The 48,376-nt window shown below is 49.3% G+C and carries 37 protein-coding genes; 18 read left to right on the forward strand and 19 right to left on the reverse strand.

From position 1 onward, the window contains the following. The 3 genes from AC4PME_RS03580 to AC4PME_RS03590 form a co-directional block, all read right to left on the reverse strand. On the reverse strand, positions 1–1,153 hold a 1,153-nt coding region (locus AC4PME_RS03580), incomplete at its 3' end, for a hypothetical protein (protein WP_491226057.1). After that, positions 1,122–1,919, reverse strand: a complete 798-nt coding sequence (locus tag AC4PME_RS03585; protein WP_303572986.1) for an outer membrane lipoprotein-sorting protein — start codon at positions 1,917–1,919, stop codon at positions 1,122–1,124. The genes AC4PME_RS03585 and AC4PME_RS03580, both read right to left, overlap by 32 nt. Continuing rightward, positions 1,916–4,189 carry an efflux RND transporter permease subunit gene (locus AC4PME_RS03590; RefSeq protein ID WP_232373380.1) on the reverse strand — a complete coding sequence of 758 codons (2,274 nt, stop codon included), beginning with the start codon at positions 4,187–4,189 and terminating at the stop codon, positions 1,916–1,918. Before AC4PME_RS03590 ends, AC4PME_RS03585 begins: the two co-directional genes overlap by 4 nt. A 291-nt stretch (positions 4,190–4,480) precedes the next feature. Here AC4PME_RS03590 and AC4PME_RS03595 point away from each other — a divergent pair, with 291 nt between their 5' ends. The 5 genes from AC4PME_RS03595 to AC4PME_RS03615 all read left to right on the forward strand — a co-directional run bounded on the left by AC4PME_RS03595 (position 4,481) and on the right by AC4PME_RS03615 (position 11,482). Continuing rightward, a complete protein-coding gene (locus tag AC4PME_RS03595; protein ID WP_119502073.1) occupies positions 4,481–6,724 on the forward strand; it encodes an acyl-CoA dehydrogenase in 2,244 nt (747 codons plus the stop codon). Positions 6,725–6,917: 193 nt separating this feature from the next. Next, on the forward strand, positions 6,918–8,930 hold the full coding sequence (locus AC4PME_RS03600; protein ID WP_119502074.1) for a putative bifunctional diguanylate cyclase/phosphodiesterase: 2,013 nt from the start codon (positions 6,918–6,920) through the stop codon (positions 8,928–8,930). Positions 8,931–8,937: 7 nt separating this feature from the next. Continuing rightward, positions 8,938–9,528 carry a thymidine kinase gene (locus AC4PME_RS03605; protein ID WP_119502075.1) on the forward strand — a complete coding sequence of 197 codons (591 nt, stop codon included), beginning with the start codon at positions 8,938–8,940 and terminating at the stop codon, positions 9,526–9,528. 127 nt (positions 9,529–9,655) lie between these two features. Then, positions 9,656–11,233, forward strand: coding sequence for a serine hydrolase (locus AC4PME_RS03610; protein ID WP_491044951.1), 1,578 nt, complete (start codon positions 9,656–9,658; stop codon positions 11,231–11,233). Between the two features lie 111 nt (positions 11,234–11,344). After that, positions 11,345–11,482: a hypothetical protein gene (locus tag AC4PME_RS03615; RefSeq protein WP_161599163.1), complete on the forward strand. Its 138-nt coding sequence runs from the start codon at positions 11,345–11,347 to the stop codon at positions 11,480–11,482. Positions 11,483–11,590: 108 nt separating this feature from the next. Here AC4PME_RS03615 and AC4PME_RS03620 read toward each other — a convergent pair whose 3' ends face one another. The 3 genes from AC4PME_RS03620 to glyA form a co-directional block, all read right to left on the reverse strand. Continuing rightward, entirely contained in the window at positions 11,591–14,095 is a 2,505-nt protein-coding gene (locus AC4PME_RS03620) for a TonB-dependent receptor domain-containing protein (RefSeq protein WP_491044952.1), read from the reverse strand. Positions 14,096–14,569: 474 nt separating this feature from the next. Next, positions 14,570–15,598, reverse strand: coding sequence for a LacI family DNA-binding transcriptional regulator (locus tag AC4PME_RS03625; protein ID WP_474847809.1), 1,029 nt, complete (start codon positions 15,596–15,598; stop codon positions 14,570–14,572). 169 nt (positions 15,599–15,767) lie between these two features. Further along, positions 15,768–17,015, reverse strand: a complete 1,248-nt coding sequence (gene glyA, locus AC4PME_RS03630) for a serine hydroxymethyltransferase (protein ID WP_491045016.1) — start codon at positions 17,013–17,015, stop codon at positions 15,768–15,770. Positions 17,016–17,151: 136 nt separating this feature from the next. On the opposite strand from glyA, the gene AC4PME_RS03635 reads away from it, so the two are divergent. Continuing rightward, positions 17,152–18,009, forward strand: a complete 858-nt coding sequence (locus tag AC4PME_RS03635) for a LysR family transcriptional regulator (protein ID WP_119502079.1) — start codon at positions 17,152–17,154, stop codon at positions 18,007–18,009. Positions 18,010–18,015: 6 nt separating this feature from the next. On the opposite strand, the gene AC4PME_RS03640 is transcribed toward AC4PME_RS03635, so the two are convergent. The 6 genes from AC4PME_RS03640 to AC4PME_RS03665 all read right to left on the reverse strand — a co-directional run bounded on the left by AC4PME_RS03640 (position 18,016) and on the right by AC4PME_RS03665 (position 27,882). Beyond that, positions 18,016–19,113: an RNA polymerase sigma factor gene (locus AC4PME_RS03640; RefSeq protein WP_491044953.1), complete on the reverse strand. Its 1,098-nt coding sequence runs from the start codon at positions 19,111–19,113 to the stop codon at positions 18,016–18,018. A gap of 482 nt (positions 19,114–19,595) precedes the next feature. Continuing rightward, on the reverse strand, positions 19,596–21,194 hold the full coding sequence (locus AC4PME_RS03645) for a peptidase dimerization domain-containing protein (protein ID WP_491044954.1): 1,599 nt from the start codon (positions 21,192–21,194) through the stop codon (positions 19,596–19,598). 56 nt (positions 21,195–21,250) lie between these two features. Beyond that, positions 21,251–22,849, reverse strand: coding sequence for a M20/M25/M40 family metallo-hydrolase (locus tag AC4PME_RS03650; RefSeq protein ID WP_119502083.1), 1,599 nt, complete (start codon positions 22,847–22,849; stop codon positions 21,251–21,253). 30 nt (positions 22,850–22,879) lie between these two features. Beyond that, positions 22,880–25,699: a TonB-dependent receptor plug domain-containing protein gene (locus AC4PME_RS03655; protein ID WP_491044955.1), complete on the reverse strand. Its 2,820-nt coding sequence runs from the start codon at positions 25,697–25,699 to the stop codon at positions 22,880–22,882. A gap of 737 nt (positions 25,700–26,436) precedes the next feature. Beyond that, entirely contained in the window at positions 26,437–27,066 is a 630-nt protein-coding gene (gene upp, locus AC4PME_RS03660; RefSeq protein ID WP_491044956.1) for a uracil phosphoribosyltransferase, read from the reverse strand. A gap of 87 nt (positions 27,067–27,153) precedes the next feature. Next, on the reverse strand, positions 27,154–27,882 hold the full coding sequence (locus tag AC4PME_RS03665) for a class I SAM-dependent methyltransferase (RefSeq protein WP_119502086.1): 729 nt from the start codon (positions 27,880–27,882) through the stop codon (positions 27,154–27,156). 289 nt (positions 27,883–28,171) lie between these two features. Between AC4PME_RS03665 and AC4PME_RS03670 the strand changes: the two genes are divergently transcribed. The 4 genes from AC4PME_RS03670 to AC4PME_RS03685 all read left to right on the forward strand — a co-directional run bounded on the left by AC4PME_RS03670 (position 28,172) and on the right by AC4PME_RS03685 (position 32,849). Next, complete coding sequence (locus AC4PME_RS03670; RefSeq protein ID WP_119503441.1) at positions 28,172–29,125, forward strand: nucleoside hydrolase; 954 nt, start codon at positions 28,172–28,174, stop codon at positions 29,123–29,125. A 141-nt stretch (positions 29,126–29,266) separates the two neighbouring features. Then, entirely contained in the window at positions 29,267–30,571 is a 1,305-nt protein-coding gene (locus AC4PME_RS03675; RefSeq protein ID WP_119502087.1) for a M20/M25/M40 family metallo-hydrolase, read from the forward strand. Between the two features lie 73 nt (positions 30,572–30,644). Beyond that, positions 30,645–32,192 (forward strand): S10 family peptidase, encoded by a 1,548-nt coding sequence (locus AC4PME_RS03680; protein WP_491044957.1) that lies wholly within the window; start codon positions 30,645–30,647, stop codon positions 32,190–32,192. Between the two features lie 54 nt (positions 32,193–32,246). Beyond that, complete coding sequence (locus AC4PME_RS03685) at positions 32,247–32,849, forward strand: acyl carrier protein phosphodiesterase (RefSeq protein WP_491044958.1); 603 nt, start codon at positions 32,247–32,249, stop codon at positions 32,847–32,849. Between the two features lie 3 nt (positions 32,850–32,852). On the opposite strand, the gene minE is transcribed toward AC4PME_RS03685, so the two are convergent. From minE to AC4PME_RS03715, 6 genes are all read right to left on the reverse strand, one after another. Next, on the reverse strand, positions 32,853–33,107 hold the full coding sequence (gene minE / locus AC4PME_RS03690) for a cell division topological specificity factor MinE (protein WP_119502090.1): 255 nt from the start codon (positions 33,105–33,107) through the stop codon (positions 32,853–32,855). Continuing rightward, on the reverse strand, positions 33,107–33,916 hold the full coding sequence (gene minD, locus AC4PME_RS03695; protein WP_119502091.1) for a septum site-determining protein MinD: 810 nt from the start codon (positions 33,914–33,916) through the stop codon (positions 33,107–33,109). Before minD ends, minE begins: the two co-directional genes overlap by 1 nt. A gap of 30 nt (positions 33,917–33,946) precedes the next feature. Beyond that, entirely contained in the window at positions 33,947–34,687 is a 741-nt protein-coding gene (gene minC / locus AC4PME_RS03700; RefSeq protein WP_119502092.1) for a septum site-determining protein MinC, read from the reverse strand. Positions 34,688–34,884: 197 nt separating this feature from the next. Next, the gene (locus AC4PME_RS03705; protein WP_491044959.1) at positions 34,885–36,291 is read right to left on the reverse strand and encodes a zincin-like metallopeptidase domain-containing protein; all 1,407 of its coding nucleotides are present in this window, start codon (positions 36,289–36,291) and stop codon (positions 34,885–34,887) included. A gap of 266 nt (positions 36,292–36,557) precedes the next feature. Next, a complete protein-coding gene (locus AC4PME_RS03710) occupies positions 36,558–38,432 on the reverse strand; it encodes a DUF885 domain-containing protein (RefSeq protein ID WP_491044960.1) in 1,875 nt (624 codons plus the stop codon). A 411-nt stretch (positions 38,433–38,843) separates the two neighbouring features. Next, a complete protein-coding gene (locus AC4PME_RS03715) occupies positions 38,844–39,062 on the reverse strand; it encodes a hypothetical protein (RefSeq protein ID WP_119502095.1) in 219 nt (72 codons plus the stop codon). A 597-nt stretch (positions 39,063–39,659) separates the two neighbouring features. On the opposite strand from AC4PME_RS03715, the gene pqqA reads away from it, so the two are divergent. From pqqA to AC4PME_RS03745, 6 genes are all read left to right on the forward strand, one after another. After that, positions 39,660–39,731 carry a pyrroloquinoline quinone precursor peptide PqqA gene (pqqA, locus tag AC4PME_RS03720; protein WP_083273040.1) on the forward strand — a complete coding sequence of 24 codons (72 nt, stop codon included), beginning with the start codon at positions 39,660–39,662 and terminating at the stop codon, positions 39,729–39,731. Positions 39,732–39,884: 153 nt separating this feature from the next. Further along, positions 39,885–40,808, forward strand: coding sequence for a pyrroloquinoline quinone biosynthesis protein PqqB (gene pqqB, locus AC4PME_RS03725; RefSeq protein WP_491044961.1), 924 nt, complete (start codon positions 39,885–39,887; stop codon positions 40,806–40,808). A gap of 15 nt (positions 40,809–40,823) precedes the next feature. Further along, positions 40,824–41,579 (forward strand): pyrroloquinoline-quinone synthase PqqC, encoded by a 756-nt coding sequence (gene pqqC, locus AC4PME_RS03730; protein WP_491044962.1) that lies wholly within the window; start codon positions 40,824–40,826, stop codon positions 41,577–41,579. After that, positions 41,576–41,842 (forward strand): pyrroloquinoline quinone biosynthesis peptide chaperone PqqD, encoded by a 267-nt coding sequence (gene pqqD, locus AC4PME_RS03735; RefSeq protein WP_119502098.1) that lies wholly within the window; start codon positions 41,576–41,578, stop codon positions 41,840–41,842. Before pqqC ends, pqqD begins: the two co-directional genes overlap by 4 nt. Continuing rightward, positions 41,835–42,962, forward strand: coding sequence for a pyrroloquinoline quinone biosynthesis protein PqqE (pqqE, locus tag AC4PME_RS03740; RefSeq protein WP_491044963.1), 1,128 nt, complete (start codon positions 41,835–41,837; stop codon positions 42,960–42,962). Before pqqD ends, pqqE begins: the two co-directional genes overlap by 8 nt. Positions 42,963–42,974: 12 nt before the next feature. Continuing rightward, entirely contained in the window at positions 42,975–44,201 is a 1,227-nt protein-coding gene (locus AC4PME_RS03745; RefSeq protein ID WP_491044964.1) for an insulinase family protein, read from the forward strand. A gap of 104 nt (positions 44,202–44,305) precedes the next feature. Here AC4PME_RS03745 and AC4PME_RS03750 read toward each other — a convergent pair whose 3' ends face one another. After that, positions 44,306–45,577 carry a sugar MFS transporter gene (locus AC4PME_RS03750; RefSeq protein ID WP_491044965.1) on the reverse strand — a complete coding sequence of 424 codons (1,272 nt, stop codon included), beginning with the start codon at positions 45,575–45,577 and terminating at the stop codon, positions 44,306–44,308. Between the two features lie 445 nt (positions 45,578–46,022). On the opposite strand from AC4PME_RS03750, the gene AC4PME_RS03755 reads away from it, so the two are divergent. Continuing rightward, the gene (locus tag AC4PME_RS03755) at positions 46,023–47,924 is read left to right on the forward strand and encodes a monovalent cation:proton antiporter-2 (CPA2) family protein (protein WP_491045017.1); all 1,902 of its coding nucleotides are present in this window, start codon (positions 46,023–46,025) and stop codon (positions 47,922–47,924) included. 96 nt (positions 47,925–48,020) lie between these two features. After that, positions 48,021–48,376, forward strand: a 356-nt coding sequence (locus AC4PME_RS03760) for a TonB-dependent receptor plug domain-containing protein (RefSeq protein WP_491226058.1), incomplete at its 3' end; no start/stop codon positions are given.

Genomic DNA, 48,376 nt, shown 5'->3' on the forward strand with positions numbered 1-48,376 from the left:
AGAAGTAAGCGTCCATCTTCCAGCGCCAGTTGTCAGTCATTCGGCTTGAAGCTTCAACAAAAGCACTGTAAGTATCGCTTTCGTCCAGATCCTGAATGAAGCCGGATAAGATTTCTGTACCGTCGATATCATTCCACACCCAGCGTAGTCCCAGCATCAGGTCGTTCTGACCGGTGGCGAAGAAATTATCTTCACGCTCGTCGTACTGATATTCCATCAGCACACCAAGATCATAGGAGGTACCGAAAACGCCCACCGAAGTGCGCTCAAAGCCTGCCACGGCTGCGGCAAAATCTTCACTTTGCCCTGCGCGGTAAATACCTTCAAACTTAAGTAACCAGGCGCCCTGCACTTTCAGTAAATCCACGCCATATTGTTCAATTTGCGCATAGTAAGGCTGAATAAACGGTGTGCTGTTTTCATCGGTTGCCTGCAGCAACTCAGGTTCACGGGTTGTACCGTCGAAATAAGACAGACCAATTTCCCAATCCCCCAGAGAACGTTGCCATCTCAGTGCAAAATCCACATGGTTCTGTTCATCATCTGATTCATACAATGCCGAATTTTCACGAATTTCAACAGGCGGACGTAAGCGGCCGTCTTCACCCGGGAAGGTACGTTCACGAAAATATGGCAGCACAAAACCGGACAATGTTCCCCAGTCACCGAACACGTTAAGGTTGATCATCGGCTGACCAAGCTTATCTTCGCCGTCGATGTTTTCTACCATGTCGGTCTGATTGATAATGTCGACCAGGTGAATGGATTCCGTTTGTCCCCAGAATACCTTGCTTACGCCGACACGGGTTTCCCAGTTATCAGCTGCGTGCATCCACATTAATTCACGTAAATCAAAGTGTGTGCGCTGCTCATCTTCCTGGTCCAGACGGGCAAAAGGCTTGAACAGTATACTGTCGATGCCGTCGTTCCATTCCGTGTACATTTCAGGTTCTAAAAACACGGAAGCCTGAGAGCGGGGTTGCCCGGGATACGCTGCATCCTGAAGAAAGTAGCGGGTTTCCACACCGGCTGAGCCACTAATGTCAATATCTGACATGTCAGCCATTGCACCGGCAGAAAATCCCAGTGCGGCGGCAACAAGTGACAAACGTCTGACGGGGTTAGCGCGCCCGGCGTAAACTGTTACTGTCAAAGTCCGATTCCTCTAATTCTGTGCCAAATTCCAGTTTGTGTGTAACCAGTTCGGTAGATTTTTGTGTTTGCAGATTGTACATAAAACTACGCAGAGGTCGCCAGAACTCCCCCTCAAATAGTTTGTAATCTTCAAATTCGAGTACTTTAAGCGCTTCACCCTTGCGGTCGAAAAACTCAACCTTACGGGGCCGGTAATGTTCTTTATCAATCCATAAAATTTGTTTCGAATAGCCCGAATATTCGTCCATAGGGGTCTGTTCGAGTACGTAGACATCGTCCCCCTGATACTTGTCTTCACGGAGTAAGTCGTAAGAGAACTTAGGGATTTCAAAGGACGTCATGTCTTCAAAGGCATATTCGCTGCCCAGAAACGGACCGGATTTGTTGCTGGTAGAAATCCGGCGAACACGCTTTACAGCCGGCAGAAAAATCCACTGTTCGTCCGGTGCATCAACATGACTGAAGCTTAAAAATGCGGTGCCGCTTAAATCCCGCGGTGAATCAAATATTGTCAGCGCTTTATCACCATCAGTAGGCACTTCCAGCGTTTTCACCCGCATTTCCCGCTGGGCTTCCTGCCCCTGAGCATTGCGCAGGGTCATGGTAATACTGGCAACTGTATTTTCCCAGCCACGGTTAACATCTTTTCTCGCTGTCGCAATACGAAGGCCTTCTTTCTCAGAAGCTTCATCTGCAATAACCGGAGTCGTCAGCACCACACTCAGTGCCAGTGACGCTAAAGAGAGCTTGCGTAATTGTCTCATGTAGCTTCCCTCGTTGTTTTGTTTTTATCTTTATCCAGCCACATCAGGAATGAGGGCAGGAAGAGTAAATCAATAAATAATGCTGCAATGAAGATAATGTTTGTCATTAACCCCATGTCTGAGTTCAGGCGGAAATCAGACAACAGCAGTACACCAAAGCCGGCAGCCAGCACCACGGTTGTGGTGATCATGGCCCGGCCTACGGTACGGAATGCATATTCCACGGAATCCCGCACGTTCATATTATCTTTTCTTGCAGCCTGGTATTTCAGCAGGAAATGCACAGAGTCGTCGACGATAATCCCCATGGTCATACTCAGTTCTACTGACAGCGCCATATTGATTTCGCCGGACATCATGCCCCATATTCCAAAGCCCACACCAGCCGGCATTAAGTTAGCCATCAGGCTGACTATTCCCAGCCGCCAGGACCGCAGTGCAAGGGTGATCAACAGTGAAATCACCACCAGCGCAGCCACTGAACCCCACACCATGCTTTCCATGTTCCTGGCACCGATGTGCGCGAACATCAAAGCAGGGCTGGCCGCTTCCAGACGCAATTCTGGTGCCAGTTTACCAAACCACCGTTTGGTCCGCGCCTCAAATTCGGTGAACTCCTCACTTCCGAGGTTTTCCAGCACGGCAATAATGCGAACACCGGACTTGTCAATATCTATCTGGTTATTCAGATCGAGACCATATGGCAAGGACATTTCGTACAGTAACAGGTACTGTGCAGCGAGGTCTTTAGATTCAGGTAAGGTGAAATATGCCGGATCATCATCATGCATATTCATGTTGAGGCGCTTGATGATGTCAGCAAAGCTCAGCACATGTTTGACTTCCGGCTGCGAGCGCAACCATTTGGCCAGTGCATCCACCTCTTTCATCACCGCCGGGTCATTGATGCCATAGGGCTCACCGGTATAAACAGCAAAATCGATATTCGACATGCCGCCCATATATTTCTTTTGGATTTCAACGGACTGACGAAACGGTGATGATAAATCGAAGTATTCCACAGCCACATCGTTCAGGCGGTTATTCAGGCAGAACAGCAGCGACACAGTGAGAATGATGACCGAATAAGGCAGAATACGGCGGTGATTGCTGATAACCCATCCACCCAGTTTTTTAACCTGAGTGTCGTCGCCATTTTGCTCTTTAACGCGGGGGGCTGGCAGTAAAGTGAGCATAGCCGGCAGCACGGTCAAAGACAAAATACAGGCCAGTACAACCCCGACGGCGGTTAAATTTCCAAGGTGAGATAAAATAGGTACTTCCGCAAAGTTCAGCATTAAAAAGCCAATTGCAGTGGTACCGCTGGTAAGTAAAACCGCCTTGAGGTTTAGCACAATACTTTCAGCCAGTGCCTGTTCCTTTGCCAGACCCTGCTGAATTTTTTGCCGGTAAGTCACAATAATGTGTAGGCAATCAGCGACAGCAAGCGTTGTGACCATGGTCGGCACATTGACCGTAGAGGGGCTCAGAAAAATTCCCCACCAGCCGGCAATCCCCATCGTCATCACAATCGTGCCGCCAACAACCACGAGCACTACTGCTGATGCTGCTTTTGAGCGTGTTAATAATGCGATCATCACCGCAATGATGATAAACATAAGCGGGATCAGGGTAGACGCATCATCCTGCGCTGTCAGCGCGAATGCGTCATTCATTGTCACAATCCCGGACAGATAAATTTTGTGCTCCGGGTAGGCGGTTTCATATTTCTCTTTTAACTCTCTGGCGAACGCCCCGATCTTCATTATCTTGGGAGTCTGGTCGCCTTCGGGTAGCTGAATTGTGACATTGATCACCGCCATCGCTTCGTTGTCGGAGATAAGCCGCCCGCGTAAATTTTGGATGGGTTCAATTACTTCCCTCACCCATCTGATATGGGCCTCATCCGTTTGCCCTTTGCGAATAAGATCCTGCACCACCAGCCCTTCCTCATCGGCAAAGGTATACTGATAATTCGACAGTGATTCCACCCGGTTAGACATGGGAATATGCCAGGCATCCTCTGTAAGGGCATGAATAAGTTCGAAGGTTTCCGGCTGGTAGACGTTTTCACTGTCCGGCAAAATGAGGAAGGTAACATTTTCGCTTTTGCTGAAAACGTTCTGCATTTCTTCATAAGCGAGCTTCTGAGGATCATCAGGCTCAAAGAAAACTTTATAGTCTCCGCGGAAATAAAGATTACCGGCTCCGAAACCGGTGATGACGCACGCAAGCAGAAACAGTGCTATGACTGTTTTCGGTTTTTCCATGCACCACCGCGCCCAAGCCGGGAGTGTTTGCATAAAATGTCATGTCCTTTTATCTGTTCTGTTTCACAGTGTATCTGCTAAAAGCACAGAGTGTAAGTATTTGCCCTTATACGCAGGATTTCCAAAAAGAAATTTAATGTTTAAAAAAACAGCAGAAAAACAAGCAGGTAAATAAATCCGCGTACTGGCTCAGGTATCTCATTTAACAGACTGCTTACATAACATTTGATCTTTGGAAAATGTCATGTAGTATTAGAAGAATACAACTGGTCAGATGAGCGGATGAGTAATATGAGTATTCGAAAAAGCCTGAAAAAAGTTCTTCCACCTATTTCTGTGACAGAGCAGGAAGCATTGGACGCCGGTGATATCTGGTTAGAAGCCTCTATCTATCAGGGCAAACCAGACATGCAAGCCCTGCGTGCCATTCCACAGGCGAAATTAAGTGCCGATGAACAGGCATTTATTGACGGCCCTGTGCAGGAGTTGCTGGGATTAATCGATGATTTCGAGCTGGCAAATGGTAAGCACATTCCGGATGAGATTTTAGCGTTCCTGAAGAAACACCGTTTCTTCTCAATGATCATTCCGAAGAAATTTGGTGGTCTGGAATTCAGTCCTTACGCCAACTCAACCATCGTGGCAACTATCGCTGCGAAAAGTGGTGCTATTGCTGTAACCGTTATGGTGCCTAACTCATTAGGTCCGGGCGAACTGCTGATGCACTACGGTACAAAAGAGCAGCAGGACTACTATCTGCCCCGCCTTGCAGTGGGTGATGACATTCCCTGTTTTGCACTGACCAGCCCTGAAGCCGGTTCAGATGCCGGTGGCATTCCTGATGCAGCTATCGTCACGAAGGGTGAATGGGAAGGTAAAGAAGTTATTGGTCTGAAAGTCAGCTGGGACAAGCGTTATATCACGCTTGCGCCAATCGCTACCGTACTGGGCCTCGCATTTAAAGTTTTCGACCCTGATCAACTGCTGGGTGAAAAACTTGAGCTGGGTATTACCTGTGCCCTGCTGCCGAAATCTCACCCCGGCGTAGAACTGGGTAACCGTCACGATCCTATGGGACAACGTTTCTACAACGGTACGACCCGTGGTAATGATGTATTTATTCCTATGGATTTCATTATCGGCGGTCAGAAAAACATCGGCCGCGGCTGGCAGATGCTGGTGAGCTGCTTAGGTGCAGGTCGTGGTATTTCATTACCGGCCATGGGCGTCGCAACAGGTCAGGCGGCACTGAAAGCGTCTGCAGAATACAGCTTTGTACGTGAACAATTCGGACTGCCAATTGGCCGTTTCGAAGGTATTCAGGGCAAACTGGCAGATATCGCCGGTAAAACATTCCTGCTGGAGTCTATGCGTGTTCTGACAACAGAAGGTTTGGGTTTAGGCCTGAAGCCGTCAGTAGTGACTGCGATTGCCAAATACCACATGACCGAGCTGGGTCGTGACGTAATGAACTCGGCAATGGATATTCTGGCGGGTAAAGCCATTCAGCGCGGACCGCAAAATACGTTATCCGGCGGCTACAGTTCATTACCGATCGCCATTACGGTGGAAGGTGCCAACATTCTGACCCGTAACCTGATGATCTTCGGCCAGGGTGCAATGCGTTGCCATCCATACCTGAAAGAGATGGTGGATCTTATTCACAGTGACGACCACTCTGCCGACGGCGAATTCAATAAAGTATTGAAGAAAACGGTCAGTTTCAGTGTGAAAAATGCGTTCCGCAGCTTAGGCAAGAGCTACCTGCCCTTCCTGCGCGGTGCAGAGTCTGCACTGCCGGAAGTGACAAAGTACGAGAAGCGTCTTAATGCATTGTCAGCAAAACTGGCTCCTATGGCCGATTTATCGCTGGCGGTACTGGGCGGTGATCTGAAAAAAGCAGAATTGCTGTCAGCCCGCCTGGGTGATGTTATGAGTTATCTCTACGGTGCCATGGCAGCCATCCGCTTCTATGAGCAACGTGTAGAAGACCGTAAACTGGCACAGCCTTACTTCGAGTACGCTATGGAGTGGACGCTGCAACAGGCTGAACAGGCACTGGTTGATTTCATCGGTAACTTCCCGAACACAGCAACCCGTGGTCTGATGCGCCTGCTGACATGTACGTATACCAATTCAGTCAGCGGGATCAGCGATAAGCTGTCCTGTGAACTGGCTCTGGCTTCCATGCAGGATAACAGCATCAAAGCACAACTGACGCACCTGGTTCGTCCTGTTGCCGGTGACGGTAACGACATCAACGAGCAGGCGTTTAAAGCGAAACACGCTGTTGCCCATCTGTTAGGTAAAGTACAGAAGGCGCTGCGTAAGGAACCGGTCATCCCGTTCCTGTCGTTTGAAAACGCACTGAATAAGTTACAGGAGCGCGGTGTCGTAACGGCTCAGGAAGCTGAAATGCTTCACGATTACAATAAGAAGCGTAAGCTGGCTGTCCGGGTTGACGAGTTCAACTTTGACCTGGAGCCGCTATCTCAGGAAAAAAGCGATTCTTCAGCGAAGAAAGACGCTGCCTGATATCCTGAATATTGCTCTACAGCATTGATTTAAAAGGTGACTACGGTCACCTTTTTTTATTGCTTTTTGCCGGTTTTGCACTATACCTTTTAGCAGGAACTTTTCCGGTTTACCCGGGCGGTACGCTTCTCCGTCATCTCCCGGTGAATACACATAAAATGTGACAGGGCCGTCCAGCAAACAGGATTAAGTAGTGCGCCCCATATTCCACCACTCCACACTGAATGATGCTGCGTTAAGGGATGTTGTGCACCTGCTGCACTCCAATGCCTTTAACGGCATGATTATCTCTGTCGCTGCCATCAGTGCACTGGCATTCGGCTTCGATACACCGGAAACCCATTCAGTCAAACGACTCTTCTGGCTGATCATGGTGTCTGTTTTACTGCTTCGCTTTCTTGATGCCATCTTCTGGATGAAAGTCCTCAGGCAGAAAGACACATCTCCCCGTCCCGCATTTTTCCGGTTTGCCATTGGTGTCACACTGACAGCCATCATCTGGGGGCTCTATTGCGTTACCCTGTACCCGCTAATGGATATTATGGAGCTGGCTACCACAGTTGTTGTTCTGTCAGCCCTGGCGGGCGGTGCAGCGGCAGTGCTCGGTGCCAGCCGGCCGCTGGTATGGACTTACTGCACGCTGTTGCTGATCCCGGTTTCCGTAATGGCACTGACAGATCCGCGTAAAGAATTATTCATGCTGGGCCTGCTTGGATTCGGCTTCTGCATCATCATGTTGGGTACCTCCCGCAAAACCAATGCCTTTTATCTGGAGACCATCAGCTTACGGGAAAAGAATCAGGCGCTGGTGGAACAAATGGCGGAAGAGCGCAATGAAGTGGTAAGAGTAAACGAAGCACTGCGTCTGAGTAACCAGAAACTGGACAATATGAATGCGACTCTGGAAGCCGAAGTGCACTCCCGCACAGAAGATATTGTGCGCCTCTCTAACCGCGACCCACTCACCGGCCTGATGAACCGGGCGGCGTTCTTAAATACCCTGCGGGATAAATTGAAACAGGCCGCCTTCAGGGAAGAGAAGCTGGCTATCCTGTTTACTGATCTCGACGGCTTTAAACAGGTGAACGACAGTCTCGGCCACCAAACCGGTGACCAGGTGCTGGTCTCTGTCGCCTCAAGATTCCGGCAATTTGCACCGGACGATTGTTTGTCGCGGTGGGGAGGCGACGAATTCATTATTGTTGCTACGTTCAGCAATCTCAGCAAAATAGTGCAACTGGCAAAAAATATCCGCGCCAGTATTGCTCAGGGCATGGCTATAGACAGAAACATCATCAATCTTGATGCCACGACAGGTATTGCTATTTTTCCAGATCACGGCGACAACGAACAGCTTTTGATCCAGCGTGCCGATATAACCATGTATCATGAGAAACGTCGCGGCGTGAACCATACCGGCATTTTCAGTGACAACGTGCATGATGCGGTATGCAGAGAAATGCAGTTACGGGACGGGCTTCGTTCTGCCATCATCAATGACCAGTTGCACCTTGTTTATCAACCTATTGTAGATGCCGGTACCGGCCTCGTGTGGTCTTACGAGGCGCTGCTGCGGTGGCAATTTAACGGACAACCCGTCTCTCCCGCAGACTTTATTCCTGTCGCTGAACGTTCGGGCCTTATCAACGATATCGGATTATGGGTGCTGTCAAAAGCGTGCGAAACCGCAGCAAGCTGGAAAGACCCTGACGTTGCCGTTTCGGTGAACGTATCAGTGATTCAGCTTATGGAAGATAACTTCATCCTCAAGCTCGACGAAGTACTCAGTCATACGGGCCTTGCGCCTTCCAGGTTGCATCTGGAAATTACAGAATCTGTATTCGCAGACAATAAACAAAAGCTTGCGGCGCAGGTAAATGCCATAAAAAATCGTCGGGTAGCCGTTTCCATAGACGATTTCGGTACCGGCTTTTCATCGCTGAGTCAGCTTCAGCTCCTGCATTTTGATCACATTAAAATTGACCGGTCGTTTATTCATAACCTCGACTCAGCAGGCGGCCCGATTATCCGTGCAACCTTGCTGATTGCCGGCGAGTTCGGCTGTAAAACCGTTGCCGAAGGAGTAGAAACAGAAGAACAGGCTACAAGGCTTAAGGCGATGGGTGTAGACTACCTGCAAGGATTTTACTTCGCCAGGCCTGAACGTGCAGAGGCACTGACCAGCCGGCTTGAAACAGAACAATAATAATCACATGGCTCAACTTTACTTTTACTACTCTGCAATGAATGCAGGGAAATCTACCTCACTGCTCCAGTCTGCTTACAACTACCGTGAACGGGGTATGCATGTACTGATTTTCACAGCGGCAATCGATGACCGCTATGATGTGGGTAAGGTCACCTCAAGAATTGGTTTGCAGGCCGACGCCAGTTTATACGGTAACGAAGATAACTTGTTCCGGCAGGTATTTAAGGCTCACCGGGCCCAGCCGCTGGACTGCGTATTTATTGATGAAGCGCAGTTTCTGACTAAGGCGCAGGTAAGGCAACTGGTAGAAATTGTCGACGAACTGGATATTCCCGTGCTGGCCTACGGACTCCGTACAGATTTTCTCGGTGAAACCTTCGAAGGCAGCCATTATCTGCTGGCCTGGGCTGATAAATTTACTGAGCTGAAAACAGTCTGTCACTGCGGTCGCAAAGCCACATTTGTGGTACGGATGGATGAACAGGGCCAGCCTGTCACCGGCGGTAATCAGGTTGAGATTGGCGGTAATGACCGTTATGAATCTATGTGCCGCAAACACTTCAAACAGCTGGTATGGGATCAACCGTCGGCGTAGATTCGCTTCAGCGATTCCCTGCAGCGCCGGGTCGTTGATCCGCAACCCTGTGTCACTGAACCTCTGGCAGTTGACAAGCCTCTTAATATTTTCAACAGTGGTGTGAAAAGATAAAGGAGTACACCACTTGCGCAGGCTTTTTCTCTCCGGCTTATGTGCCACCCTCATTGCAGCACAGGCTGCGGCTGATACGCAACCGGTAAACCAGTTGCCATCTGATTTGAAAACACTGCCGGATACCATTGACCGTGCTTTGTCAGAATTTTACACCCCGGGCATGAGCGTGGGCATTGTGAAAAATGGCAAGATTGTGTACCTCGCCGGACATGGTCTCAGAGATAAAGAGCAAGGGCTGCCAGTGACACCGGACACCTGGTTCAGACTGGCTTCTGTCAGCAAAGCATTTACAGCCACCACCGTGGCACAACTGGTAGACGAAGAAAAACTGAACTGGCACACAAAGGTAGAAGACGTGCTGCCCGGTTTCAGGATGGCCGACCCGTTTGCCAGCCGCGAAATGGATATCACCGATCTGTTAACCCACCGCAGCGGTTTGGGTTCAGGTGCCGGAGACAGTATGTTGTGGCCTGAGCCATCCGGCTTCAGCCGTCAGGATATCGTGCATAACCTGCGCTTTCTGACGCCTCAGTACAGTTTTCGCAGTGAATACGCCTATTCCAATGTAATGTATATCACAGCCGGGGAAATAGTGGCGCACCTGACGGAAGACAGCTGGGAATCCCGGCTACAAAACCGTGTATTTGCTCCCCTTGGTATGAACTGCTTTGGTGGGGATGTGCCGGGCTATGTGCTCGAAAACCACGCCATCAGTTACGGCCACAACGATGAGAGAGGCATTTATCCCATTCCACGTAACCAACTGGCAGAAAAAGGCATTGTCTCTGCTGCAGCCGGCGGCGTCAGCTGTAATGCGACGGGTATGCTGAAGTGGGTTCAGATGTGGCTGGATGAAGGTAAAAGTGCCGGCGGTGAAACCATTCTCTCAGAAGATGCATACAACACCATGCTGACACCGCAAACCCTGTTGTCTGTTGATGACACTGACGAAGAATGGGACCATATGCATTTTAAGGCGTATGGCCTCGGCTGGCGGCTTATGGATATTTTCGGCCATAAGGTAATCTCTCATACCGGCACCTTATCCGGTTATCAGACGTATGTGGCTTTCGTACCGGATCAACAACTGGGTGTGGTGGTACTGAATAACGGCTCCAACTACGGTGCCCGCGGCGCTGTCATGCAAACCATCCTCAAAGCTTACCTGCCTGAAAGTGATAAAAGAAACTGGATAGATGAATACCGGGCTTATCAGGATAAGCAGGAAGAGAAATATCTGGCCAGACACACGACTCCCTCTGGCAGTGGTGAAGTGCTGTTACCGCAAAACACCTATGCCGGACGATTCAGCGACGAATGGTTTGGCCTGATGACCGTTTACCCTGAAGGCGACACCCTGCGGATAAAATCTGACAAAATGCCCACACTCACCGGCAGACTGGAGCCCTTTGACGATCATACATTTGTGATCCGCTGGGACAACCAGAACGCAGCCAGTGACGCCTTTATCCGTTATCAGGTAAATGTAAAGCGGGAAGTCACCGGCTTCACCCTCTACCCGTTTACAGAACGTGAAATAACCAACCATGAATGGCGGGATATGGTTTTTACTGTTGATAAGGAATAGCCCGGCCGGCATGCAGAATCATCAGGAAAGCGATTAGAGCGATTAGTATTTAAGATTTTAATCGCTTTATAAAATCACATAATCTGTACCCAATTTAACAAGGAGCAGATTATGGCTAAAATGATTCAAAAACTGGTAAGCAAAAACAAAACACAGTCCACCCCGGCAATGACCTGTAATTATCAGAATAATTACTATGGCGACCAGATATGTGTGGCTTGCACACCGGTCAAAGGTAAACAGGCGTAAAGGTAACTTTAAGGTCACTCCCCTGTCCGCAGATACCGGCAATACCGGAAATAAAAAAGCCCGCACCGGAAACCGGTGCGGGCAATGCTATTTCACAGGGAGAGTGAATCAGTCGAACAGGTACTTCAGAGATACCACAGTAGTGCGGCCGTTCAGCGGGCGGGCGCGGATGTAGCTGCCTACTGCTGCGGAGCCTTCTTCAGATTCTGTGATAACAAACTCATCAGTAGCGTTGTTTACATTCAGAGAAACTGAGAACTGGTCATTAACCCAGTAAGTGGCGAACACATTCACCAGGTTATAAGCATCCTGTTTCAGGTCATTGTTGTCCTGAACATAGTACTCGGTAGAGCCTTGCAGAGATGCACCCACTGACCAGAAATCAGTGACGTATTCCGGTGTAATTGTCCAGATCCAGTCAGCCTGGCGACGTGGTGTGTTACCCACCAGCGCTGCATCATTGGCGTCCTTGCTGATTTCAGCATCTGTCCATGTGAGGTTACCGGACAGCACGAAGTTATCAGTTGCATTCCAGCGTCCTTCAAATTCCAGACCTGTTGCTTCATATTCGCGCATGAACGTCAGACCGCTGGTCACTTCAGCCTGAGTATCTTCCGTCACGGTGTCGAACAGCGTGGCGTTCAGCATCAGATCACGGGTGCCGTACTTATAACCAATTTCAAGTTGCTTGGTTGTATCGAAGCCGGAGGTTGTGTTGGTCAGACTGCCATCAGTATTCAGTGTGCCGCCAATTTGCAGCAGACGGTCTGCCAGCGCACGGCCACCTTTCGAGTAGCGGGCGAACAGGGTTTGCGTTTCGCTCAGTAAATAAGAACCACCCAGTGAATAGGAAGTGTTATTGGCACTGTAGTCAACAATTTGCGATGACGCACCGGCGCGGTTCAGGTTAATCACACCGCCGCTGATGAAGCCGCTGTTCTGCGCAGACGCATCTTCAATCTGTTCAATAACACCGTTTCCGTTAATGTCGTAATCGGCATTGCCGCCACAGCATGAGCTGATCAGTTCACCCGATGCATCAACACTGTCGTAACGCACTGAAGCATCAATAAGAATGTTGTCTGACAGTTCAAAGCCTACGTTCATGTAGGGTGCAGTTGTCACATAGTTCAGATCCCACTCATACGACAGGAAGCTGGCTGACAACAGACCGTTGGATACCAGTTCTGTACCGTCAGCATCCGTGATATTCAGCAGCTGCGAGTTGTCACCGTCCAGCGTCTGGATAAAGGTTTGCCAGCTTGCCCAGCTCGTCGCAATATCCTGATTTGAATAGTAATAACCTACTGTCAGTGATACGCCGTTATCAAACTCTTTACGCAGGCTCAGATCGTTAATCATGTTACCCAGGTCATTGAGACGGGCATCAAACTGTAAGTTAGTAAATGCTTCGCCGGTATACACTTCACCTGCACCCGGACCATTCGCCAGAGTAACCGTGGTGCTGTCGCAGTTCAGCGCATTACCTTCGCCATCAAGCGCGCCGGAACAAAGCGCAGCAGCGAAATTTGATACATCGCCCGGGCCGGCAGGGAAACCGTCAGTGAAAGGTGCAATGAATCCGCCGGAAACATCCGAAATACGGAATTTGTTTAACAGGAAAAGATTGTCCGCAACTTCCAGGTCTACTTCCACGCCGAATGAACTAACTTCTGATGAAATGCCGTCGCGTACGTCACGGTTTTCCGGATTGCCGTAGCTGTCAAAAGTAGAAATATTCGTGTTATACACTGAGTTCAGGGCCTGTGAACTGGCATCAAAACCGGGAACAGGACCGTACTCACCGTCACCTTTAACCAGTACCGGAGATGGCAGATAAGTGGAAACTTTGTCATCCAGGTTTTTGTAGAAGAAACGGATATGACCGTTATCCAGCAGCTTGGTGATATTAAACTTCACCTGGCCGCCTTTATCACCGTGATAACCGGTGTCACGGGTACCTTCACCACCGCGGGCAAAGCCGGCAATGTGATAATACAGGTCGTCGCTGATTTCACCGCCGTAACGGAAATCCAGGCGCATTTCATCGTAATCCACACCAAAAGATGTACCGATAGCACCACCGCCGATTTCACCGGTGTTGCTGATCATATTGATAACCCCACCCGGCGAGTTACTGGCGAAAGTCGACGCAGAGCCACCGCGAACCGCTTCTACATTAGCCACTGACCAGTCATAACGGATGAAGTTATCAGCATTACCAAAGTTGATATCACCGTATTCCAGTACCGGTAAGCCATCTTCATGAATTTGCAGAAATTTGGAACCGCCCGTAGCCAAAGGGATACCACGGATAGTGATGTTCGCATTACCGCCACCACCTGAAGACTCAGCACGGATCCCCGGAATAGCACGGAACACTTCAGCAGTAGAGCGTGGCGCAAGTTTTACGATATCGTCTTCGTTAAAGGAACTGACCGACACGCTGGCTTCCTGCATGGTGGCACCACCAGGGGTTGCAGTCACAACGATTTGTTCGTATTTGGCTTTATCCTGGGTTTCAGCGTCAGTATTGTCCTGAGCAAAAACGGGACTGGCTATGACTGCGCTGACAGCCAACGCTAATCTACTGAATGCATAACGCTTGTTCATGTTTTCTCCGGGAGAGTGTTTGAGTGTTTACAGGCTAACAATCCGGTCACTTTTCTAACGGGCAGCTTATTCCCACCTTCTTTACAACCGAACTTAATCGTTTAAGAATTTAATCTAAAAACTTTCCAGTGTAAATACAATGTGAAGAATTTATACAACAAAGATAATAAAAAATACGATATAACCAATATAAATCAGATATTTATTATTGATAAAATTTTATTAACGTGTTTTGAAATATACCCAAAGGAATAACAATTTAATCTTATTTGATTAAGGTAAGTACAGAGAGACAGGCAATTCTGAAGGCAGGTACCGCTTTAATTGTCCGGCCAGACTGACGCCGGCCGGTGCAGCGGATGAAAAGGTGCAACAACAAAAGCAGTTTTAAAAAAAGAAAGAGACGGCAGTCTGAAGCGATGCCGGAAGCGGTACTAAGACACAGAAAGCGATACTAAGATGCCGCGAGCGATATTAAATAGTACCGCCGTTAAGAAGTTCGAAATCGAGTATTACAGAGTCAGCCTGCTCACCTTCCAGTAGCAGCTTTGCGGCAGTTTCCCCCTTTTCGATGCTCGACTGGCAAACCGTGGTGAGGACAGGACGGGTGCGGCGGGCTTCGTCAATACCGTCAAAGCCGGTAATTTTCAGTTCCTGCGGCACTTTAATGCCCTTGCTGAGCGCACATTGCAACAACTCCAGCGCAATCATGTCACTCATGCACAGTACGGTTTGCGGGCGGGGCGAAATACTCAGCACTTCATTGGCGGCCTGACGGGCAAAATTTCCCCCGCTCTCCGGAATATGCCAAATCCATTCATTATTAATGTCGCAATTTTTGCGTTTCATCGCCCTGAAATAACCATCAAGCCGGCGATGAGAAATTGCACTGTCTGAGTCCAGCAGCGGACTGTCGTACACCCTGCAGGTCACAGGTGAGTCGATAAGTTTCAGTCCCAGAATAGCGGCCCGCCCACCTTCTTCCAGCGCTTCCATCGCAATCTGATAAGCGGCATTCTCGTTATCGATGTTCACTGAGGGGCAGCCTTCAAGGTTGAAGTCTACCGTGACCACCGGTTTACTTAATTGCCGTAGTTCTTCCCCTAGTTTCGGGTTTTGGGGCGCACCATAGCAGATAAAGCCGTCAACGAAATCGGCCACATCGGTAATAGTCTGTGCATTACCGGCATACAAGAGTAAATGCTTTTGAGCGTCCTGCAGCACAGAGGAAACGCCACGGATGAAGGTAGATGCAACAGGGTCACTGACCATGTATTCAATGTTATCGGCAAGTACCAGCGCCACAATATTAGACTGACCTTTACGGAGGATCTGCGCTGCTTTATTCGGCCCGCTGTAACCTATTTCTTTACAGGCAGCCAGAATGTCATCACGCCTGGCGGCAGAAAGCTGATCCGGGCGGTTAAAGGCATTAGAGATGGTTGCGGTAGAAACGCCCAGCTTTTCAGCCACATCTTTTAAAGTCAGTTTTACTTTCTTCATTGTTACGGCAAAGGTCACTGTACTGAATGCCGGCAGGCATTATTAAACGGGTGCAATCTTAATCGATTAACATTTTTTTAAAATTTTAGCACAGTGATGGTAACCGGTACGACTTTATTTTCAATTTTTACCGCCGTCGTACCGGTGAAGTAGTAATTTAACAGGAAAACTAGCTGTAAACGGGCCTTGCTGCGGTAAGTTCAGCCACTTTCTGTTTAATGGCTGCAGCCGTGTCTGCGCAGTCAGGCGCACCAAGCAAATCACACATCCACCCGGCCAGTTGCTGACAATCTGCTTTAGTGAATCCCCGAGAAGTGACTGCCGGAGTGCCGATGCGAATACCACTGGTGACAAATGGAGACTGGGGATCATCAGGCACCGTGTTCTTATTAACGGTTATATTCACACTGTTCAGCAACGCATCGGCTGCTTTACCGGTCATGCCCTTGCTGATCAGGCTCAACAGAAACATGTGGTTATCTGTACCGCCGGATACCACATCAAAGCCACGCTCAATGAAGACTTCAGCCATCGCTCTGGCGTTGTCTACCACCTGTTGCTGATACACCTTATAGTCGTCAGACATGGCTTCTTTCAACGCCACCGCTTTAGCTGCAATGACATGCATAAGCGGACCGCCCTGAATGCCCGGAAAAATCAATGAATTGAATTTCTTTTCCAGTTCGGGGGCAGACTGACAAAGAATTAATCCTCCCCGAGGCCCGCGCAGTGTTTTGTGGGTGGTGGTGGTAACAACATGTGCCGCTTTCACAGGGTTGGGGTACACACCGGCGGCCACAAGGCCGGCAACATGGGCCATATCCACCATTAACCACGCACCAACACTGTCGGCGATATCTCTGAAACGCAGCCAGTCAACGATGCGGGAATACGCCGAGAAGCCGGCAACAATCATTTTTGGCTTGTGGATTTCTGCCAGCTCTGCAACCTGTTCATAGTCAATTTCACCGGATTCCGGGTTAATACCGTATTGCACAGCGTTGTACAATTTACCGGAAAAATTCGGCTTTGCACCGTGTGTCAGGTGACCGCCGTGATCGAGGCTGAGACCTAAAATGGTATCGCCCGGAGAAAGCAACGCCATGTAAACCGCCGCATTAGCCTGCGAGCCTGAGTGTGGCTGAACATTGGCGTAATCTGCGCCGAATAAGGCTTTAGCGCGGTCGATAGCAAGTTGTTCGGCAACATCCACTTCTTCACAGCCGCCATAATAACGTTTCCCCGGATACCCCTCAGCGTACTTGTTTGTTAACTGACTTCCCTGTGCCGCCATTACCGCCCGGCTGGTGTAATTTTCAGATGCGATCAGTTCGATATGATCTTCCTGACGCCGGGTCTCTTTTTCTATTACCGCAGCGATTTCAGGATCCACATTATTCAGCGATTCATTCAGCAGCTTCATGATAACTCCATTGTGTTTTGATTTTCTTTATGCTAATTCTGGTATCGCAATAAATAAAATTAATAAAAACAATAGAGCCATAAGTTTCCAAAATAGGGTTGCCTGCCTATTTTTATTTTGGAGTGTAGCCATGAAAAATTTGTCCGTGGACTTCTTACGTTCATTTGTGACGATTGCGCAGACGGGTAGCTACACTTTATGTGCGGAACGTTTAAAACGCACACAACCAGCTATCAGCCTGCAAATCAAAAAACTGGAAGAAATGGTGGGGGAAAAGCTGTTTTCCCGCGAAGGCAACCGTCTTACTCTGACGCTGGCAGGCAGCAAGCTGCTGGAATTCGGTATGAAAATACTCATGCTGAATGACCAGGCGATGGCTGAATTTGGTCGTCCTCAGGTCAGCGGGAATATCAAACTGGGGATCCCCAGTGAATTTTCCACGACCCTGATGCCTAAGATCATTCGCCGCTTTACCCAGTCTTATCCGGAAGTCTCTCTGGAAGTGCACTGTGCGCTGAGTAAAGATTTGCTGTGTGAGCCACTGAAAAACCAGTTTGATTTAATCCTGTCATTGCAGGAGATCCCCGACCCCGACCAGGATGGTTACATTGTGACAGACCAGTTGGTGTGGGTTGGCAGTCAGCGCTTTGTTAACAGCATTCCTGAAAAGCTGCCCATTATCGCCGCCCCGGCGCCCTGTATTTACCGTAAACGTGCAACCAACTTGTTAGGAAAGCACCGTAAGCAGTGGCAAATTGTGTACACCATCGGCGATCTCAACGGTATTCAGACCGCCATCAATGAAGGACTGGGCATTACTGTACTGGCGAGAAGTACTGTACCAAACGGCTTGCATATTTTGTCCCCTTCTCCGGCGCTGCCGGAGCTGGGTCATATTGGTGTGTGTCTGGTGAATCCGCAGAAAGTGCGCTCTGAAGCCATCGAACTGCTGGCCAAAACCATGGTGACAGAACTGTCTGCCTGCTGAGGAGACTCAAAAGAGTCTCCCGCTCTGATATAGCCCGTAGAACATAGCAGCATTGCCCATCAGTAATCCTGCATAGAGTCCGAACCGTCCGCAGAATAACCCGACGGATCTATGCCTTGTCTGCCCGGCGGATTGTTGATCGGCCAGAATCATATTTTGCATCTTGATGGTTTGTACAATGATGATGCCCATCATCACCTGGTACATCAGAACCGGCCCCGCCCAACCCGTTGTAAACTCATAGGCAGCGGTCCACAGCGCACCGGCAATCAGCGTCGCCACAACGGTTCTGTTCCGCTCTTTTTTCAGTGCGGCTTTGCGCTCTTCATGCTGCATATAACGCAGGGGAATACTGGCGCTCATGTATACGGTTAGTGCGCCGGCGGCCGCGGCCATCATGGCACCACTGAACAGCCATTTCACAGCCCCCCAGAACCCGCCTTTAGCGACAGAACCGGTTGCTGCATGAGCCGGTGTGCTGAACCCGGCACCAAATAAAACAGCACTGCTGATTGTCAGAGCCGGCGCAGTTGAAAGGAACAGCGATCCGTACTTTTCCATCAGCTTTTCACGCAGAGATAAACGGGCACGGTGAAGCTGCTGCCGTACGGCATCATCAGAAATATTCAGTAAGCGGGCAACCTGAGCACCGGATTGCTCTTCCCGGTAATACAACAAAACCACCTCACGGGCCTCTTCCGGCAACTCATCGACCACTTTGCTTAACACTAAAGCCTGTTGATCACGGCTAAACGCCTGAACCGGTTCATCGCTGTCGTTACAGAACTGTTCAAAAAGCTTGTCGGCTTCCTCGCTGTCAGCACGTGAGGATACCTTGTTATCCCGCAAATAGTTGAAAGCGGTATAGCGGGTAACCTGACGCACCCAGGGCAGAAAACTGGCAGGATTTTTTAATGTGCCCAATTTTTGCCAGCATTGAATATACACCTGCTGGGTGACTTCTTCACTGGCGTCAAGATCTTTCACCACTGCCAGTGCAATACTGCTGATGGTATTTCGCGTCGCCTCAATTAAACGGGTAAATGCGGATGTATCACCAGTCATAGCTAAACGGACATCCTTCTCAATAATCTGTGCACTCATAATGATCCCTCCGCAACGCGTGAAACGAAACTGATTAACCTTACCGGCTTGCGGGGCGTCGTGAAAGTGTCTGCAGCCATTTTATCATCTTGCATAATTGTTCCCTGTTAACTGTCATGGTCAGGTCATATCTGACATGTTCAGTACAAAGAAACCGCCGGCGGGCATTTTGTGACAAAAAAAGTAAAAAAAAAGGGCAACCAGATGGTTGCCCGAAACGCTCAACAGAGCACGTACACATGAAATGCCCCCGCTGCGGGGGCCGTCTTACCGCTTTAACTAAAGTGGTGGACCCGGTTATCTTTCCGCTGCATCGTTTTGTTTATCCTGCCAAAATTGCCGGCGGCAGCGGAAAAGTTAAAAAAATCATCAGCAGGATCAATCCGACAAGAAACCTGACTACCCTTGCCTCTTTTTCAAGGGCAAAGCAATGAGGGCATCCGGTCCGGTTTTTGTCAGACATCACTGCATTTCCTTCTTATTTACTCGTCCCGCACCATGGGATACGACACGCCCAGCTGTTCCAGATAGGTGTCGTACTTTTCAGGATCGTAGTAGAACTTACGCATTTCACCGCGATACTGCTTCATGATGTTTTCGTTGAGATTAATTTGCGGCTCATCGCCGTCACGGAGTAAAGACTGATACTTCACGTCTTTGGTCTGCACGTTATCGAAATAGTCCTGCATCTGCGGCAACAGTGCCGGATCAGTGAATAAATCGACCATCGTCATAGCATGTGCTTTCGCGCCGGCAATAATACCTTTATGGGCAATAGGCGTTGCCATCGATACCGCGTTGGCCCAGTTGTGACCCGGCAGATTAGGAATGTTCGACGGATACAACATAAAGATTGTCGGCACAGTCCAGGCGATATCGCCCACATCATCAGAACCACCGCCAGTGAGTTTTTCCAGCGGAGGCGGCTCAAAAATAGGCATCACTTTATCCGGCAGGCCGGTAACTTCTGAGCCAATTTCTTTTTGCAGCGCTTTCGCTAACGTCTGATCATCTTCCGACCATTCAGGCATGCCTATTTTCTTGATATTCTCATAGGCAGCCAGCGCCAGCGGCTTGTTGAAATGGCCCGGCCATGCGGTGCCCATTACCACAGAGTCCCAACTGGTGTTGGTCATCAGTGCCGCACCTTCCGCCATTTTATCGCCGACTTCCCACAGCGCTTTAATATGGGGGTAGTCCATTTCACGGAAGTAATACCAGGCAGTTGCTTTGGGTGGTACAACATTCGGCTGGTCGCCACCATCCACAATGACCGAGTGCGTACGCTGGGCAATCCGCAAGTGCTCGCGGCGGTAGTTCATGCCAACGCTCATCAGCTCAACCGCATCCAGCGCACTGCGTCCGCGCCAGGGAGAGCCCGCACTGTGAGCAGATTCACCGTAAAAATTATATTTAACTGACACCAGGCCGGAAAAAAACGGATTACCGTAGAAAGTACCGAAGCCGCTGCCCACATGGGAATACAACACAGCATCCACATCATCAAAATAGCCATCGCGGACATAGTACGCTTTGGTAGCCAGTTGCTCTTCAGCAACGCCCGGCCAGAGTACGATGGTGCCTTCAATGTTGTTTTTGATCATGTAATCTTTCATCGCCAGCGCAGCGATAATATTCACAACCTGACCGGAGTTATGACCTTCACCGTGACCGGGCGCACCTTCTATAATGGGATCGTGATAAGCCACACCGGGCTTCTGTGAAGCTTTGGGTATACCGTCAAGATCGGTGCCCAGCGCTATCACCGGTTTACCTGAACCCCATTTGGCATACCAGGCAGTAGGAATACCGGAAATGCCCTGCTCTACGTCAAAACCCTGCTCTGTCAGGAATTTAGTCAGATACGCCGAAGTTTCCGTTTCCTGAAAACCCAGCTCGCCAAAGCTGAAAATCATATCGTTCATGACCTGCGCCAGCTTGGCCTGTTTATCAACAGCACTCACCAGTTCTGTTTTCGCAGCATCCCGCTGCGCTTCTGTCAGCGTGGTGGCAGAGGCGGTCATCATCATGCCTGCAGATAATAGTGCCGCTGTCAGTGCATTACGGTAAAAACGTTTCATAATTACTCCTGAAAAAATCTGGCAGGCGGCAATACCGCCTGCATTCGTTATGACAGTTACTCGCGCACAGTGGGATAAGAAATACCCAGCTGTTCAAGGTACGTGTCGTACTTTTCAGGGTCGTAATAAAACTCAGACATATCGCCTTTAAACTCCGCCATAATGCCTTTATTCAGGTGCACTGCCGGTTGATCCTGTTCGCGCAACAACGGCGTGTAAGAAGCATCTTTGGTCTGCACGTTTTCGTAGTAATCACGGGCAGCATCCATCAGCGATTCATCGGTAAGCAGGTCAAATAAGGTCAGTGCCTGAGCTTTCGCACCTGCAACTACCCCTTTATGAGCAATTGGCGTTGCCATCGCTACAGCGTTAGACCAGTTGTGACCGGGCAAGTTAGGAATGTTTGCCGGGTAGCGCAGTGTAATGGTGGGCACCTGCCAGGAGATATCACCGATATCATCTGAGCCGCCTCCCATGTTTTTCTTGGGATCAGGTGGATCAGTGAGCTCATTAATTTCGGTATTCAGTCCTTCCGGCTCCACACCAATCTCTTTTTGCAACGCTTTGGCCAGCGCAATATCATCAGCCGACCACTCTGGCATACCTACCAGTTTGATATTCTCATAAGCGTCTTCCGCAATGGCTTTATTCATGTGCTGCGGCCAGGCAGAACCCAGAACAACAGAGTCCCAGGTAGTGTTTGACATCAATGACGCCCCTTCTGCCATTTTGTCACCGATTTCCCACAGGGATTTAATATGGGGATAGTCGGTTTCACGGAAGAAATACCAGCGACTCGCTTTTGGTGGTACAACGTTTGGCTGGTCGCCGCCGTCAACCACGATAGAGTGCGTACGCTGTGACAGACGTAAGTGCTCACGGCGATAGCTCATACCCACTTCCATTAACTCCACAGCATCCAGCGCACTGCGGCCACGCCAGGGTGAACCGGCACTGTGAGCGGATTCACCGTAGAAGTTGTACTGAACAGAAATCAGGCCATTACCACGGCCGCCGCCCCAGCTTGTGCCAAAACCGTTAGATACATGTGAGAACAACACGGCGTCGACATCTTTAAAGTAGCCGTCACGAACATAATAGGCTTTAGTACCCAGCTGCTCTTCCGCTACGCCCGGCCATACCTTAATGGTGCCTTTCAGGCCATGTTCTTCCATAAACTCTTTCACGGCCAGAATGGCAATGATATTTACCACCTGACCTGAGTTATGCCCTTCACCGTGGCCCGGCGCACCTTCGATAATTGGATCGTGGTAAGCCACACCGGGTTTCTGTGACGCTTTAGGAATACCGTCAATGTCAGATCCCAGTGCAATGACCGGTTCACCTTCACCCCAGGTTGCCATCCAGGCGGTTGGGATGCCGGAAATCCCCTGCTCGACAGTAAACCCATTTTCCTTCAGCAGGTCGGTTAAATACTTAGAGGTCTGGAATTCCTGAAAGCCAAGCTCACCAAAGCTGAAAATCATATCGTTCATGATTTGCGCCTGTTTGGCTTTACCGTCAATGGCTTTAATTAACGCTTTTTTCGCATCCATGCGCTCATTCTGCGACATGCCGGTGGCAGCATCTGCTGCCAGCGACAATCCCGCCAGAGAAAGTCCGATTAGCGCACTTGTCATGCTTCTTTTAAACATTCTGTTTTCCTTTTTCATTGCGGGCATTGATTACATGTTCACACGGAAGCCAATTTTGAATTCGCGGCCAAGTACATCATATAAAGAACGGTTTGTTGCCAGATAGCCCGGACGGTTCTCAGACCCCTGATAAGCCGGATAAGTAACAACCGCAGGATCGGTATTGAACAGATTCTTAATTTGCAGATAGAGCTCAAAGTCACCGGTGTTGTCAAAGCTGAATGTTTTTGACGCGTAGGCATCGAAGAACACTTTGCTGGCTACAGTATTGTCATTAATGGTGTAGTAAGGCGCGCTGCTTACCGGACAATCTGTCGAACACTCGATGTATGCATTGCTCAACGTGCCTTCACTGATGCCACGGGCAGTTAAATCAAAACGCATGTCGTCCAGGTCGTAAGTGACAGAAGCACGGAACTTCCAGTCCGGCGTTGAGCCTGCGTTTGAGCCGGCTTCATCAATGGCGGTAGTACCGTCATCGGTGATGGCTTCAAGGTAATTGGTGGCCAGGAAGCGCAGTTTTACGTCCCCTGGAATACCACTGTACAGATCGCCCATAGCGAAGCGGTAAGTCACATCGTAGTCCACACCTTTCGCGGACATGGAGTTCAGGTTGTCGTACAGCAGGTTAATGGTTTGCAGCGTACCGGACTCGTCGTAAATCATGTTGTCGCAGTACTTCTGAACGCCGTACTCAACACAGTATTCAGCGGTAGTATCTGCTGTGACATAGCCGATAACGCCGTCAACTTCCACCTCGTAGTAATCGATGGTTGCTGAGAATCCTTCCAGGAAACCTGGGCGTAACACCACACCTAAGCCAAAGGAATCCGCCTCTTCCGGAGATACATTAGGGTTCCCCTGAAGGTTCTGCACCATAGGCACAGAAGCGCCGTTGATGGTGACCGAGTTAGAGCGTGCCGTACCTGCGGCATAAAGCTCAGACAAGTTTGGTGCACGAATATCTTTTGACTTGGTGATACGGAAAGTCGCATCGTCAATTGGCGACCAGGTGAAGCCGGTTTTCCAGGTGGTCACACCGCCGGAGGTACTGTAATCGGTATAACGTACAGCGCCGTTGAAATCTAAATCTTCAATAACCGGCACCAGGGCTTCCAGGTAAGCTTCTTTTACATTGTAAGAACCTTCGGTCACTTTATAGTTACCGTACTTCCAGCCTGATGAATATTCCTCATCGACCGAGCCATCCATTTCTTCTTTACGGTACTCAGCACCGAAAGCCAGAGAAATGGGGCCCGCCCAACCGTCGATATCGGATGTACTGAAGTTAATTGCCGCAACGTCCTGGATAAACTCCTGTTTACGACGCGGCTGGCCCAGTACATAAGCCAGTGCTTCTTCGCTTGCAACGCCAACACCCATCCTGTTCAGCGGTACACAGCCATTTGTAGGATCAGTCAGCGTAGAACGACACACAATATTACCGGTATCCGGGTCAACCACAGCATCTGTCGCCAGAGATAAACGGGAGGTATTGTAGGTCGGTGTCATATGTTCGTCGGTATTAGTTTTACCGTGCTGGTAATACACATCCCACAGGAAGTACTTGTCAGACAGTGCAAATTCACCTTTTGCCCCGCCAACAATACGGGTGGTATCACGTTTGTTATTCGAACCTGATGCCGGCATATCCACGTTACTGGTATTCAAAGAGAAACTGTCCAGTCCCAGGGTAGCCATTTGAGTAGCCACAGACTCAGGCAGATACGCATTGTCCGCGTAAATGGTCACACCTTTCGTGGTGGGATTAATGTAGTAACTTAAGCCTTCATACTCGGCGTAAGAACCTTGCAGGAACACTTCGGTTTCACCGAACATCCAGCTTAACCGTCCAAACAGGTTTTTCCTGTCGAGGTCTGCTGCCAGAGAGTTTGTGCCGAGCATACCCGACGTGGTGTATTCCCAGTCGCCGCCCTGCATCCATTGTCCGGATGTTGCGCCGGTTGCCAGTTGACCTGTCGCACCGTCAACACCGAAGTATGTGCCGGCCAGCGGGCCTGACGCAATTAAACCGCCCGGGGTGTAGTTGGAAATACCGATACCGCTGCCGGTATAGAAATACGGCGCGCCTTCAGACGTGTCCGGATTGATCATCGCTACGTTGCCCTGCTCGGCATAGTCGCGGGTGGTATAGTGAATGCCGTTAGCACGGAAAACCTCACCACTGAGTAGCAGGTGGCCATCGCCGTTGCCCAGTTCCGACCCGTAAGTCAGTACGATTTTGCTGTTTTCACGGTCGCCGTAAGTCGTTTCGCCGTATTCCACCTGCGATTTAAAACCGGTGTACTCTTTATCAAGAATGAAGTTCACCACCCCGGAGATGGCATCAGAACCGTAAACAGAAGAGGCACCGCCGGTAACGATTTCTACGCGCTTGATCAGCGATTGAGGGAATGTGTTTGTGTCGACCTGACCGGTTGACGCTGATACCACAGATCGCTGACCATCAAATAGTACCAGTGTACGGCCAGTTCCCAGTGCCCGCAGGTTTAATGCGGCAATACCGGAAGCACCGTTACTCAGTGAACCGGAACTGGTTGAGGCTGTGGAACTGCCTGATACCGACGGCATGGTGTTGACAAAGTCAGCCACACTGTTTGGTGCGAAGGTATTAATATCTTCTTCAGACATTGACGCAACCGGTGTAGGCGTATCGTAACCGTCACGGGAAACCCGTGAACCTGTCACCTGAATGGACTCAACTTTTTGTTCTTCTGCTGCCGGTACAGACGTTTCGCTTTCCTGTGCGAAGGCCTGGGATGACAAACTGCTCGCAATCGCTACCGCCAGATAGAGTTTTCGGGTGGGGAATGGGGTGTTCACCTTCATATGTGTATCTCCTGTTTAAGCTGTGCTTGCTTTCAACTGCTGATTATTTGAGGTGCGTCCGACTACAGAACTGGCGCGGTTTATTTTTCAGCTTTACTCAGTAAATGTGCTTGTTGCAGGAGAGGTATTGCACATGCCGTACCTAAAACATTGATTTAAGTAATTTTTATCAGAGAATAATTATTCGCATGGAATTTTTAACAAGGGAATAAAGATTTATATTCGTAAATTCAGCGCGTTACGAACATAAGAAAGACTTATTTACAAACGATCAACATATAAGTTTTATAAATATTGTCACTTATGCAGAAATTAAAAATGTTTATGCACATAAAAATGCATAAAAAATTCTTATGTGCAAATTAGCTTACTTTATACTAAAGAATAATTCGCACTCATTTGATGCACCGGCGATGAAATTGCGCAGGAGGCAAAGTTGTACTGATACACTGTAACATCCAGCTTATTTTAGGATGATTATCCCAACAAACATTAAAAATAGGGATTAATTTAACAAAGCGAGCGTTAATACTGCGTTGAAATACAGAATTAAAAGGAGGAAATACTGACACCTTTGATCGTATAACCCGTCAAATTGTGTCAGTAACGTGGTACTGGAAGGTAAATAAAGCATCCGCACTGTGCATAGTTATTCAAATTAATGATTCTTTTGCACCATTTTGGGATTCGTAGATAAGAGAGAAATCAGCTCAGGTAAGTCCTTTTAAGCTATTCGGTTACCGCGTGCCGAAAATTTTATCGCCGGCATCCCCAAGTCCGGGCAGGATGTAACCCTTCTCGTTCAGCCGCTCATCTATGGATGCCGTATAAATATCAACATCCGGGTGCACTTTCTGAACAGCATCAATCCCTTCGGGAGCAGCAACCAGAAATAACCCCATGATGTGCTCACACCCTTTCTGTTTCAGCAAATCGATAGTCGCGATGAGCGTGCCCCCGGTGGCCAGCATGGGGTCGACAATCAACGCGGTCCGGGCATCAATATCTTTTACGACTTTGTCGAAATAAGGTACCGGCTCAAGGGTTTCCTCGTCCCGGTATAACCCCACCACGCTGATACGGGCATTCGGGATTAACTGTAATACCCCGTCCAGCATACCCAGACCAGCGCGCAGAATAGGGACGATAGTGATTTTCTTTCCTTTGATCTGTTCAACATTGAGTTTCTCACCGGTCCACCCTTCGATTTGTGCTGTTTCTGTGGGCAAGTCACGTGTGGCCTCGTAAGTCAGCAGATTGCCTACTTCACTGGCTAATTCACGAAAATCTTTACTCGAGACCGACGCTTCTCTCATCAGACCGATTTTATGCTGAATTAACGGGTGCTTGATTTCATGAACAGCCATGACGTGCTCCTGAGTAAGATTATGATGGATAAAAGGCATCATGCGTGTCCCTTGAGAACACGCATAACAGTTAGCCGGATAATGGCACTAACTGGCTGGTTTTTGAATGATAAAAATAATGTCGTTGTAATGCCAGGCCAGTTTATTGCCTGACAGTTTACTGATCATTTGTGCCACTACACGAACAATCTTATCTTTTTTGGCCCGCTTTCGCAGGTAATTATTCTTCCCCATTTCTTTGCATAGCATGAGCTGGTGCTTTGCGCAGAAAGCCTTGATACCGGAGCGGGACAACTGAGGGTCGTAAACAATAGGATAAGGGATGTGACCGGGCTTACCGGCATGCTTTTTACCTTTTATATATCTGTAATAGGCAACATGGAGCCAGTGCGGAGTATGGCGGGCAAGAAAACCGTACACCGTGTCACGGTCCGGCACCTTAATCACGACAACGCCTCCCGGTTTCAGCCACAAGGCGAAGTTCTCCAGTACTTTATCGATATTCTCGATATGTTCGAGCACGTAAGAAGTATAAATAACGTCGAAATGTGCCGCCGGTAAAGATAGGGCGCGCAAATCGCCGGTGATGATATTCTGCAAATCGCCGTGAATTTGCTGCCTCAGAGCCAGTGCAGCCTCATCAATGTCAACGCCGGTGATATGACGGGGGATCCCTTCCAACTTAAGAGGCCATTTTTGCCCGCAGCCGGCTTCCAGTATTTTAAGTTCACCGGTATTGCCTGCGACTTCACGAATATGCGCCTCAATAACAGCGGTTTCTTCCCTGGTGTTTTTAACGAGCTTAATGCTATCCATTGCGATCCTGAGGGGGTAGATGATTTCATCCAAAACTGAGTGAACCGGGCCGGGTAAACGGTCACCTGAATGTTTACCTGTTTACACTGCTACGGAGTTCCAGATTACACAGTTCAATAAAAATTTAAATACGCGCTACCCTGCTATCTGCGACTTTCAGCGAAATATCACCAAAAACGCAAATATAGCGACAGCCTATACCTTGTCAAAAAATACCAATTTTACTTTGGCCTGTCTTCCGCCTCAAAATCGCAACAACCTGTTAACAACGAATTCTGCTCAATTGCCTATGTCTGCTTATATTTTGCCACTATGCTTTCTTATCCTCTCACTGCCTGCCGTGGCGGCACAAAAACTTATACCGCAAAACCCGGCTTACCGTGTGATCGTCGATAATGACTTTGCCGGCGATCCGGATGGTCTGGCAGCCCTCGCCCATCAACTACTGGCGCCGAAAACAACCGTACCACTGATCACCGTAACCGGCACGGATCCAAACCTGGCCCGCCTGACACACGGTAACAAGGATACTGCTGTCATTGGCAAAAGCCGTGCAGAACATTTACTCACGCTACTGAAAACAGAAGGCCCTGCCGTGGCAGCCGGCCACGATTATATTCAGCGGGAGAAACACAACAAACCGTCTGATGCAGCCAAAGCCATCGTGGCTGAGGCCATGAAAGATAGTCCCCTGCCTTTGCTGTTTACCTGTGGAGGACCGCTGACAAATCTGGCTGAAGCACTGAAACTGGCGCCGGCAATTGCAGAGAAGATGACGGTTATCTGGATAGGCGGCGCTGACTACCCTTCCGGTGGTCCCGAATATAACCTGAGTACAGATCTGGCAGCAGCAAAATATGTACTGGAGCAGTCCGGCGTACCGGTATGGCAGATACCGGTTTCAACGTACCGTCAGATGCAATACTCCGTAGCAGAAATGCAGGCAGATTTTCTGCCCGTCTCACCGGTCAGCAGATGGCTATACAGTTTGTACACAGACTTGCCGGCGTTCGTACAGTTAGGAGGCACACTGACCATGGGCGATCATCCACTTGTGCTACTCTCGGCACTGAGCACAGAAAGCAGCCACTTTGAAACGCTTCCGGCCAGAACCATTTCTGCAGACGGTCATTACGGCGATGAGATTGCAGGAAGACAAATCCGGGTATTCAGCGGGGTCGACGCCAGACTCACGTTCGCCGATTTTATTGCCAGGTTAAAGATAGCAGCAACGGACAATTAGCTTCACCGGAGACTTTCGCAAGTTAGTCGTTAAAGCTTTGCATTCCTGTTCCTCTGTTGGGTAGCTTAGGCAGATTACGCTGTGGCGCACAACCACGTCGCCACAGCGCATCTGCACACACAACAAGAAAAGAAGGGAACTATGAAAAAGGGCTTTAAGAAACACGCTATTTTGCTCGGTCTGTCTTTATTTGCGACCCAGTCCATGGCAGCACTTTCAGATAAAGAGCAGCAACTCGCTGACTACATCGATAAAACTAATCCCGCAGCCCTCAAGTTGCTTGAAGATATCGTCAATATTAACAGCGGCACGATGAATTTTGCCGGTGTAAAAAAAGTAGCCGATGTTCTTATTCCTGAATTCAAAGCACTGGGGTTTGATGCCCGTTTTGAAGACGGTTCGGCATTTGGCCGCGCCGGACATCTGGTCGCAGAACTGAATGGCGGAACGGGCCCAAAAATGCTGCTTATCGGACATCTGGATACGGTATTCGAACCGGACAGCCCGTTTCAGACTTTCGAAAAAATCAGCGACACACAGGCACGGGGCCCCGGCATTGCTGATATGAAAGGCGGCGATGTGGTTATTTTGCAAGCCCTGCGGGCCTTACATGATGCCGGTGAGCTGAAAAATATGAATATTCTGGTGGTTATGACCGGTGATGAAGAACTGAGTGGCCGCCCGCTGGAATTGTCGAAAAAGGCTCTGACCGACGGTGCAAAATGGGCTGATATTGCAATCGGGTTTGAAAATGGTGACGGTAACCCCGCCACAGCAAACATTTCACGCCGTGGCTCTATCGACTGGACACTCACTGTTACAGGCGTTCCCTCTCATTCCTCTCAAATCTTTAAAGATAACGTGGGTGCCGGTTCTATTTATGAAGCTTCGCGTATTTTAAACACCTTCTATACGGATCTGCGCAGCGAAGAACTGCTGACGTATAATCCCGGCCGTATCATGGGCGGAACAGCCGTCACCCACGACCGCAAAGCAAACAGCGGCACCACCTTTGGCAAGAACAACGTAGTGGCTGAAACCACCATTGTCACCGGGGACATCCGCGCTATTTCGGAAGACCAGGTTAACCGCGTGAAAGATAAAATGCGGGAAATCGTCGCGGCATCCCTGCCAAAAACCCAAAGTACCATTGAATTTGGTGAGGGATATCCTGCTCTGGCACCAACAGACGGTAACAAAGCCCTGCTGGAAATTTACAGCAATGTCAGTGAAGATTTAGGTCAGGGTAAAGTGGCACCGGTCAACCCGCTGAATGCCGGCGCTGCCGATGTATCTTTCACCTCAGCATACGTTGAAATGGCCATTGACGGACTGGGCATGAGCGGTTCTGCGGGTCATACTGTGAATGAAACCGGCAACCTTGAAGCACTGCCTTCTCAGTCCAAGCGGGCAGCCATTTTACTGTACCGCCTGAAACAGCAATAAAAACAGAAGTCACAATAATACAAAGGGCGCGGTTACAGCGCCCGTTTAACAACAAAAAGACAGAGGAAATACTATGAAACTTCGTCGTTCCGTCTCCGCACTGGCACTGGTGCTCGGCGTATCAGCAACACTGGCCATTCCCCCTGCGCTGGCCGCAGATCAAGCAGTTGAAACCAAACGCAGCATTCCGGTTGAATCCGCCACCGTAACCAAACATAAAACCACCATCCGCGGCGAGAAAGTCAGTTATACGGCCACTGCCGGTATGCAACCGGTGTGGGATGAAGAGGGAAACCCCACCGCCACTTTGCAATATACTTATTATCAAAGGGATGACGTAAAAGATACTGCCACACGCCCGCTGGTGATCAGTTTTAACGGTGGTCCGGGTTCCGCTTCCGTGTGGATGCACATCGCCTATACCGGCCCGAAAGTACTGAATATCGACGAAGAGGGCTATCCCTTACAACCTTACGGCGTGAAGACCAATCCCTACTCCATTCTGGATGTGGCGGACATCGTTTATGTGAATCCGGTGAATACAGGATACAGCCGCGTATTGCCTGACGCTGAAGGCAAAATGCCGTCAAAAGAGCAGCAAAAATCTCAATTCTTTGGCGTTAATGCCGATGTGAAATATCTGGCAGAGTGGATCAATACATTTGTTTCCCGTCAGAGCCGCTGGCGCTCACCTAAATACCTGATTGGCGAAAGCTATGGCACAACCCGGGTGTCCGGACTGGCGCTGGCGCTGCAGGAACAGCAATGGATGTACCTGAACGGCGTGATTCTGGTCTCTCCTACAGAATTAGGCATTAACCGCGACGGACCGGTAGAAGCCGCTAACCGCCTGCCCTATTTTGCTGCCGCAGCGTGGTTTCACAAAAAACTGGCGGCTGAATACCAGAACAAAGATCTTGAAGCGTTTCTTCCGGAAGTCGAAACCTGGACGCTGAATACCCTTTTACCGGCACTGGCAAAAGGCGCATGGATCGACGAGTCCGAAAAGCAGCAGGTTATTAAGCAATTTGCCGCGTATTCCGGTTTAAGCGCACAGGAAATTGCACAAAGTAATCTGGACGTCAGCACCTGGTATTTCTGGAAAGCTCTGCTCCGTGATGAAGGTAAAACCATTGGCCGGCTGGACAGTCGTTACCTGGGTATTGATGAAAAAGAGCTGGGTGACGGGCCGGACTACAATGCTGAACTGACATCCTGGCTGCATTCTTTTACACCGGCGATTAACGACTATCTGCGCAACGATCTGAAGTTTGTGACTGACACCAAATACAATATGTTTGGTCCTGTGCATCCCTGGGATCGTGAGAACAATCACACCGGTAAAGATTTACGTCAGGCCATGGCAACAAATCCGTACCTGAACGTGATGATTCAGTCGGGTTATTACGACGGCGCCACCAATTACTTTGATGCCAAATACACCATGACCCAGTTAGACCCAAGCGGCAAAATGAAAGACCGTCTGCGCTTTAAAGGTTATCGCAGTGGCCATATGATGTATTTACGATATGAAGATTTGAAAACCGCCAACGATGACATCCGGACATTTATCAGCGACAGCCTGCCGGCTAAAGACCAAGCAGCAAAATACGACCGCTGAGACAACTGTGCAGCCATTCCTTAACAGGAATGGCTGTTATTCACTACACCTCAGATGAACTATCTCGCTCACCTTTTTCTTGCCCGTCCCACACCCGACTCCTGTTTTGGCAACCTGCTGGGAGATTTTCAGAAAGGACTGGATACCACCTCACTGCCAGCTCCGGTTTATATTGCCCTGCGTAATCACATGGCCGTAGATAAATTTACTGACAGTCACCCCTGGGTACGGGACATTAAGAAAACATTCAGCCCTGCAAGGCGGCGGTTTGCCGGCATAACCCTGGACGTGTTATTCGATCACTTTTTGATTTGCCACTGGAAGCAATTTTCAAGGCAGCCGTTTGATGACTTCTGTGGCGACAGATACCGCCTGCTGGGTCAGCGGACCGGACAAATGCCACCTCGCATGCAGCAGGTTACCGGCAGTATGATTACTAATCGCTGGCTGGATGTGTATGCCTCACTGGACGGGGTGAACATGGCACTGAACCGCACTGCATCCCGCATACGGTTTAAACACCGGTTTGAAAACAGTCTTGAGGAAATATTGCCGGTCTACGACACCTTACTTGCAGATTTTCCGGCATTTTTTGAAGCGCTCAGAAAACACATAAAAGAAAAGGGCCCGGAGGCCCTTCACTTCGATAACGTCTGAGGTTTAATTCTCAGGCAGAGTGATATTCAGTTCCAGTACACTGCAGTCGTCACTGTTTTCCAGTTGCACCGATACATCATCATCAGCAATTTGCACATATTTGCGGATAACTTGCAGAATTTCCTGCTGCATCATTGGCAGGTAATCCGGTTGAGAACGTTTACGGCGCTCATGGGCGACGATGATCTGCAAGCGTTCCTTGGCTACTGCGGCAGTGTTAGGCTTACCTTTTTTCAGCAGATAATCGAAAATACCCATTATTTACCTCCCAGCAGTCGCTTAAAGAAACCTTTCTTTTGAACGTCCAGGAAGCGGTGTTCTACCGTTTCGCCCAGCAGTCTGCGAACCGCGTCAGAGTATGCCTGACCGGCATTCGATTCATCATCAAGGATGACCGGTGTACCCTGGTTAGACGCTTTCAGAACCGCCTCAGACTCCGGAATAACACCGAGCAGCGGAACGGCCAGAATTTCTTCCACGTCAGCAACACTCAGCATTTCTGCGGTGGCAACACGTTGCGGATTATAACGGGTCAACAACAAGTGCTCTTTCACTGATTTACCCTGTTCTGCACGCATAGATTTGCTCTGCAAAATACCCAGGATACGGTCAGAATCCCGCACTGAAGAGACTTCCGGGTTGGTAACCACGATAGCTTCATCAGCAAAGTAAAGTGCCATTTGCGCGCCCTGCTCAATACCTGCCGGCGAATCACAAATGATAAAGTCATAATCTTCGGATAAATCGTTAAGTACCTTCTGGACACCTTCCATTGTCAGTGCATCTTTGTCTCTGGTCTGAGACGCAGGCAGGATGTACAGGTTGTCGGTACGTTTGTCTTTAATCAGTGCCTGATTCAGCGTGGCTTCTTTATTAATTACATTAACAAAGTCATACACCACACGTCGCTCGCAGCCCATGATCAGATCAAGATTTCGTAAACCCACATCGAAATCTATCACCACGGTTTTATGTCCGGCCAGTGCCAGACCTGTAGCAATGGCGGCGCTGGACGTTGTTTTGCCAACCCCACCCTTTCCTGAAGTTACTACAATAATTTTAGCCATTTACTATTCCCCAATAGCGTCTGCACTGCGTTAGGTTAATGCTTCTATAAGAAGTGCATCTGCATCTAAATATGCCTGCGCTGGTTGCTTCCAGCACTTATTTTGTATGTTTTCCTGCATCACGAATCTGCCGGCGATAGATACCAGCTCAGCTTCCATGTTCTGGCAAAAAATTCGTGCTTCAGTATTACCTTTTACACCCGCCAGCGCGCGACCGCGCAGGGTACCGTAGACGTGAATATTTCCGTCCGCCAGGATTTCAGCCCCTTCACTTACGGCACCCAGAATCACCAGATCACTGCCATCCGCATACACCTGTTGCCCGGAGCGTACAGGGCGGGCAACAATTTTTGCCGGCTTAAGTACTTCTGTGGTTTTGGTAATTGTTACGGTTTCAGTGACCGGCTCAGGCGTCTGCTCCGGTTCCGGCTCGGCGGGTTTTGCTTCTGTCAGTGAACGCTCACTTAACTTACTCTGACTGATATCAGCCAGACCCAGATCGTTTATCGTCGCTTTTAACCCGTCGGTTTCACCCTTTATCGCCATCGGCTGTAGCTGATGACGGCGGCATAAAGCAACCAGCAACTCGAACTCTGTTGCCGACATTGTAGCGTTGAGATGGAGAATAAGCGAAGAACGGGTGAAAAAATGTGGCGCACTGGCTATTTTCGCCGCCAGTTGCGTGTCAAATTCATCCGGTTCGAAATGAAGGACTTCCAGTACAATACTGGTAAGCGTGGTGCCTTTCATACGAAAGCACTGTTGTGACATGAAGCGCATCCTGAATTATCGTTATTATCCCGCTGCAAGCCAGAAATGACGAGGCGGTGACAGATTGCACAACTCTATCAAATTCCCGTTCTACGGCAATACAAACTCCGGGAAAAATACGATAAACGGACAAAAAAACGCCAAAAATAGCAAATAAGTCCGTGCAACCACCATGAAGAGTGGCTGCACAGGCTATTTTAGTCTTCCTGACGGTTGTCCGGGAAGAGATAGTGACAAAGCCGGTTTGCACACTCAGATGCACTGGCTACAACCGCGAAACGCTCTTTGGAAGGCAATTCGTCCAGCCAGTTACCAATACGCTGAACACTGGTCTGGCATGGCTTTCTGTCGAGACCAAAGCGTGCTGACAAATTCGACGTGGCGACTTCTGTTACCAGTGTGGAATAGGCGTCGTACTGCACCGGGTTCAGCAAATGTCGTCCCACATCCAGCCGTTTCTGATGACCGGCCCAGCGGATCAGTAACGGTAAGATGGCCTGATACCAGGCTTCGGTGACATGCTTGGCATACAGTCCGGTTTCAGGCGGCATTTCGATATAATCTTCCTGCGGGTGGAAACGGGGCTCGTCACCTTCCCTGACATCCACATTCAATTTGTCTATCCGGTTCTTCAATGTGGATAAGGGTTCAACGAATCCTTCTTCGTAGGGCATGCCTTTGTAATCCACCAGCTCACTGGCATTGTATACCAGTGAAATACGGCGACCTTTCTGCGCAGCCCCTTCATCGCCCTCTCCCCACGACAATTCTGCCGACGGCATGGAATAGTAATGAAATACCGGTGACGGCCTCGCATCTTTGCGTAATTTAAAGCCCTGTTTCTTCCACTGAATTTTAGTGCCCCACAAATTACTGGTATAACCGTAGGTCCGTGACGTCAGCGACAACATGACCCAGGTCAGCATGGAGGTATAAGGCACTTTTGAGCGGATATTAAAATGAGCTACCGGTTCAGGTTGTTCTATCCAGCGCAAAATACAGTCGTCATCTCTGGCGATTAAATCAGCCAGAATATCCTGATAGCGGGTTTCATCCAGATCCCAGCTGTCATTGTTTAACAGCACAACATCAGCAAGCGTCTGACAACTTCCTACCGGATGGCGCCGCAAGAAATAATGTAAGCTCTTTGCGGAACTCACGTCTTTACGGACAATGTCCAGATCGTTGATATACACCACCCAGAAATGCAGCTCTTTCAGTAGTGTCTGCATTTCACTGCGGGTGACGCCTTCCCACTTTCCCGGTGCCTGTAAGTCAAAAATTTTACTCACCGGTGTATCACTGTATGCACCCGAAATCTTTTTCAGAATGTCCTGATAAGACAGACCCAGCCATTCTTCAATGTCTGCAATCTGCTTACTTATCTCACTTAAGTTCGCCACGCTGGCGTCCAGGCTCCGGTCATTGCCTAAAAAATGGATTGGCCGGTTACTGGTCGCCGTTTGTTCGACGAAGCGTCTGAAAGGATCACGGCCATTGTATTTCGCAGACAGCCGCAATAATGTTTTCGGACTGCTTCCCGTTGCAAGGGAACATTCCAGTTGCAACGGGTAACTGTTTCGAAACTGCGATAATGTCAACATGGGCTACATCCTTCTTTATCTTCTCTTCAGGCATTGATGCACGATGTTCCACCGGGAACGGTCGTTTTCCTGATATGGCCGGAGTGTAGCCAGACCCTTATGGGTGTTCGATATACAAAATGATAATCAGATGTAGATACTAATAAGTACGCATACCCGTTTTTTTGCGGGAAAACCGGTGGTTTCCGGTGGCTTTCTGAAGCGCAGAAATGAGAAAGGCCGGGACAAGCCCGGCCTCAACCAAATGCAAAGCAATGTTTTTAATGCTATTTTTTCGACTCCACCCACTTTTCAACATCGCTTTTCACCATTGCCATGGGTCGCGCACCGGGCAGTAGCACAACATCATGAAACTCTCTAATGTCATATTTGTCACCTAATGCATTCCTTGCTTCTTTTTCCAGTTTGACAAAGGTGAGCATGCCCAACTTATACCCAAGTGCCTGACCCGGCCACGCCATGTAACGCTCGATTTCAGGCACAACATCAGATAAAGATGTACCGGTAGTTTTATGGAAATAATCAATCGCCTGTTCTCTGGTCCAGTGCTTGTGATGCAGGCCGGTATCAACAACAAGGCGCACCGCACGGTACAATTCAGCCTGCAGACGTCCTAAATCGCCTAGCGGATCATCGTCGTACATACCCATATACTCAGCAGCAACGTATTCAGAGTAGAGTGCCCAGCCTTCAACATACGCGTTATAAGGCGCGTTTTGACGCATCAGACCAATGTCTTCCTGCGCCATGTTCAGCGCGATCTGGAAATGGTGCCCCGGCACGGCTTCGTGATAAGTCAGCGTCTTCAGGCCGAATTTCGGCACCGCTTCCATATCACGTAAGTTTATCCAGTAAATCCCGGGACGTGCGCCATCCAGGGAAGGCGGCGAGTAAAAACCGCCCGCTTCACCCGCTTCCGAAACCGGTGGAATACGGCGCACTTCGACAGCCTGCTCCGGAATAGTGCCGTAGAATGAAGGCGCTTTTGCCATCACTGCATCAATTTCATCATTCAGATAGTCCAGCAGCGCACCACGCCCTTCGTCCGTGGCATCAAATACCTGACCAGGCAAGCCGGCAAGGGCAATCATCCGCTCACCTACCGTTCCTTCACTGTAGCCATTTTCTTTCAGAATGGTGTCCATCTGCGCTGAAATCCGGTCAACTTCATCAAGACCGGTCTGATGAATTTCATCTGCCGTCCACACAGAATCGCCAAGGAAGCGGATTTCATGAGCATAAAACTCATCGCCCCCCGGTTGCGCCCAGATACCGTCACTTTTACTTGCATGTTCTTCGCTCTCAAGCACCGCATCGCGGGCACGGTTCCACGCCGGATAAACAACCGTTGTCACCAGTTCGGTTGCCTTTGCTACCAGCGCTTCACGATGCTTATCATCAATGCCTTCTGCTTGTGTGAGCTTTTCTGCAAAGGTTTTCACCAGTTCATGATCTGCAGGTTCACTGGCGAGAAAATTATTGAAAAAGGCGATGGTCTTCGGATGCAGCTTTTTAGGTAAAACGATGCCCTTCGCTTCATCAGCTTTAAACTTAGCCACAACGCCGTCAGCGAACTCACCCATTTTCTCCAGGCGGCTGATATAAGCGTCAGCTTCCTGTTCATTGCTTACAGATTGTTGTACCTGCATAAGCTTTGGCATGTCGATTAACGGGCCGGATATCTGGTTAATGATATAAGGCAGATGACCGCCCCAGGTATCAATGTAGCCGGCAGGGAAACGGGTATCGCCGGTGTAGTAATCAAAGATATTAATCAGAATATTGCGGTGTGTCTGCGCCTCTGGCGTCAGTCCTGCCGGGTCAATGTCTTTAAGGGCCGCAGAACCTTCTGCCATGCTTTTTTGCAGCGCTGCCATCCCTTTTGCAGTGTAGTCTGGAAACTTATCGTTGTACGGACCACCAGCCTGCTCCGGCGTCAATGCCAGCATCGTTGACAAAGCCGGTTGTTGTGTCAGAAACGCAGTCGTGTAAGTGTTGGCCGTTTCGGACAATGCCAATTCTGCTGCTTGTTTTTGAGCAGCGGTGACGCCGGTAGTTCCGGTTGCCGGAGTCTGAGATTCATTACAACCGGCAAGCAGGCCCGCTGCCAGTAATGCTGTGTACACAGGTGTGAGTTTCATGGTTTCTCCCGTTTATAGTTATTCTGTCTATTGTGACTGATCACCCTGCCACTTACTGTGCAGTTGATCTCAAAGGATTATTAAGTCAGCGTAATCACGCCTTATTGTGTGTCAGATCAGGCAAAGTGACAGAGTCCCCGGATAAGACAGGAAAAGAGAACAGAATTTGAAACCTACCCTGTAAACTTTCAAAATATTTCCAAGGTAATTTCAGAAATAATAAACAGTAATGAAGGCATCAGTCCGGATGAAATCCGCCCGGGCTTTTCAGGTAGCATGTATTACAGAAGACTGGCAGAGGGAATTATTTTGGCCACACCATTGGACAATGAGGTACGGTAAACAGAATGTTTACCACTACGACAACCTCAAAGTCAGGCCGGTCAGAATAACCGGTTGGAGGAAGGAAGATCAGGCGATACGTAAAGCTGCCTTACTTTTTACAGGTTGAGGAAAGGGATGGCTTGAATCAAGGATCAAACGGCTGCCATCATTAAAATCATAGGCGGTAAGCGTATCAGACAGAGATTCACACCTGGCACATGTGCGGAAACAATGTAGCCAGATGTGTGATTGTTCAACACGTAACGCCTGATCGGCAAGGGTCGGACGGATAACAGGAATACTCATTTTTACTCTCCGGGTAGAATCCTATTCTTTCGTCTCACTGCCTGCGAAAGATCACATCATAGAAAAGATTTATTTACCTAATTTATTGCCACTGGACAATCCCTGTTCCGGAACTAGGGCTCCTTATAAATTAACAAAAACCGACAGCTCAATTTTTGATCTATCTCAAGAAAGATTTCAAGAGTAATGATAGATTTTTTCAGTGATAGTTCGAGATTAAATTCTTCCCTGGATCTAACCGGAAGTTATATCAAATGCAGAATTTCACAAAATAGCGTAAAGCCGGTGCGGGATTGCGGTCAGTGTGGGCTGGTGCTGTAGCAACAAAAAAATTTTTAGCCTCTGACGATTGATGTGGAAAGCCGGTTTCGCGCTGCTATATTTGATACGTACAGTCAGATTGCCCCGTGAAAAAACTGCTTAGCCAATACAGCCAACGGCACGGTTAAAGCATGAGAGCAAGGTGTCAACGCCTTCCTCCCAAAGTAGCAGTCAGCATCAGGTAACTAGTGCCAAAGTAGGATTTTTTTCCCAAAAGTCGTTTTCTATAATGATTGCGAATGTTAAATCATCGTTAATAAAAACAGGAGCCGCACCATGTGGACTAAGCCTCAATATACTGAAATGCGTTTAGGTTTTGAAGTTACTCTGTACATCAAAAACCGTTAACAGCCCTGCAAAGACTGGCTGTTGATATCAGTAGCAGGTCTTTGATGTGGTGCCGGTGACATTCAGCGTTGCTGACTGACACCCTGATGAAAGGTTGCCACTGGCAGCCTTTTTTATTCCTCTTATATAACGCTAAGACGGTAAAGGTGAAGTATGCAAATTCTCGTTTTAGGTTCCGGTGCAGGTGGTGGGTTTCCCCAGTGGAATTGTCACTGCAAAAACTGCAAAGGGTTACGGCAGAATTCAATAAATGCGTCTGCCCGCACGCAGTCAAGCATAGCGGTTTCTTCCAACGGCACAGACTGGGTGCTGATCAACGCGTCTCCCGACCTGCGCCAGCAAATCAATCAAACACCTCAACTGTGGCCGGCGGACCCTGAGCAGCAGCGCGGCACATCTATCCGTTCTATTGTGCTTACCGACAGTCAGATTGATCACACAACCGGATTACTGACGCTGCGGGAAGGTTTGCCGCTGCCGGTATATTGTACTGACGTGGTCTATGAAGATTTAACCGGTGCATTTCCGCTGTTCACCATGCTTAAACACTGGCATGGCGGGCTTCAGCGCCACGGAATTGATACAGAGTACGACAGTGCTTTTACACCTGAAGGTGCTGATGGTCTTCGTTTTCATCCTGTTGTGCTGGCTTCAAATGCCCCGCCGTATTCCTCATACCGGGATAACATTGTGCCGGGCAACAATATCGGTCTGCATATAGAAGATACCCGTTCCGGCAAATCAGTTTTCTATGCTCCCGGCTGTGTTCAGGCAAATCCGCTGGTAGAGAGTATGCTGGATAAAGCGGATTGTGTGTTGTTTGACGGCACCTTATGGCTTGACGATGAAATGATTCAAAACGGATTCAGTAACCGTCTGGGAACGCAGATGGGCCATATGCCGGTAAATGGTGAAGACGGTGCAGTTGCCCTGCTGAACCGGTTCAACATAGAGCGCAAGGTACTTATCCATATTAATAATACAAATCCGGTGCTGGATGAAGACTCACCGGCTCACCAATACCTCGAAGACAATCATATTGAGCTTGCTTACGATGGCATGCACATTACGCTTTAACGCTGAGGACTGACAATGACAGCACAGCCGTGGTCAAAACAAGAATTCGAACAAAAACTTCGCGCTAAAGGCGAGTACTATCATATTTATCACCCCTTCCACATTGCAATGAATAAGGGGGAATGTACCAAAGAGCAGATTCAGGGCTGGGTAGCAAACCGTTTTTATTATCAGGTGTGCATTCCGGTTAAAGACGCAGCCATTCTGGCCAATTGCCCGGATATGGCCACACGCAGAAAGTGGATCCAGCGTATTCTTGACCACGACGGTGAAGACGGTGATCCGCGCTTAGGTGGCATCGAAGCCTGGCTGAGGCTGGGTGAAGCTGTGGGCCTGGACCGTGACGATATGTTGTCGGAAAAACACCTGTTGCCAGGGGTTAAATTTGCCGTGGGTGCTTACGTGAATTTTGCCCGCCGTGCGACCTGGGAAGAAGCAGCCTGCTCTTCTCTCACTGAGATGTTCGCTCCGGAAATACACCAGAGTCGTCTGGACAGCTGGCCGGGTCACTATCCGTGGATTGATAAGGAAGGCTTTACCTATTTTCAGATGAGATTAAGTCAGACCAGACGTGACGTCGAACACGGCTTACAAATCACGCTGGACCATTTTGTCACCCGCGAACAACAGGAAAAAGCATTGAATATCCTGCAGTTCAAACTGGACGTTCTGTGGTCCATGGCAGATGCTATCAGCCTGGCTTACGAGTACGGCCGTAAACCCTACACGGGGATCGGCGACCAGTCACTTTGTCACAAGGGGTTACTATGACACGCATCCCGAAGCGCAACCGGTTGTATAAACTGCAATTTGAAAAAGCGCAGAATTGCTACGTCCTGCTGTTCCCGGAAGGTATGGTGAAACTGAACCCCAGTGCTTCAGAGATCCTGTTGCAGGTCGACGGTGAACAGTCTGTTGACGATATCATTACTGCATTAAAAGCAAAGTTTCCGGAAGCCCCGGAAGATATCGGTGACGATATCACCGCGTTTTTAAGCGATGCCGAAAGCAAAGACTGGATCCATTATGTCTGATGAAACGAATACACCGGCCGCCGGTCCGCCGCTGTGGTTACTGGCAGAGATCACCTATGCCTGTCCCCTGCACTGTGCTTACTGTTCAAACCCCTTAAACCTGACAGCAAAAGAAGAGGAAATTGACCTTTCTCACTGGCTGCGGGTACTGACAGAAGCCCGTGAAATGGGAGCCGTGCAACTGGGTTTCTCAGGCGGTGAACCGTTACTACGTAAAGATTTGGAACAAATGGTCAGCCATGCGTCTGAACTTGGTTTTTACACCAATTTAATCACCTCCGGCATCGGCATGACAGAAAAGCGTATCGCTGCTTTAAAAGAAGCCGGACTCGATCATATTCAACTGAGTTTTCAGGCTGCGAATGCAGAAGATAACGATCTTATCGGTAACCGCAGGCATTCGTTTGCGCAGAAGCTGGAAATAGCCAGACTCATCAAGCAATACGACTATCCCATGGTCCTCAATTTCTGCCTGACGGCGCAGAATATCCATCAGATTGATGATGTGCTGACCCTGGCCTGTGAGCTGGATGCCGATTTTGTCGAACTGGCAACCGTACAGTATTACGGCTGGGCTTACGTAAACCGCGATCAGTTATTGCCCTCAAAAGCGACGCTGGAAGAAGCGGAAGCAAAGGTTAATGCTTTCCGTGAAAAGCAGAGCGGTAAAGGGCCAAAATTTATTTTTGTATCACCGGACTACTACGAGGACCGCCCAAAAGCCTGCATGAACGGCTGGGGTTCAACCTTCCTCACAGTCACCCCGGATGGCTCAGCACTGCCCTGTCACAGCGCGAAAATTCTGCCGATGACGTTCCCGAATGTGAAGGAGAAATCCCTCAACGAAATCTGGTATTCGGACTTTTCCTTCAACAAATTCCGCGGCACAGACTGGCTGCCCTCCCCTTGCCGCGATTGTGATGAGAAGGAGAAGGATTTCGGAGGCTGTCGCTGTCAGGCTTACATGCTCACCGGCGATATGCATCAGGCCGACCCGGTCTGCAGTAAGTCGCCCCATCATCACACCATCGAAGCCGCGATTGAGAAAGCGGCACGTAACGAAGACAAAGCGGTGATTTTGCGGGATCCGAAAACCAAAATTGATATTGTGACTGTATGAGCAGGTGACGGAATGTCTCCCTCACCTGCCACCGTCATCCAAAAATGTTCCGGCCCCGCGGCCCCGTTTACCGGCGTATTTGCACTGCCAACGCCGGTGAATGAGGCTTCCGGCGTGGCTCACGTGTGTGAGCATCTGGTTTTCAGGCGCTCTCTGCACTTCCCCGAAGCCCATAACTTATTCGCCGCGCTGGCGTTACTCCCCCTTCGTATCAATGCCTCTACGCAAGATGAGATGACATTTTACTTTGTCGAAACGGACCATGAGGCATTGTTTTATCACGCCCTGTCGTTTCTGTACTCAGGCTTACTCAATCAGCAATATTCAGATGACGATATACGGCGGGAAAAAAACGGCGTTATCTTTCAGGAGCTGGATTTCTACGAGCAAAAAGCTCCCTACCGGCAACATGTGGCATCGCTGCTGGAGGAAGGGAAATACGGTGAGGCTTTTACCGGCGGCTTCACCGGCACAGTGCCGCAGTTAACGACTGAAGCCGTCAGGCAGTTCAAAAGCAGGTATTACCGGCCGGACAATATTACGCTACTTATCAATAATGGCGACACCGGCAACATCGCTGACAAACTTAACACAGTCGCCGGGGATTATGGCTACAGTGTCCCTTGTCAAATCAAGCCGGAATCCTTAAGTGTACCGTCAGAATTTACGCCTGATAACAGTGATTCAGACAAGCACTCAGAAGAAGTTAAACGACTTACGGGTTATTACAAAGCCACGCTGGAGGTGCAAAATAATGTCTCTGTTAATGCTGCGAAGTCTTCAGCCATAAAGTTCGCTGCCCCGACGGAAAAGCCGGATTTTGAGGCACTGTTCCGTGGCGGAAAGCCCGCCCTTTTACCACCGCTGATTTCAGATGAGACAGCTTCACTGGTCACCACGGCAACATCATTTCATCAGGCATTTCTTCAGAGCACGGCTAAAGACTACCCGCCCCTGCCCCGTTACGTGCTGGCGCAGTGGCCATCGTTAGTGAGTTTTGAGCAAATAAAAGCAGCGAACAATGACTGGTACATCGCTTTTCCGTTCAGCGACAGCCGAAAAGCAGCACTGGATAAACTATTAATGCAGTCCGGTTTCTGGTCTCCCAGGATAAGCGGGCATTGCTATGCCATGGGAACCGGCCGGGCCGGCGACATGCTGGTTTGCTATTTTATCAACGACAGACTGGCAGATAGCAGAATGGAGTATTGCCACTGGCTGATTACAGCCCTGAAGTAGACGGGGCCGGGAGCTTTCACTGAAAACGGGCAGAGACAAAAAAGGCAGGTAATTAACCTGCCTTATTTCGTTATGTGCCCATGCGCTGTTATGCGTCAATGCGCTCAGGAAGCAGCAAGCTCTGCGTCTGGCGCATGCTTTTGCTGTTTAGAGCCAACCGACGCGAACCAGGCAATATACAGGTAACAGAACACTGGTACGATGAACGCCAGCTGCACACCCATACCATCAGCCATTACACCCTGTAAAAGGGGAACAAGTGCGCCGCCCACAATAGCCAGACACAGCAGACCGGATGCCTGAGAGGTGTGTTGTCCCATGCCTTTCAGTGACAAGCTGAAAATGGTCGGGAACATGATAGAGTTGAACAGGCCCACCAGCAGAATTGCCCATACCGCAACCTGACCGGATGTCATCATAGCTGTAATGATAAGTACCATGGCGATAACCGCATTACCCGTCAGTACTTTGCGTGCACTGACCCGCAGCATTACATAACTGCCGACAAACCGGCCAACCATGGCACCGCCCCAGTAATAAGCGACATACGCAGAGGCAGTTTCTTCGCTCATGCCACCAATATGGCTCTCACCGAGGAAATTCACAAGGAAGCTGCCGATTGCCACTTCACCGCCGACATACAGGAAAATACCCAGTACACCGAACAGTAAGTGAGGATATTGTTTCAGTTGCGCAAAAGAGAGCGGCTTCACCGGCTTTTCCTGTGATGCAATCACCGGCAACGAGGTTTTCGACACGATCACCGCTAGCAAAATCAGAAATGCCGCAATGCCGATATAAGGAATTTGTACCGCTTCAGCGTGGGCTTCTGCAGTAGCGTTCGCTGCCAGACCGAAAATAAGCAAGCCGCCAAACAAAGGTGCCACTGTGGTGCCCAGTGAATTAAATGCCTGTGTCAGGTTTAACCGGGTTTCAGCTGTTGACGACGGACCCAGCGCCACTACGTAAGGGTTTGCTGCAACCTGCAACAATGTGATGCCGGAAGCCAGCACAAACAGTGCCGCCAGGAAGAAGACGTACTGGGCAGTGGCTGCTGCCGGATAGAAAAGACCAGCGCCTGCAGCGGTGATCAACAGGCCGGTTACCATGCCCTTCTTGTAGCCAATGCGGCCCACAATGCGTCCTGCCGGAATTGAGCAAATAAAATAAGCGCCGAAAAAGCAGAACTGAATCAACATGGCCTGGGTGTAGCTCAGATCGAACTGCATCCGCAAATGTGGGATCAAAATGTCATTCAGACACGTAATGAATCCCCAGATAAAGAAGATGCTTGTCATTACTGATAAAGCAAACTTCGGTGTTGATGTGCTATTCGACTGAACGTTGTCTGATTGAGGTAGAGGCGAACCAGCCATAATGTACTCTCTTTTTGATATTGTTCGTTGTTATTGCGTGAAGCGATAAGCGGTCAGCGCACGGCACTGCACGTTATCAGTCAGGTACTTTTCCCTGCCCGAACAATATGCGTCTGCCTGGTTGAGCAAATCTTTTGTAGGGTGTTGTTCTGGTTCATAGCGGGGCGCAAAGTGCCTAAATACTCAGTGAAATGACATCGAATGTCAAACAATGAATTCACAATTTGTTAACTGCCCTAACAAAAAACATAATTGCATATCACTGAATATCAGATATAGCCAAAATTTATAGGATTTCCTATGCCGGTACATTGCCCGCTGTGCCCGATAGCGACATAATCAGCCTGTGGTTGCTCCCTGCCGTTTTCATCAGATTGCCGGCACAGCCAGCCGGTCTCAGCACGCTATTTTCCCCCACTTTCTGTTTAAGGACGACACTTACGCCATGACAGGGTATTTTCTGCAAGCTTTCATCTATCTGGTTGCTGCGGTCATCGCAGTGCCGCTTGCCAAACGTTCAGGGCTGGGTTCTGTGCTCGGGTATCTGGTGGCCGGGGTTGCCATCGGGCCGGTGCTCGGACTGGTAGGAGATGAAACCACAACGATTCAGCATTTTGCCGAGTTCGGCGTGGTCATGATGCTGTTTCTTGTGGGGCTGGAACTGGAACCCAAATCATTGTGGGCAATGAAAACCCGGTTGATTGGACTGGGCGGGTTACAACTGCTGCTCACAACTGTTCTCATCACACTGCTGGCGCAGGCTCTGGGACAAACCCTGTCGGTGTCGCTCACCATCGGCCTGATATTTTCACTGTCTTCCACTGCCATTGTGCTGCAAACCTTTCAGGAAAAAGGATTACAACAAACTGAAGGCGGAAAAAGTGCTTTTTCGGTTTTGCTGTTTCAGGATATCGCTGTTATTCCTATGCTGGCACTGATACCGCTCCTCGCGCTACCCGAATTAGCTTCTCAGCATACTGACAGTGGCAGCCACGGGAATAATTTCAGTCTGGTGGAGGGCTTACCGGCCTGGCTGTACGCCATCGTAATTATTGCATCTGTGGCTGTTGTAACTGTTGGCGGTCACTATCTTAGCAGACCATTATTCAAATTTGTGGCTTCGTCAGGCTTACGGGAAATTTTCACTGCAACCGCTCTCATGCTGATGGTAGGTATTGCTGCGCTGATGAGCCTGGTGGGATTATCCCCCGCATTAGGCGCCTTCCTTGCCGGTGTTGTGTTGGCTAACAGTGAGTTCCGCCATGAGCTGGAAGCGAATGTTGAACCCTTTAAAGGGCTGCTCCTCGGGTTATTTTTTATCACTGTTGGCGCCGGAATTAACGTAGACATTCTCACTGACAATGCACTTATCATACTTGGCCTTACCCTCACCGTCATGCTGGTGAAATCGCTGGTACTGTTTGTCGTCACCCTGTTTTTTAAACTCAAAGCTGCGAATCGCTGGCTGTTTGCTCTCAGTCTCGCTCAGGCCGGTGAATTTGGCTTTGTGCTGCTGAGCTTCTCTGGTCAGAACGCTGTATTACCGGCGGGACTGATTGAAATATTGTCACTGGTCGTTGCTTTCTCCATGTTCTTAACCCCGGGGCTGTTCATTCTTTTCGATAAAGTTATTATGCCCCTGTACACTGGGCGCAGTAACCGTAGAAAACCGGATGAGATAAAAGAAAAAGGCACGGTGATCATTGCAGGGATCGGTCGTTTCGGACAAATCGTAAACCGCCTGCTGTTAGCCAATAACATTAAAACCGTCGTACTGGATATCCGCTCTGAACAGATTGATAACATGCGCCGTATCGGCACTCAGGCCTATTTCGGAGACGCATCCAAACCCGATATGCTGCACACAGCGGGTATCGAACACGCTTCGATGCTGGTTATTGCCATCAATGATAAAGAAAGCAGCATCGACATGGTGAAATACATCAAGCATGCCTATCCCCGCGTTAAGGTATTATCCCGCGCCTTTGACCGCGGACACGGCTACAGACTCCGGCAGGCAGGTGTCGATTTTGTGGTGTCAGAAACCTACCATTCAGCGCTTGAAATGGGAGCTGAAGCGCTCCGGTCATTAGGCATTCACCCCATTCAGGCGAAGAAACAAGTTGCGGCTTACAAGGCTATTGAAGCGAAGCAAAGTGATACGCTCTATGCGGCCTGGTTAGACGATGCCAGTGGCGAGCGCATAGACAACAATTTTATAAAGCTGTTTATCCAGCTCGAAACGTTAATTCAGGAAGCCCTGAAGGAAGCAGAAAAAGAGGCCACACCTCACATTCATCATCAGGAAACGGTGGTAAACAGTGACGATGAATCTGTGAAGAAATAGAGAATCATCAATTCTAAATGGTAATCAATCTCATCAACGTGGGATTTTCTGATTTTCCTGTTATGATGTCGCGCTTTTCAATCCGGAACGAATGTCATGCGCTATACCGCCCTTCCTTTTCCCCTGTTGCTGCTGAGTCAGGCAGTGAATTCTCATGGTCTGAGTATCGAACATATTGAGGTAAATGGCAGGGAAACCCGTCTCATAGGGGAAGCAATTTCGGCTTCAAATGGTATAGCAGGTCAGGATGAAATCAGTACCCGCCCTATGCTCCGCACCGGTGAAGTTCTGGAACTCGTCCCGGGCATGGTTGTCACCCAGCACAGTGGTTCCGGTAAGGCTAACCAGTATTTTTTGCGTGGCTTCAACCTTGATCACGGTACAGATTTCAGCACTACCGTTAACGGCATGCCGGTGAATATGCGAAGCCACGGCCACGGGCAGGGCTATAC

It is taken from the genome of Alteromonas sp. (assembly GCF_984505615.1).

Bases quoted from the DNA above. Each gene is read 5' to 3' on its own strand.
- AC4PME_RS03585 (WP_303572986.1), bottom strand. From the start codon at position 1,919: ATGAGACAATTACGCAAGCTCTCTTTAGCGTCACTGGCACTGAGTGTG.
- AC4PME_RS03590 (WP_232373380.1), bottom strand. From the start codon at position 4,189: ATGGAAAAACCGAAAACAGTCATAGCACTGTTTCTGCTTGCGTGCGTC.
- AC4PME_RS03595 (WP_119502073.1), top strand. From the start codon at position 4,481: ATGAGTATTCGAAAAAGCCTGAAAAAAGTTCTTCCACCTATTTCTGTG.
- AC4PME_RS03605 (WP_119502075.1), top strand. From the start codon at position 8,938: ATGGCTCAACTTTACTTTTACTACTCTGCAATGAATGCAGGGAAATCT.
- AC4PME_RS03615 (WP_161599163.1), top strand. From the start codon at position 11,345: ATGGCTAAAATGATTCAAAAACTGGTAAGCAAAAACAAAACACAGTCC.
- AC4PME_RS03620 (WP_491044952.1), bottom strand. From the start codon at position 14,095: ATGAACAAGCGTTATGCATTCAGTAGATTAGCGTTGGCTGTCAGCGCA.
- AC4PME_RS03625 (WP_474847809.1), bottom strand. From the start codon at position 15,598: ATGAAGAAAGTAAAACTGACTTTAAAAGATGTGGCTGAAAAGCTGGGC.
- AC4PME_RS03635 (WP_119502079.1), top strand. From the start codon at position 17,152: ATGAAAAATTTGTCCGTGGACTTCTTACGTTCATTTGTGACGATTGCG.
- AC4PME_RS03640 (WP_491044953.1), bottom strand. From the start codon at position 19,113: ATGAGTGCACAGATTATTGAGAAGGATGTCCGTTTAGCTATGACTGGT.
- AC4PME_RS03645 (WP_491044954.1), bottom strand. From the start codon at position 21,194: ATGAAACGTTTTTACCGTAATGCACTGACAGCGGCACTATTATCTGCA.
- AC4PME_RS03650 (WP_119502083.1), bottom strand. From the start codon at position 22,849: ATGTTTAAAAGAAGCATGACAAGTGCGCTAATCGGACTTTCTCTGGCG.
- AC4PME_RS03655 (WP_491044955.1), bottom strand. From the start codon at position 25,699: ATGAAGGTGAACACCCCATTCCCCACCCGAAAACTCTATCTGGCGGTA.
- upp (WP_491044956.1), bottom strand. From the start codon at position 27,066: ATGGCTGTTCATGAAATCAAGCACCCGTTAATTCAGCATAAAATCGGT.
- AC4PME_RS03665 (WP_119502086.1), bottom strand. From the start codon at position 27,882: ATGGATAGCATTAAGCTCGTTAAAAACACCAGGGAAGAAACCGCTGTT.
- AC4PME_RS03670 (WP_119503441.1), top strand. From the start codon at position 28,172: ATGTCTGCTTATATTTTGCCACTATGCTTTCTTATCCTCTCACTGCCT.
- AC4PME_RS03675 (WP_119502087.1), top strand. From the start codon at position 29,267: ATGAAAAAGGGCTTTAAGAAACACGCTATTTTGCTCGGTCTGTCTTTA.
- AC4PME_RS03680 (WP_491044957.1), top strand. From the start codon at position 30,645: ATGAAACTTCGTCGTTCCGTCTCCGCACTGGCACTGGTGCTCGGCGTA.
- AC4PME_RS03685 (WP_491044958.1), top strand. From the start codon at position 32,247: ATGAACTATCTCGCTCACCTTTTTCTTGCCCGTCCCACACCCGACTCC.
- minE (WP_119502090.1), bottom strand. From the start codon at position 33,107: ATGGGTATTTTCGATTATCTGCTGAAAAAAGGTAAGCCTAACACTGCC.
- minD (WP_119502091.1), bottom strand. From the start codon at position 33,916: ATGGCTAAAATTATTGTAGTAACTTCAGGAAAGGGTGGGGTTGGCAAA.
- minC (WP_119502092.1), bottom strand. From the start codon at position 34,687: ATGTCACAACAGTGCTTTCGTATGAAAGGCACCACGCTTACCAGTATT.
- AC4PME_RS03705 (WP_491044959.1), bottom strand. From the start codon at position 36,291: ATGTTGACATTATCGCAGTTTCGAAACAGTTACCCGTTGCAACTGGAA.
- AC4PME_RS03710 (WP_491044960.1), bottom strand. From the start codon at position 38,432: ATGAAACTCACACCTGTGTACACAGCATTACTGGCAGCGGGCCTGCTT.
- AC4PME_RS03715 (WP_119502095.1), bottom strand. From the start codon at position 39,062: ATGAGTATTCCTGTTATCCGTCCGACCCTTGCCGATCAGGCGTTACGT.
- pqqB (WP_491044961.1), top strand. From the start codon at position 39,885: ATGCAAATTCTCGTTTTAGGTTCCGGTGCAGGTGGTGGGTTTCCCCAG.
- pqqC (WP_491044962.1), top strand. From the start codon at position 40,824: ATGACAGCACAGCCGTGGTCAAAACAAGAATTCGAACAAAAACTTCGC.
- pqqD (WP_119502098.1), top strand. From the start codon at position 41,576: ATGACACGCATCCCGAAGCGCAACCGGTTGTATAAACTGCAATTTGAA.
- pqqE (WP_491044963.1), top strand. From the start codon at position 41,835: ATGTCTGATGAAACGAATACACCGGCCGCCGGTCCGCCGCTGTGGTTA.
- AC4PME_RS03745 (WP_491044964.1), top strand. From the start codon at position 42,975: ATGTCTCCCTCACCTGCCACCGTCATCCAAAAATGTTCCGGCCCCGCG.
- AC4PME_RS03750 (WP_491044965.1), bottom strand. From the start codon at position 45,577: ATGGCTGGTTCGCCTCTACCTCAATCAGACAACGTTCAGTCGAATAGC.
- AC4PME_RS03755 (WP_491045017.1), top strand. From the start codon at position 46,023: ATGACAGGGTATTTTCTGCAAGCTTTCATCTATCTGGTTGCTGCGGTC.